The 56,740-nt window shown below is 55.5% G+C and carries 54 protein-coding genes, 1 tRNA gene and 1 pseudogene (2 of these 56 cut by a window edge); 19 read left to right on the forward strand and 37 right to left on the reverse strand.

Translation table 11 applies throughout. The features are described 5' to 3' along the window. Positions 1-252, reverse strand: a pseudogene (locus tag ACW9E7_RS20955) (tyrosine-type recombinase/integrase); it reaches 761 nt to the left of the window's first position. A gap of 150 nt (positions 253-402) precedes the next feature. Continuing rightward, a tRNA-Sec gene (locus ACW9E7_RS20960) sits at positions 403-497 on the reverse strand. A gap of 286 nt (positions 498-783) precedes the next feature. On the opposite strand from ACW9E7_RS20960, the gene ACW9E7_RS20965 reads away from it, so the two are divergent. Both ACW9E7_RS20965 and yicI read left to right on the forward strand, forming a co-directional pair. After that, on the forward strand, positions 784-2,175 hold the full coding sequence (locus ACW9E7_RS20965; RefSeq protein WP_458728315.1) for a glycoside-pentoside-hexuronide family transporter: 1,392 nt from the start codon (positions 784-786) through the stop codon (positions 2,173-2,175). A 12-nt stretch (positions 2,176-2,187) separates the two neighbouring features. Beyond that, positions 2,188-4,506, forward strand: a complete 2,319-nt coding sequence (gene yicI / locus ACW9E7_RS20970; protein ID WP_458728316.1) for an alpha-xylosidase — start codon at positions 2,188-2,190, stop codon at positions 4,504-4,506. Positions 4,507-4,621: 115 nt separating this feature from the next. Here the strand turns inward: yicI and ACW9E7_RS20975 are convergent, their stop codons facing one another. Both ACW9E7_RS20975 and xanP read right to left on the reverse strand, forming a co-directional pair. Then, positions 4,622-6,325, reverse strand: coding sequence for an AsmA family protein (locus ACW9E7_RS20975; protein ID WP_458728317.1), 1,704 nt, complete (start codon positions 6,323-6,325; stop codon positions 4,622-4,624). Positions 6,326-6,444: 119 nt separating this feature from the next. Beyond that, positions 6,445-7,836, reverse strand: a complete 1,392-nt coding sequence (xanP, locus tag ACW9E7_RS20980; RefSeq protein WP_458728318.1) for a xanthine/proton symporter XanP — start codon at positions 7,834-7,836, stop codon at positions 6,445-6,447. Between the two features lie 225 nt (positions 7,837-8,061). Here xanP and gltS point away from each other — a divergent pair, with 225 nt between their 5' ends. After that, entirely contained in the window at positions 8,062-9,264 is a 1,203-nt protein-coding gene (gltS, locus tag ACW9E7_RS20985; protein ID WP_133293503.1) for a sodium/glutamate symporter, read from the forward strand. 2 nt (positions 9,265-9,266) lie between these two features. Here the strand turns inward: gltS and recG are convergent, their stop codons facing one another. Genes recG through gmk form a run of 5 tightly spaced genes read right to left on the reverse strand, consistent with a single transcriptional unit; the run spans position 9,267 to position 15,133 of the window. Beyond that, positions 9,267-11,348, reverse strand: a complete 2,082-nt coding sequence (gene recG / locus ACW9E7_RS20990; protein ID WP_252093535.1) for an ATP-dependent DNA helicase RecG — start codon at positions 11,346-11,348, stop codon at positions 9,267-9,269. Between the two features lie 3 nt (positions 11,349-11,351). Beyond that, entirely contained in the window at positions 11,352-12,041 is a 690-nt protein-coding gene (gene trmH, locus ACW9E7_RS20995; RefSeq protein WP_047059694.1) for a tRNA (guanosine(18)-2'-O)-methyltransferase TrmH, read from the reverse strand. Positions 12,042-12,045: 4 nt separating this feature from the next. After that, positions 12,046-14,160 carry a bifunctional GTP diphosphokinase/guanosine-3',5'-bis pyrophosphate 3'-pyrophosphohydrolase gene (gene spoT / locus ACW9E7_RS21000; RefSeq protein ID WP_111964293.1) on the reverse strand — a complete coding sequence of 705 codons (2,115 nt, stop codon included), beginning with the start codon at positions 14,158-14,160 and terminating at the stop codon, positions 12,046-12,048. A 19-nt stretch (positions 14,161-14,179) separates the two neighbouring features. Continuing rightward, complete coding sequence (rpoZ, locus tag ACW9E7_RS21005; RefSeq protein ID WP_000135058.1) at positions 14,180-14,455, reverse strand: DNA-directed RNA polymerase subunit omega; 276 nt, start codon at positions 14,453-14,455, stop codon at positions 14,180-14,182. A 54-nt stretch (positions 14,456-14,509) separates the two neighbouring features. Then, on the reverse strand, positions 14,510-15,133 hold the full coding sequence (gmk, locus tag ACW9E7_RS21010) for a guanylate kinase (RefSeq protein ID WP_010426438.1): 624 nt from the start codon (positions 15,131-15,133) through the stop codon (positions 14,510-14,512). Positions 15,134-15,384: 251 nt separating this feature from the next. Between gmk and ligB the strand changes: the two genes are divergently transcribed. Continuing rightward, positions 15,385-17,055 (forward strand): NAD-dependent DNA ligase LigB, encoded by a 1,671-nt coding sequence (gene ligB / locus ACW9E7_RS21015; RefSeq protein ID WP_458728319.1) that lies wholly within the window; start codon positions 15,385-15,387, stop codon positions 17,053-17,055. Between the two features lie 2 nt (positions 17,056-17,057). Here ligB and ACW9E7_RS21020 read toward each other — a convergent pair whose 3' ends face one another. Together ACW9E7_RS21020 and ACW9E7_RS21025 are read right to left on the reverse strand one after the other, a co-directional pair. Then, positions 17,058-17,675, reverse strand: coding sequence for a trimeric intracellular cation channel family protein (locus tag ACW9E7_RS21020; protein WP_023334014.1), 618 nt, complete (start codon positions 17,673-17,675; stop codon positions 17,058-17,060). Positions 17,676-17,880: 205 nt separating this feature from the next. Next, a complete protein-coding gene (locus ACW9E7_RS21025; RefSeq protein ID WP_090420358.1) occupies positions 17,881-18,744 on the reverse strand; it encodes a YicC/YloC family endoribonuclease in 864 nt (287 codons plus the stop codon). Positions 18,745-18,869: 125 nt separating this feature from the next. On the opposite strand from ACW9E7_RS21025, the gene rph reads away from it, so the two are divergent. Together rph and pyrE are read left to right on the forward strand one after the other, a co-directional pair. Then, a complete protein-coding gene (rph, locus tag ACW9E7_RS21030) occupies positions 18,870-19,586 on the forward strand; it encodes a ribonuclease PH (RefSeq protein WP_048975619.1) in 717 nt (238 codons plus the stop codon). 67 nt (positions 19,587-19,653) lie between these two features. Further along, positions 19,654-20,295, forward strand: a complete 642-nt coding sequence (gene pyrE / locus ACW9E7_RS21035; RefSeq protein ID WP_115876714.1) for an orotate phosphoribosyltransferase — start codon at positions 19,654-19,656, stop codon at positions 20,293-20,295. Between the two features lie 82 nt (positions 20,296-20,377). Here pyrE and slmA read toward each other — a convergent pair whose 3' ends face one another. The 3 genes from slmA to coaBC form a co-directional block, all read right to left on the reverse strand. Then, positions 20,378-20,974: a nucleoid occlusion factor SlmA gene (slmA, locus tag ACW9E7_RS21040; protein ID WP_008502690.1), complete on the reverse strand. Its 597-nt coding sequence runs from the start codon at positions 20,972-20,974 to the stop codon at positions 20,378-20,380. Between the two features lie 120 nt (positions 20,975-21,094). Beyond that, positions 21,095-21,553 carry a dUTP diphosphatase gene (dut, locus tag ACW9E7_RS21045; RefSeq protein WP_133293509.1) on the reverse strand — a complete coding sequence of 153 codons (459 nt, stop codon included), beginning with the start codon at positions 21,551-21,553 and terminating at the stop codon, positions 21,095-21,097. Then, on the reverse strand, positions 21,531-22,742 hold the full coding sequence (gene coaBC / locus ACW9E7_RS21050) for a bifunctional phosphopantothenoylcysteine decarboxylase/phosphopantothenate--cysteine ligase CoaBC (protein ID WP_127732708.1): 1,212 nt from the start codon (positions 22,740-22,742) through the stop codon (positions 21,531-21,533). Before coaBC ends, dut begins: the two co-directional genes overlap by 23 nt. Positions 22,743-22,914: 172 nt before the next feature. Between coaBC and radC the strand changes: the two genes are divergently transcribed. The 4 genes from radC (at position 22,915) to mutM (ending at position 25,110) form a co-directional block, all read left to right on the forward strand. Beyond that, positions 22,915-23,583, forward strand: coding sequence for a RadC family protein (gene radC, locus ACW9E7_RS21055; protein ID WP_023309889.1), 669 nt, complete (start codon positions 22,915-22,917; stop codon positions 23,581-23,583). A 218-nt stretch (positions 23,584-23,801) separates the two neighbouring features. Then, the gene (gene rpmB / locus ACW9E7_RS21060) at positions 23,802-24,038 is read left to right on the forward strand and encodes a 50S ribosomal protein L28 (protein WP_002436699.1); all 237 of its coding nucleotides are present in this window, start codon (positions 23,802-23,804) and stop codon (positions 24,036-24,038) included. Positions 24,039-24,060: 22 nt separating this feature from the next. After that, on the forward strand, positions 24,061-24,228 hold the full coding sequence (rpmG, locus tag ACW9E7_RS21065; RefSeq protein ID WP_003024094.1) for a 50S ribosomal protein L33: 168 nt from the start codon (positions 24,061-24,063) through the stop codon (positions 24,226-24,228). Positions 24,229-24,300: 72 nt separating this feature from the next. Beyond that, positions 24,301-25,110 carry a bifunctional DNA-formamidopyrimidine glycosylase/DNA-(apurinic or apyrimidinic site) lyase gene (mutM, locus tag ACW9E7_RS21070; RefSeq protein ID WP_458728320.1) on the forward strand — a complete coding sequence of 270 codons (810 nt, stop codon included), beginning with the start codon at positions 24,301-24,303 and terminating at the stop codon, positions 25,108-25,110. Between the two features lie 2 nt (positions 25,111-25,112). On the opposite strand, the gene coaD is transcribed toward mutM, so the two are convergent. The 7 genes from coaD to rfaQ all read right to left on the reverse strand — a co-directional run bounded on the left by coaD (position 25,113) and on the right by rfaQ (position 32,005). Then, the gene (gene coaD, locus ACW9E7_RS21075; RefSeq protein ID WP_111964298.1) at positions 25,113-25,592 is read right to left on the reverse strand and encodes a pantetheine-phosphate adenylyltransferase; all 480 of its coding nucleotides are present in this window, start codon (positions 25,590-25,592) and stop codon (positions 25,113-25,115) included. Between the two features lie 3 nt (positions 25,593-25,595). Continuing rightward, positions 25,596-26,366, reverse strand: a complete 771-nt coding sequence (locus ACW9E7_RS21080; protein WP_458728321.1) for a glycosyltransferase family 2 protein — start codon at positions 26,364-26,366, stop codon at positions 25,596-25,598. Then, on the reverse strand, positions 26,366-27,640 hold the full coding sequence (waaA, locus tag ACW9E7_RS21085; protein ID WP_029740803.1) for a lipid IV(A) 3-deoxy-D-manno-octulosonic acid transferase: 1,275 nt from the start codon (positions 27,638-27,640) through the stop codon (positions 26,366-26,368). Before waaA ends, ACW9E7_RS21080 begins: the two co-directional genes overlap by 1 nt. A gap of 66 nt (positions 27,641-27,706) precedes the next feature. Beyond that, on the reverse strand, positions 27,707-28,696 hold the full coding sequence (locus tag ACW9E7_RS21090) for a glycosyltransferase (RefSeq protein ID WP_458728322.1): 990 nt from the start codon (positions 28,694-28,696) through the stop codon (positions 27,707-27,709). A gap of 11 nt (positions 28,697-28,707) precedes the next feature. Next, the gene (locus ACW9E7_RS21095; RefSeq protein ID WP_458728323.1) at positions 28,708-29,808 is read right to left on the reverse strand and encodes a glycosyltransferase; all 1,101 of its coding nucleotides are present in this window, start codon (positions 29,806-29,808) and stop codon (positions 28,708-28,710) included. A 2-nt stretch (positions 29,809-29,810) separates the two neighbouring features. After that, positions 29,811-30,938, reverse strand: a complete 1,128-nt coding sequence (locus ACW9E7_RS21100; protein WP_127729119.1) for a glycosyltransferase family 4 protein — start codon at positions 30,936-30,938, stop codon at positions 29,811-29,813. Further along, complete coding sequence (rfaQ, locus tag ACW9E7_RS21105; RefSeq protein ID WP_115876707.1) at positions 30,935-32,005, reverse strand: putative lipopolysaccharide heptosyltransferase III; 1,071 nt, start codon at positions 32,003-32,005, stop codon at positions 30,935-30,937. Before rfaQ ends, ACW9E7_RS21100 begins: the two co-directional genes overlap by 4 nt. A gap of 150 nt (positions 32,006-32,155) precedes the next feature. Between rfaQ and ACW9E7_RS21110 the strand changes: the two genes are divergently transcribed. Beyond that, positions 32,156-33,118, forward strand: coding sequence for a polysaccharide deacetylase family protein (locus ACW9E7_RS21110; RefSeq protein ID WP_458728324.1), 963 nt, complete (start codon positions 32,156-32,158; stop codon positions 33,116-33,118). A 15-nt stretch (positions 33,119-33,133) separates the two neighbouring features. Here the strand turns inward: ACW9E7_RS21110 and ACW9E7_RS21115 are convergent, their stop codons facing one another. Genes ACW9E7_RS21115 through rfaD form a run of 6 tightly spaced genes read right to left on the reverse strand, consistent with a single transcriptional unit; the run spans position 33,134 to position 39,251 of the window. Next, on the reverse strand, positions 33,134-34,297 hold the full coding sequence (locus tag ACW9E7_RS21115; RefSeq protein WP_458728325.1) for an O-antigen ligase family protein: 1,164 nt from the start codon (positions 34,295-34,297) through the stop codon (positions 33,134-33,136). Continuing rightward, positions 34,284-35,141, reverse strand: a complete 858-nt coding sequence (locus ACW9E7_RS21120) for a sugar glycosyltransferase (RefSeq protein ID WP_458728326.1) — start codon at positions 35,139-35,141, stop codon at positions 34,284-34,286. Before ACW9E7_RS21120 ends, ACW9E7_RS21115 begins: the two co-directional genes overlap by 14 nt. A 49-nt stretch (positions 35,142-35,190) precedes the next feature. Then, positions 35,191-36,279, reverse strand: a complete 1,089-nt coding sequence (locus ACW9E7_RS21125) for a glycosyltransferase family 9 protein (protein WP_458728327.1) — start codon at positions 36,277-36,279, stop codon at positions 35,191-35,193. A 3-nt stretch (positions 36,280-36,282) separates the two neighbouring features. After that, positions 36,283-37,266, reverse strand: a complete 984-nt coding sequence (gene rfaC / locus ACW9E7_RS21130; RefSeq protein ID WP_458728328.1) for a lipopolysaccharide heptosyltransferase RfaC — start codon at positions 37,264-37,266, stop codon at positions 36,283-36,285. 3 nt (positions 37,267-37,269) lie between these two features. Beyond that, entirely contained in the window at positions 37,270-38,316 is a 1,047-nt protein-coding gene (rfaF, locus tag ACW9E7_RS21135) for an ADP-heptose--LPS heptosyltransferase RfaF (protein WP_032661897.1), read from the reverse strand. 2 nt (positions 38,317-38,318) lie between these two features. Next, complete coding sequence (gene rfaD / locus ACW9E7_RS21140; RefSeq protein WP_008502707.1) at positions 38,319-39,251, reverse strand: ADP-glyceromanno-heptose 6-epimerase; 933 nt, start codon at positions 39,249-39,251, stop codon at positions 38,319-38,321. Between the two features lie 215 nt (positions 39,252-39,466). Here rfaD and kbl point away from each other — a divergent pair, with 215 nt between their 5' ends. Together kbl and tdh are read left to right on the forward strand one after the other, a co-directional pair. Next, entirely contained in the window at positions 39,467-40,663 is a 1,197-nt protein-coding gene (gene kbl / locus ACW9E7_RS21145; protein ID WP_115876700.1) for a glycine C-acetyltransferase, read from the forward strand. Positions 40,664-40,672: 9 nt separating this feature from the next. Next, a complete protein-coding gene (gene tdh / locus ACW9E7_RS21150; RefSeq protein ID WP_111964308.1) occupies positions 40,673-41,701 on the forward strand; it encodes an L-threonine 3-dehydrogenase in 1,029 nt (342 codons plus the stop codon). A 27-nt stretch (positions 41,702-41,728) separates the two neighbouring features. Here the strand turns inward: tdh and ACW9E7_RS21155 are convergent, their stop codons facing one another. Together ACW9E7_RS21155 and ACW9E7_RS21160 are read right to left on the reverse strand one after the other, a co-directional pair. Continuing rightward, positions 41,729-42,643, reverse strand: a complete 915-nt coding sequence (locus tag ACW9E7_RS21155; protein ID WP_115876699.1) for a hypothetical protein — start codon at positions 42,641-42,643, stop codon at positions 41,729-41,731. Positions 42,644-42,658: 15 nt separating this feature from the next. Next, complete coding sequence (locus ACW9E7_RS21160; RefSeq protein ID WP_458728329.1) at positions 42,659-43,864, reverse strand: glycosyltransferase; 1,206 nt, start codon at positions 43,862-43,864, stop codon at positions 42,659-42,661. 205 nt (positions 43,865-44,069) lie between these two features. Between ACW9E7_RS21160 and ACW9E7_RS21165 the strand changes: the two genes are divergently transcribed. Further along, positions 44,070-44,870, forward strand: a complete 801-nt coding sequence (locus tag ACW9E7_RS21165; protein WP_133293520.1) for a glycosyltransferase family 2 protein — start codon at positions 44,070-44,072, stop codon at positions 44,868-44,870. 3 nt (positions 44,871-44,873) lie between these two features. Here the strand turns inward: ACW9E7_RS21165 and ACW9E7_RS21170 are convergent, their stop codons facing one another. Genes ACW9E7_RS21170 through gpmM form a run of 3 tightly spaced genes read right to left on the reverse strand, consistent with a single transcriptional unit; the run spans position 44,874 to position 48,647 of the window. Then, complete coding sequence (locus tag ACW9E7_RS21170; protein WP_115876696.1) at positions 44,874-45,806, reverse strand: divergent polysaccharide deacetylase family protein; 933 nt, start codon at positions 45,804-45,806, stop codon at positions 44,874-44,876. A gap of 3 nt (positions 45,807-45,809) precedes the next feature. Next, the gene (envC, locus tag ACW9E7_RS21175; protein WP_240741467.1) at positions 45,810-47,069 is read right to left on the reverse strand and encodes a murein hydrolase activator EnvC; all 1,260 of its coding nucleotides are present in this window, start codon (positions 47,067-47,069) and stop codon (positions 45,810-45,812) included. Positions 47,070-47,102: 33 nt separating this feature from the next. Further along, positions 47,103-48,647, reverse strand: a complete 1,545-nt coding sequence (gene gpmM / locus ACW9E7_RS21180) for a 2,3-bisphosphoglycerate-independent phosphoglycerate mutase (RefSeq protein ID WP_458728330.1) — start codon at positions 48,645-48,647, stop codon at positions 47,103-47,105. A 246-nt stretch (positions 48,648-48,893) separates the two neighbouring features. Between gpmM and ACW9E7_RS21185 the strand changes: the two genes are divergently transcribed. From ACW9E7_RS21185 to cysE, 5 genes are all read left to right on the forward strand, one after another. Next, entirely contained in the window at positions 48,894-49,325 is a 432-nt protein-coding gene (locus tag ACW9E7_RS21185; protein ID WP_023309913.1) for a rhodanese-like domain-containing protein, read from the forward strand. An 11-nt stretch (positions 49,326-49,336) separates the two neighbouring features. Next, positions 49,337-49,588, forward strand: a complete 252-nt coding sequence (gene grxC, locus ACW9E7_RS21190) for a glutaredoxin 3 (RefSeq protein WP_023309914.1) — start codon at positions 49,337-49,339, stop codon at positions 49,586-49,588. 32 nt (positions 49,589-49,620) lie between these two features. Continuing rightward, entirely contained in the window at positions 49,621-50,088 is a 468-nt protein-coding gene (secB, locus tag ACW9E7_RS21195; RefSeq protein WP_003860835.1) for a protein-export chaperone SecB, read from the forward strand. After that, positions 50,088-51,107, forward strand: coding sequence for an NAD(P)H-dependent glycerol-3-phosphate dehydrogenase (gene gpsA, locus ACW9E7_RS21200; RefSeq protein ID WP_115876693.1), 1,020 nt, complete (start codon positions 50,088-50,090; stop codon positions 51,105-51,107). The genes secB and gpsA overlap by 1 nt, the downstream gene beginning before the upstream one ends. A gap of 74 nt (positions 51,108-51,181) precedes the next feature. Then, positions 51,182-52,003 (forward strand): serine O-acetyltransferase, encoded by an 822-nt coding sequence (gene cysE, locus ACW9E7_RS21205; RefSeq protein WP_008502718.1) that lies wholly within the window; start codon positions 51,182-51,184, stop codon positions 52,001-52,003. On the opposite strand, the gene trmL is transcribed toward cysE, so the two are convergent. From trmL to lldP, 5 genes are all read right to left on the reverse strand, one after another. Beyond that, positions 52,000-52,473 carry a tRNA (uridine(34)/cytosine(34)/5-carboxymethylaminomethyluridine(34)-2'-O)-methyltransferase TrmL gene (trmL, locus tag ACW9E7_RS21210; protein ID WP_133293524.1) on the reverse strand — a complete coding sequence of 158 codons (474 nt, stop codon included), beginning with the start codon at positions 52,471-52,473 and terminating at the stop codon, positions 52,000-52,002. The genes cysE and trmL overlap by 4 nt on opposite strands. Before the next feature lie 45 nt (positions 52,474-52,518). Next, positions 52,519-53,859, reverse strand: a complete 1,341-nt coding sequence (locus ACW9E7_RS21215) for an MFS transporter (RefSeq protein ID WP_458728331.1) — start codon at positions 53,857-53,859, stop codon at positions 52,519-52,521. Between the two features lie 184 nt (positions 53,860-54,043). Next, positions 54,044-55,231: a quinone-dependent L-lactate dehydrogenase gene (gene lldD, locus ACW9E7_RS21220; RefSeq protein ID WP_023334042.1), complete on the reverse strand. Its 1,188-nt coding sequence runs from the start codon at positions 55,229-55,231 to the stop codon at positions 54,044-54,046. Continuing rightward, entirely contained in the window at positions 55,228-56,001 is a 774-nt protein-coding gene (gene lldR, locus ACW9E7_RS21225; protein ID WP_023294814.1) for a transcriptional regulator LldR, read from the reverse strand. The genes lldD and lldR overlap by 4 nt, the downstream gene beginning before the upstream one ends. Then, positions 55,998-56,740: the final stretch of an L-lactate permease gene (gene lldP, locus ACW9E7_RS21230; protein ID WP_023309919.1), read on the reverse strand. It continues 913 nt past the right edge of the window; 743 of the gene's 1,656 nt are visible here — the last part of the coding sequence; the start codon falls outside the window, past its right edge — the gene reads right to left on this strand; its stop codon occupies positions 55,998-56,000. Before lldP ends, lldR begins: the two co-directional genes overlap by 4 nt.

The raw sequence follows: 56,740 nt of genomic DNA on the forward strand, positions 1-56,740 counted from the left end.
TAGTTCTCCGGGATCGCTTCCAGCTGATAGTGGCTTTTTAGCTGCATCACGCTATTCGCGTGCTTGATCGAGGTAAACCTCGGGATAGGCGCCGAAAGCAAGACGCTTTTCTTTACCTGCATAGCGATACTTTAAACGCCAGTACCCTGAGCCGTTAGTTGTAACTTCAAGGGAGAGGCCCGCACCATCAGATAGCTTATACGACCTCTCTTTTGGATTGGCTATATCAATTTGTCTGACTGTTAGCTTCATTGGGGGCGTCTCAAATTGGGGCAAAAGATCATGCCCCCATTATGCACTTGATCCTGGTAGAGACAGTTAACCTGGGGAGAACATATTGAGCAGTAATTGCGGGTATTATAGGGGATTTACTTGAGACAGTGGAGTTCAGTAGAGGCTAATTGGCGGAAGATCACAGGAGTCGAACCTGCCCGGGAACGCTGGCGTCCCCAACTGGATTTGAAGTCCAGCCACCTCACCGGAGATGACGATCTTCCGCGCCTCGATTGCTACATGGAGGCGGGGCGCATTATAGCTACTTTCAGGCATTTACCACATACCCCACACCACTTTTTTCACCTCTCTTTTGACCTGTACCCCCTGTTTCAGCTAATTCCTAAGAAAATCCTCAGGTTAGCCTTTTGTGCTCTTCGACATTTACCGCGATCACAAAAAACAAGAAACGTAATCTGCTAACCAGAAAACGCAATACCCGCTCCTGAAACAATGGTTTAAAACACTGTAACCGGTCTCAGCGCCCCCTACAGCGTGAAGGATAAAAAAATGAGCGATGTATTGTCAGTAAAAGAGAAGATTGGCTACGGTATGGGAGACGCCGCCAGCCACATCATTTTTGATAACGTCATGTTGTACATGATGTTTTTCTACACCGATATTTTCGGCATTCCCGCCGGGTTTGTCGGCACCATGTTCCTGCTGGCGCGCGCGCTGGATGCGATTTCCGACCCGTGCATGGGGCTGATTGCCGACCGTACCCGCAGCCGCTGGGGCAAGTTCCGTCCGTGGATTTTGTTCGGCGCGATCCCGTTCGGCATCGTCTGCGTGCTGGCTTACACCACGCCGGACCTCAGCCTCAACGGCAAAATGGTTTATGCCGCCGTTACCTACACCCTGCTGACCCTGCTCTATACCGTGGTCAACATCCCGTACTGCGCGCTGGGCGGAGTGATCACCAGTGACCCGACGCAGCGTATCTCCCTTCAGTCCTGGCGCTTTGTGCTGGCGACCGCGGGCGGCATGCTCTCCACGGTGCTGATGATGCCGCTGGTGAACCTGATTGGCGGCGACGATAAGGCGTTCGGCTTCCAGGGCGGGATCGCCGTGCTGTCGGTGGTCGCGTTCCTGATGCTGGCATTCTGCTTCTTCACCACCAAAGAGCGCATCCAGGTGCCGCCGAGCACCACCTCCATGCGGGAAGACCTGCGCGACATCTGGCACAACGACCAGTGGCGCATCGTAGGCGTGCTTACCATCCTCAACATCCTTGCCGTCTGCGTGCGCGGCGGCGCGATGATGTACTACTGCACCTGGATCATGGGTTCGCCGGAGGTGTTCGTCGCCTTCCTCACCACCTACTGCGTCGGCAACCTGATCGGCTCCGCGCTGGCGAAACCGCTCACCGACTGGAAGTGCAAGGTCAGCATCTTCTGGTGGACCAACGCCGCGCTGGCGGTGGTCAGCGTGGCGATGTTCTTCGTGCCGATGCACGCCACGGTGCTGATGTTCGCCTTTATCTTCGTCATCGGCGTGCTGCACCAGCTGGTGACGCCGATCCAGTGGGTGATGATGTCCGATACCGTCGACTACGGCGAGTGGACCAACGGCAAGCGCCTGACCGGCATCAGCTTTGCGGGCACCCTGTTCGTGCTGAAGCTCGGCCTGGCGCTGGGCGGAGCGATGATCGGCTGGATGCTGGCTGGCGGCGGCTACGACGCGGCAGCCAAAACCCAGAACAGCGCGACCATCAGCATCATTATCGGCCTGTTTACCCTGGCCCCGGCGGTCTGCTACGTGCTGAGCGCCATTATCGCCAAACGCTACTACACGCTGAAAACCCCCTTCCTGACCAAAATCCTGGGCGAGCTGGCGCAGGGCGCGCGTCGCAACCAGCAGGAGTTTGAAAACCTGCCGGTCAGTAAAGAATTACAGAACTAAGAGGACGAAAGCATGAAAATCAGTGATGGAAACTGGCTTATTCAACCGGGCCTGAACGTGACCTATCCGGTTCAGGTGTTCGACGTGGAGCAGCAGGGCAACGACCTGGTGGTGTTTGTTGCGCCGCGCGACGTGCGCGAACGCACCTGGCAGCTCGACATGTTGATGTTCACGGTGCGCCTGTTTGCCCCACAGGAAGGGATTATCGGGGTGCGCATCGAACATTTCCAGGGCGCGCTGAATAACGGCCCGCACTATCCGCTGAACATTCTGAAAGACGTGAAGGTAGAGATTGAAAACAACGCCGATTTTGCCGAGCTGAAAAGCGGCAGTATCAGCGTGCGCGTCACCAAAGGCGAGTTCTGGGCGCTGGATTTCCTGCGTAACGGCCAGCGCATTACCGGCAGCCAGCTGAAAAACAACGGCTACGTGCAGGACAGCAATACCGATCGCAATTACGTGTTCGAGCGTCTGGATCTGGGCGTGGGCGAAACGGTCTACGGCCTGGGCGAGCGCTTTACCGCGCTGGTGCGCAACGGCCAGACGGTCGAAACCTGGAACCGCGACGGGGGCACCAGCACCGAGCAGTCCTACAAAAATATCCCGTTCTACCTGACCAACCGCGGCTACGGCGTGCTGGTGAATCATCCCGAGAACGTCTCGTTTGAAGTCGGCTCCGAGAAGGTCTCCAGGGTGCAGTTCAGCGTGGAAGGGGAATATCTGGAATACTTCGTGATCGACGGCCCGACGCCGAAAGAGGTATTAAACCGCTATACGCAGTTCACCGGGCGTCCGGCGCTGCCGCCTGCGTGGTCGTTCGGCCTGTGGCTGACCACCTCGTTCACCACCAACTACGACGAAGCGACGGTGAACAGCTTTATCGACGGCATGGCCGAGCGCGACCTGCCGCTGCACGTGTTCCACTTCGACTGCTTCTGGATGAAGGCCTTCCAGTGGTGCGACTTCGAGTGGGACCCGGTGACCTTCCCGGATCCGGAAGGGATGATCCGCCGCCTGAAAGAGAAAGGGCTGAAGGTCTGCGTGTGGATCAACCCGTACATCGGCCAGAAATCCCCCATCTTCCGGGAGCTGAAAGAGAAGGGCTACCTGCTCAGGCGCCCGGATGGCTCCCTGTGGCAGTGGGATAAATGGCAGCCGGGGCTGGCGATTTATGACTTCACCAATCCGGACGCGTGCCGGTGGTATGCCGACAAGCTGAAAGGCCTGGTAGATATCGGCGTCGACTGCTTCAAGACCGACTTTGGCGAGCGTATCCCGACGGACGTCCAGTGGTTTGACGGATCCGATCCGCAGAAAATGCACAACCACTACGCCTACATCTACAACGAACTGGTGTGGAACGTGCTGAAAGAGACGGTGGGTGAAGAAGAGGCGGTGCTGTTTGCCCGCTCCGCGTCCGTGGGTGCGCAACAGTTCCCGGTTCACTGGGGCGGCGACTGCTACGCCAACTATGAGTCGATGGCCGAAAGCCTGCGCGGCGGGCTGTCGATTGGCCTGTCCGGCTTTGGGTTCTGGAGCCACGATATCGGCGGGTTCGAAAACACCGCCCCGGCGCACGTCTACAAGCGCTGGTGCGCGTTCGGGCTGTTCTCCAGCCACAGCCGCCTGCACGGCAGCAAATCCTACCGCGTGCCGTGGGCATACGATGACGAGTCCTGCGACGTGGTGCGCCACTTCACCCAGCTGAAGTGCCAGCTGATGCCGTACCTGTATCGTCAGGCGGCGCTGGCCCGCGAGTTCGGCACGCCGATGCTGCGCGCGATGATGCTGGAGTTTCCGGACGATCCGGCGTGCGATTATCTCGACCGTCAGTACATGCTGGGGGATTCGTTAATGGTGGCACCGGTATTCTCCGAGGCGGGTGACGTGCAGTTCTACCTGCCGGAAGGGCGCTGGACGCACCTGTGGCACAACGACGAAATCCAGGGCAGCCGCTGGCAGAAGCAGCAGCATGGTTTCATGAGCCTGCCGGTCTACGTACGCGACAACACGCTGCTGGCGCTGGGTAACAATAACCAGAAGCCGGACTACGCGTGGAACGCGGGGACGGCCTTCCAGCTGTTTAACCTGGACGATGGCGCAACGGCGGCCAGCGAAGTCCCTGCGGCGGACGGCTCCGTGGCGTTTACGCTGAAGGCGTCACGTCGGGAAGATATCGTGACCTTTACCGGCGTGGGAGACGCGAAAAACTGGTCGGTGTGCTTGCGCAACGTGCAGAAGGTGAGCGGCGTGAAGGGCGGTTCACACGCGGGCAGCGAGTGGGGTGTGGTGGTGAAAGCTGAGGGGGATGAGGTGGTGGTTCACCTCTGAGCCGTACAAATGCCCGGTGGCGCTTCGCTTACCGGGCCTACGGTAATTATGCGGTCTGATGCCCTCACCCTGACCCTCTCCCACAGGGAGAGGGAATGGTTGCTCCCTCTCCCTTTTAGGGAGAGAGCTGGGGTGAGAGTGGTGTTGAAACCACACCGCCCGTCATCGTCTGCTGCACCTGCTGTTTATCCATATTCACCGCGCTCAGCTTGCCATTCACCGTCGGCTTCAGCGGGGCATTCGCCTGCACGCTGCCGCTGGCGGTGAGCTGAATATTGCCGTCGCCCGTAATCGGCAGAGAAGGCCAGCCCCACTGCTGCAGCACGTTAAGCTGTACGCCGCGCCCGTTCAGGCTTACCGTGGTCTGCCGCTGCGGGAGTTGTGAAACGGTCGCCGTGGCTTCCAGAATGCCTTTTTCGGTAAACGCGCTGAGGTCGGTAATGTTCACCGTGGCGGCGTTGGCATTCAGCGCCAGCGACGGGCGGCGCACGTCGACGCGGTTAAAGGTCGCCGCCGCGCCGTTCAGGGTTGCGCTCCCGCCCCAGACGCCCCACTGGCGATCTTTCACCAGCTGCAGGTTTGCGCCATAGCCGTCCAGAGAGGTGATCTGCCAGGGGAAGGCGGGATCGATGTCGATCACCAGGTTACGGCTCAGGCCGAATTTTTGCAGCGTGACGCTGTTCAGCCATTCCGGCAGAGGCTCCATCCACAATGTTTTCCAGTTCTGCGGCAGGGTGTACTCCAGTCCGGCGATGGCAACATCGTCCAGAACCAGCGCTTTACCGTCGCGTAGCCAGTTGCCCGAGGTGCGTACCATGCCGCCCTCCCAGCGGGAGGTGAACTGACGCAGCGCCATGCCCTTCGGGGAAAACTCCGCATTCAGGATCGGGTCGAAAAGATGCAGCGAGCCGTAGATAAACTCGCTGGCGTTCATGGACAGACGACCTTCCTGACTCTGCCAGTCACCTTTGCTCAGAGTCAGGTTGCGCAGGCTTAAGTCGAGGTCGGTCACCGCCCAGTCCGGGCCCTGAAGCCGGGCATCGGTCACGTCCAGACGGCCAATCTGCAGAGAGGGAATGGTGGCCAGCGGCGCGAAGAACGCCGTCAGCGTTTTATCGCTCTGCAGGCGGATCTCGTTCAGGCGCATGGTGTCGATAATCCAGCTCCCGTCGGCGTTGCGCAGGGCGGAGCCGGTGAGTGAGCCGCGGGCCATGTCGGCGCCAATCGTGTTCAGCACCACCTCCTTGCCGTTAAGCTGGCCCTCGATCAGCACGTTGGTGGCCGGTACGCCGTTCAGGGTAAGCGATCCTGCGCTCATCTGGATTTGCGCATTATGCCCCAGCACGTTGCCGGCTTCCGGCTGCCATGGGCTGACGCCGCCCGTGACCTTCTGCGCGCTGAGGTCCCATTCGGTATTCGGGCTGTTAAAGGCCATGTTGTTAAGCTGCAGGCGATCCGCCTGGAAAGGCAGCGGCGCCGTCTGCGGCGAGAGATTCAGCGTGCCGTCGAAGAGGGTGATGGTGTCCATGTGCAGCGGATCGGTTATCTGACGGCTGCTCAGGCCAATATCGACTTTTTTGGCTACCAGCGTGGCGGGTTTACCGTCCCGACCGAAGGTGACGTTTTCCAGAATGATGTGGGAAGGCGACGAAAAGCGGTGATTCATCTTGTCGAAACTGAGTTCGTAGTCGGTATTCACCGTTATCCAGCTGCTGACCTGAGACGCGCCCCAGCGGGTCTGGAGCACAATGTAGAACGCCAGCAGCACAATGAGCAGGGCTACCAGAAGATAGATGAGGAGCTTTCCAATAAATTTCATGGTCTTCCATCCCGCAAAACGCACATAAGGGAGTTATGCACGATTTATGCGCAATCCTCAAGGCGGGAATGGTGTAATTCGATGTCACGGCAGGCATTGACTGCCTGCCGTGAGAGAAATCAATTTTTCTCAGGCGGGAAAACGAGGTTCAGCACGATAGCGGTGATACCGCCCGCAGCAATGCCGGAAGAGAGCAGGTTTTTCACCCAGTCAGGAGCGAACTGCAGGATCAGCGGCTGCTGGGAAACGCCCAGACCAACGGCCAGCGACAGCGCGATAATCATGATCGCGCGGCGGTTCAGCGGCTCGCGGGAGACGATACGCACGCCGGAGGCTGCGATAGTCCCGAACATAACCAGCGTTGCGCCGCCCAGCACCGGCTCCGGAATGTGCTGCACAAAGCCGCTCACCGCCGGGAACAGGCCGAGGACGATCAGCATCAGCGCCACCACGAAGCCAACGTAGCGGCTGGCCACGCCGGTCAGCTGGATCACGCCGTTGTTCTGACCGAAGCAGGAGTTCGGGAAGGTATTGAAGACCGCAGAGACAAACGAGTTCAGACCGTTCGCCAGCACGCCGCCTTTCAGGCGCTTCATGTACAGCGGGCCGGAAACCGGCTGCTCGGAGACGTCTGAGGTGGCGGTGATATCGCCGATGGTCTCCAGAGAGGTGATCATAAAGACCAGCATCAGCGGCAGGAGCAGACCCCAGTCAATGCCCAGACCGTAGTACAGCGGCGTAGGGACGACGATCAGCGCGCTGTTGGTCGGCGCGGTGTTCTCCGGCAGCATGCCCAGCGCCCACGCCAGCAGATAACCCGCCGCCATGGCGATCACCAGGGAGGCGACGCGCAGGTAAGGGTTACGCTGACGGTTAAGCAGAATAATGATCGCCAGCACGACGCCTGCCAGCAGCAGGTTTTTCGGCGCGCCGAAGGTATGGTCGCCCATGGCGGCATAGCCGCCGCCGATGGATGTCAGGCCCACCTGGATCAGGGACAGGCCGATAATCATCACGACGACGCCGGAAACCAGCGGGGTGATAACGCGGCGAGCCAGATGCAGAACGCGGGAGATCACCATCTCCGTACAGCTGGCCAGCATCAGCGTGCCGAACAGCGCCGCCATCATGGTCGGGACATCCGCACCGCCGGTTTTCAGCGCCGTACCGCCCATGATCAGCGGTGCCACGAAGTTAAAGCTGGTGCCCTGAATCGACAATAAACCCGACCCCACCGGACCCCACGCTTTAATTTGAATAATCGAGGCCACGCCGGAGGCGAAAAGAGACATGCTGATAATGTGCTGCGTGTCCTGCGCCGGTAAGCCGAGCGCCTGGCAAATCAGCAGCGCCGGAGTGATCACCGCAACAAACATAGCCAGAAGATGCTGGCAGGCAGCGAAAAGCGTTTGCGGCAGCGGCGGGCGGTCTTCAAGGCGGTAAATCAGTTCGCTATTTTGCTTCTGCGCAATCGGTTGCGCATCAGGCGACTCTATGGTGTTAACGGACATCGGCGGCAATCCCACGGTGGAAAAGCGGGCATTTTATCTGACCACCTGGTAAAAGCAAACGATTGCCAGCAAAAAAAGGCAAGAAATTCTGCCGCTGTGAGCAGGTTTTCTACAACGCATCGGGAAAAAAAATTACACTTTTTGCGCCGGGGGCTCATGAAGAGCGCAAACCGGCCCAGGATAACGCCGCGTGTGTATGGAACACGCGCAAAAAAGGAGCCTTCTATGATTCATCTCGATACGTTGTCGACCCTTGTTGCCGCAACGCTGGTCTTACTGCTTGGTCGTAAGCTGGTACATAGCGTTTCCCTTCTGAAAAAGTACACCATTCCTGAACCCGTCGCCGGCGGCCTGCTGGTAGCGCTGGCCCTGCTGGTGCTGAAAAAAAGCCTGGGCTGGGAAATCGATTTTGATATGTCCCTGAAAGACCCGCTGATGCTGGCCTTCTTTGCCACTATCGGCCTGAACGCCAACCTGGCGAGCCTGCGCTCGGGCGGTAAGGTGCTCGGCGTATTCCTGATTGTGGTGGTGGGGCTGCTGCTGATGCAAAACGCCATTGGCATCGGCATGGCGACGCTGCTGGGGCTGGATCCGCTGATGGGGCTGCTGGCGGGGTCGATTACCCTTTCGGGCGGTCACGGAACCGGGGCCGCGTGGAGCAAGCTATTCATCGAACGCTACGGCTTTGAAAACGCGACGGAAGTGGCGATGGCCTGTGCCACCTTTGGCCTGGTGCTGGGTGGCCTGATTGGCGGCCCGGTGGCGCGTTATCTTGTGAAGCACTCCACCACGCCGGACGGTAGGCCGGACGATGAGCTGGTGCCTACCGCCTTTGAAAAGCCGGACGTTGGGCGTAGTATCACCTCGCTGGTGCTGATTGAAACCATCGCGACGATCGCCATCTGCCTGACCGTGGGCAAAGTGGTTGCGCAATGGCTGGCGGGCTCAGCGTTTGAGCTGCCGACGTTTGTTTGCGTGCTGTTTATCGGGGTGATCCTGAGCAACGGTCTGGCGCTGATGGGCTTCTACCGCGTGTTTGAAAGGGCGGTGTCGGTGCTCGGCAACGTCTGCCTCTCGCTGTTCCTGGCGATGGCGCTGATGAGCCTCAAGCTGTGGGAGCTGGCCTCGCTGGCGCTGCCGATGGTGGCGATTCTGGCAGTGCAAACCCTGTTTATGGCGCTGTACGCTATGTTCGTCACCTGGCGCATGATGGGCAAAAACTACGATGCGGCGGTGCTGGCGGCGGGTCACTGCGGGTTTGGTCTGGGGGCAACCCCAACGGCTATCGCTAACATGCAGGCGATCACAGAACGGTTCGGGCCATCGCACATGGCGTTTCTGGTGGTCCCGATGGTCGGGGCGTTCTTTATTGATATCGTCAACGCGCTGGTGATCAAGCTATACCTGATGCTGCCAATGTTTGCCTGAAATCAGGCGTTGGAATACCGCTCGGTTTCCGGCATCCAGCGCTCAATTAACGCTGCCGCCTGTTCGGGGTAGCGTTCATGAATGTGGCGCGCAAGGCGCTGAACTTCCGGGATCATAGCCTGATCGCGCAGCAAATCCGCCACTTTGAATTCCGCGTTCCCCGTCTGGCGCGTGCCCAGCAGTTCGCCCGGGCCGCGGATCTCCAGGTCTTTTTGCGCAATCACAAAACCGTCGTTGCTGTCGCGCAGCACCTGCAACCGCATCTGGGCGGTTTTCGAGAGCGGGGCTTTGTAGAGCAGGACGCAGTGGGAGGCTACCGCGCCGCGGCCAACGCGCCCGCGCAGCTGGTGGAGCTGGGCAAGACCCAGGCGCTCCGGGTTTTCGATAATCATCAGGCTGGAGTTCGGGACGTCCACGCCCACTTCAATGACCGTCGTGGCGACCAGCAAATGCAGCTCGCCCTGCTTAAACGACTGCATCACCGACTGTTTTTCAGCGGGCTTCATGCGTCCGTGAACCAGACCCACGTTCAGCTCCGGCAGCGCCAGCTTGAGTTCTTCCCACGTGGCTTCGGCAGCCTGCGCTTCCAGCAGTTCAGACTCCTCGATCAGCGTACAGACCCAGTAGGCCTGACGTCCTTCGTGGGTGCAGGCGTTGCGCACGCGGTCAATAATATCGCTGCGACGCGTGTCAGGAATCGCGACCGTCGTCACCGGCGTCCGCCCCGGCGGCAGTTCGTCGATAGTGGAGGTATCCAGATCGGCGTAGGCGGTCATTGCCAGGGTGCGCGGGATCGGCGTAGCGGTCATGATCAGCTGATGCGGGTGGAAGCCCTGTTGAAGGCCTTTTTCCCACAGCGCCAGACGCTGATGGACGCCAAAGCGGTGTTGTTCATCGATAATCACCAGCGCAAGGCCGCTGAACTGCACCTGCTCCTGGAAGATAGCGTGCGTGCCGACAATCATCTGCACCTGCCCGCTGGCGATGGCTTCCTGCTGCGCAAGTCGCGCTTTGCCTTTTTGCTTCCCGGCAAGCCAGCCCACTTCAATCCCCAGCGGCGCGAACCAGGCGCGGAAATTGTTGGCGTGCTGTTCAGCCAGCAGCTCGGTCGGCGCCATAAGCGCGACCTGTTTACCGTGGGCAATCGCGCGCAGGGCTGCCAGCGCGGCAACCAGCGTTTTACCGGACCCTACATCGCCCTGCACCAGGCGCATCATCGGCACGTCGAGCGCCATATCGCGTTCAATCTCAGCGGTGACGCGCGCCTGCGCGCCGGTGGGTTTAAACGGCAGAGAGGCCAGCAGCTTATCTTTGAGCGCATCATTCTGGCTTAAGGGCTGAGCGTGGAAGCGCTGCGCGCCCGCACGAAGCGCCAGCATGCTCAGGTTATGCGCCAGTAATTCCTCAAGGATAAGACGCTGTTGGGCGGGGTGTTTGCCGCTTTCTAAATCGCTGAGCTGCAGCGTTGGCGGCGGACGGTGCAGGGTTCGCAGCGCCTCGGGCAGGCTCATCATGCCCTGCGCCAGCTCGGGCGGCAGCAGCTCGGTAATGGCGCAGGTATCCAGCAGCTCCAGCGCCTGATCGGTGAGCTTACGCAGCGTCGCCTGCTTGATGCCTTCGGTCGTCGGGTAAACCGGGGTGAGCGTCTCCTGCAGCTCCGGCGTGCTGAGATCGCCCTGCACGCGGTACTCCGGGTGGATCATCTCTGCGCCGTATTTCCCGCGTTTGGCTTCACCATAGGCCAGCACCCTGCGGCCCGTCGCCAGGCTGTTTTTCATCGCCGCGCTGAAGTTGAAAAAACGCATGGTAAGAATGCCGGTGCCGTCGCTGATCTGGCAGGTCATCATCCGGCGTCCGCCGAAGGTGATATTGCAGTTCAGTACTTCGCCTTCAACGGTGGCGTAAATGGCGGGAAGGAGATCGCCAATCTTATAGAGCTGGGTGCGGTCTTCGTAACGCAGGGGGAGGTGAAGCAGGAGATCCTGCACGGTGTGCAGGCCAATTTTCGCCAGCTTATTGCTTTGCGCCGCGCCCACGCCCGTCAGGCTGTTAAGCGGGATGGCATCCAGCAGGCGGCCTTTCATCGCTTACCCGGCGTACTGCATGGTGGCCCACCACTCGGCATCGGCTTCAATTTCGCCCTGCGCGTTGACGTGGGGGTAAGGCAATTTTTTCTGCTTCGCAACGCGAGCCAGCACCGGATAACCACCTTCAAACAGCAGGCGCTGCTGTTCATCTTCCGGCAGCATGCTGTTGCTGCGCTCGTACATCCCCGCGTTCTGACGCTGGCGCTGCGCTTCATAAAGAATGAGCGCGGACGCCACGGAGACGTTGAGAGACTGGACCATGCCGATCATCGGAATGATGATGTCCCGATCCGCCAGATCCAGCGCTTCCTGGGAGATCCCGGTTTTCTCCTGACCCATTAAAATGCAGGTCGGGCGGGTGTAGTCGATCTCGCGGAAATCTACGGCTTTAGCGGACAGGTTAGTGGCAAGGATCTGCATCCCGCGCCCTTTCAGGTGCGATACGGCTTCGCCAATGGTGTGATGATTTTTGACGGACACCCAGCTGTTGCTGCCTGCCGCCGCTGAGACCGTATTTCGCATACGGCCGTCCGGCCAGACGGCGTGCACTTCATGCACACCGACAGCATCTGCGGTACGGACGATGGCAGAGACGTTATGAGGTTTATGCACCTGCTCCATGCAGACCGTCAGGTCAGGCTGACGCCTGGCGAGCATTTCGCAGATACGTGCATAACGTTGTGAATTCATAAACCTAGTTTCGGTTTCGGGTGACTTTAATCACGTCCGGCATGACGCGGATCTTGCGCATAATATTCGCCAGATGTACGCGGTCGCGGGCGGTCAGACGAATAAAGGCGCTATAAACGCGGCCATCTTTTTCTTCCGTATTCAGACTCTGAATGTTGGAAGAGGCCGTGTTGATCGCTGCCGTCAGGTTCGCCAGGGCACCCTGGTGGTTGAACATATCCACCTTAATTTCGGTGATAAATTCCTGCGCGGTCTCTTTATCCCACTCGACCGCCATAAACTTCTCGGCTTCTTTCTGGTAGCCGCGAATGTTACGACAGGATTCATGGTGGATAACCAGCCCTTTGCCCGGGCTGACGTGCGCAATAATCGGGTCGCCAGGAATTGGGCGGCAACATTTTGCGAAGGTGATCAGTACCCCGTCCGCGCCTTTAATCGGCAAATGAGCATGGCCAGATGCGCCTGGAGCAGAAGGTGTCGCTTCGCCCTGCTGCAAGTTTTTCGCTACTACGACGCTCATAGCGTTGCCCAGACCAATTTCCGCCAGCAGATCGTCCAGAGACGTGAGCTTCATTCGGTCGAGTTCGCGCTGGATATGCTCCGGTGGGATCTCAGCCAGCTTACGGCTACCGCCCAACGCGTGGTTGAGCAGCCGACGTCCCAGACTGACGGAGTCATCACGCTTGAGGTTTTTCAGCAGCTGGCGAATTTTGGCGCGTGCTTTGGAGCTTACGACAAAGTTCAACCAGGCCGCGTTCGGACGTGCGCCCGGCGCGGTAATAATTTCTACCGTCTGGCCGCTGGAGAGCGGCTGAGACAGCGGATAAGGCTGTCTGTCGACGCGCGCGCCGACGCAGGCATGCCCGATATCGGTATGCACGGCGTAAGCGAAGTCGACCGGCGTTGCGCCCGCAGGCAGTTCGACAATGCGACCTTCTGGGGTGAAAACGTAAATCTCATCCGGGAAGAGATCGGATTTAACGCTCTCGATAAATTCAAACGAGCTGCCCGCACTCTGCTGAAGTTCCAGCAGGCTCTGCATCCAGCGCTGGGCGCGGATTTGTGCGGTCGTACTGCTTTCGCCGCCGTGCTCTTTATAGGCCCAGTGTGCGGCTACACCCATCTCTGCCATCTGGTCCATGTCTTCGGTGCGAATTTGCACCTCAACAGGCACGCCGTGCGGACCAATCATCGAGGTGTGCAAAGATTGATAGCCGTTCGCTTTTGGAATGGCGATATAATCTTTCATGCGCCCCGGACGCGGCTTGTAGAGGCTGTGCATCTGCCCCAGAACGCGATAACAGGTATCCGAGTCATGGACGATCACGCGGAAGGCGTAGATATCCATGATCGAGTGAAAACGTTGCTCTTTGAGCACCATTTTGCAGTAGATGGAGTACAGGTGTTTCTCGCGACCGCTAACGCGGCACGGAATTCCCGCTTCCTGCAAGCGCCCTTCGATTTCAGAGAGGATTTTTTGAATCATCTCTTTACGGTTACCGCGTGCGGCTTTCACCACCTCTTTAATGACGCGATAACGGTTCGGGTACAATGCTTCAAAACCCAGCTCTTCCAGCTCGGTTTTAATGTGGTGAATACCTAAACGGTGCGCCAGCGGGCTGTAAATTTCGAGGGTTTCACGGGCAATGCGGCGACGTTTATCCGGACGAAGTGAGCCCAGCGTGCGCATGTTGTGGGTACGGTCAGCGAGTTTGATGAGAATGACGCGGATATCCTGCACCATCGCCATAATCATCTTGCGGAAGTTTTCGGCTTGCGCCTCTTTCTTGTCGCGGAAATTCAGCTTATCAAGCTTAGAGACCCCTTCCACCAGTTCGGCAACGCTTTTGCCAAACAGCTGTTCCATGTCCTGATAAGTGGCAGGGGTATCTTCGATCACGTCGTGCAGCAGAGCGGCCATGAGCGTTTCGTAGTCGAGTTTCATCTCGGCCAGAATACAGGCCACCGCTACCGGGTGCGTGATATAGGGTTCACCGCTTGAACGTGTCTGGCCCTCGTGAGCGTCACGTGCAACGAGATACGCCTGCTGAAGACGCTTAATCTGGTCTTCAGGCAGGTAGGTTTGAATCAGTTGATTCAGGCTTTCAAACAGATACAAGGGCGACCCGCAGGTTTAATTAACGACGACCTTCAGCAATAGCGGTTACGGCCTGCAGTTCTGCGGCTTCCTGCTCTTGCTGCTCCTGGCGCTCACGCACGTCGAGGATCTGGTTGTTGATCAGACCTTCTTCGATTTCGCGAAGTGCAATAACGGTGGTTTTATCGTTTTCTTCCGGTACCAGCGGATCTTTACCGCCTACCTGCATCTGACGAGCGCGACGCGCGGCGACCAGCACCAGGTCAAAACGGTTACCAATTTTCTCTACAGCGTCCTGAACAGTTACGCGTGCCATACTTAAAATGCTCCACAGGTGAAGAAATGACTGGGCATAATACTGAAAGTGGGTTCAGTCTGCCAACAGTTTGGTGATTAATGCGTCATGTCGCTGCTTCTGGCGGCTCATACGCAGACGTTCTGCACGAAGAATGGTTTTGAGATCGCTCAGCGCGGCATCAAAATCATCATTCACAATTAGGTAATCATATTCCGCGTAATGGCTCATTTCTGCAACAGCCTGTTCCATACGCTTTGCGATCACTTCTTCGCTGTCCTGGCCGCGCCCACGCAGGCGGCGATCCAGCTCATCTTTCGATGGCGGTAAAATAAAGATACTGCGGGAGTCAGGCATTTTCTTGCGAATTTGCTGCGCGCCCTGCCAGTCGATATCCAGGAACACATTCACGCCCGTGGCCAGAACCTGCTCAATGGTTTCACGCGAGGTACCGTAGTAATTACCAAATACTTCAGCGTGTTCAAGAAACGCGTCTCTGCCGATCATCGCTCTGAATTCGTCGTGATCCACAAAGAAATAGTGTTCACCGTGCACTTCACCCGGACGCGGCGCTCGCGTGGTATGAGAAACAGAAACCTGTGTGTCGTACAACGGTTGGGTTTTTAACAGTGCCTGAATAAGGCTGGATTTACCCGCGCCGCTAGGGGCAGAAACAATATAAAGCGTGCCTTGAGCCATGAGAGTCTTTTGTATGTGTTAACGAAGAAGTCCTACATACGGGCTTATTATACACGTCACCGCCGTGTGACGTAGTCTTTGTCACACTTTTTCCCTCGGATTATTGAATTTTGCGTGCCGTTTTCAGGTTTTATCTGGGGTTTTCAGCAACCAAAAGAAACACCGGATAGCGTCTCGCATTGTGAAACGTTGCCGTTAGCCTTGTTTCAGGCATCAGGGTATACCTCCTGCAATGCAAAGGAGGGGTAGCGATGTGGCGATGGATAAGCGGGGTAATGTTGTTGTGGTGTGGCTATGGCGCGGCGGTTTGCCCAGTGTGGTCGCAGGCAAAAGCAGAGAAAGAGATGGCGTCGTTAAGCGCGCAAATCAAACGCTGGGATAACGCTTATTGGAAGGAGGGGGTGAGCGAGGTCAACGACGAAGTTTACGACCAGCTTCACGGGCGGTTAACGCAGTGGCAGCACTGTTTCGGCAGCGAGCCTTCAGAAGAGAAACTCCCTAATCTGACGGGGAGCGTAAAACATCCTGTTGCCCATACGGGCGTACATAAGGTGGCCAGCAAAGAGGAGCTGAAACAATGGATGCGTGCGCGGCAACATCTGTGGATGCAGCCCAAAGTTGACGGTGTGGCGGTAACGCTGGTCTATCGTGACGGAAAGTTGACCCAGGCCATCAGTCGAGGTGATGGCCTGAAAGGGGAAGACTGGACCGATAAGGTACGTTTAATCCCGTCTGTTCCGCAAAAGCTCACCGGCAAGTTGGCAAATAGCGTCTTACAGGGCGAGCTTTTCTGGTTAAGCGACAATCACGTTCAGCGGCACATGGGCGGGATGAATGCTCGCGCAAAAGTTGCGGGTGCGATGATGCGGCAAAAGGATAACGCGCTATCGAATAAGCTCGGCGTATTCATCTGGGCCTGGCCGGACGGACCGAAAGAGATGCATACATCTCTAGCTGAACTGTCTCAGGCTGGTTTTACGCTGTCGGCACGGTATACGTTACCCGCCGATTCTGTTGATGCCGTCGAGAAACAGCGCGCGGCCTGGTACGTAACCGCATTACCCTTTGCCACGGATGGCATTGTGGTGCGTTCGGAGGATGAACCCGCGGGCGAAGATTGGTTACCGGGAGAAGGCAGCTGGGTCGTCGCGTGGAAATATCCTCCTGCAGCCCAGGTCGCCGAGGTGAGTGATATTCATTTCTCCGTGGGGCGAACGGGCAAAATTTCCGTTGTAGCAGCGCTGGAACCCGTGCAACTGGATGATAAACAGGTGCAGCGGGTGAGTCTGGGCTCGGTTGAGCGCTGGCAGGGGCTGGATATTGCCCCGGGGGATCAGATCCAGATCAGCCTGGCCGGGCAAGGTATCCCCCGGTTTGATAAGGTGCTCTGGCGCGGGAGTGACAGACATAAACCAGAGCCTCCGGCCCCACGTTATCATTCTCTTAGCTGTTTCTATGCTTCACCGGAGTGTATGGAACAGTTCTTTGCCCGACTGACCTGGCTTAGTTCAAAGCAGGTACTTGATATTGATGGATTAGGCGAGTCAGGCTGGCGAACCCTCTGGCAGGCGCATCATTTCGAACATCTCTTTTCGTGGCTGTTATTAACGCAGGCGCAGCTGCAGGCTGTACCGGGATTTTCCTCTGCGCGCGGGCTGGCGCTCTGGCACCGATTTAATCTGGTGCGCGAGAAGCCTTTTATCCGCTGGCTCATGGCATTGGGTGTGCCAATGTCGCAGTCTTCGCTGAAGGCAATGGGAGACATATCGTGGCAGAAGATGAGCGGGCGCAACGCAAAGGACTGGCAGACCCTGCCGGGAACGGGAGAGGAGAAAGCGCGACAAATCATTAACTGGCTGCACGCGCCTCAAATTGATGTGCTGGCGAAATGGCTCGCTGAACAGCACATCAATGGGTTCTGAAGCTAGTGTGCGCTGTGTTTGTAATGAAAAACGGGCAGCCCGAGCTTCAGACGCAGCGCCAGCATGCGGGCCGTAAAGCCAAATAGCAGCGTCGAGATGACCACCACGTCATGGTTAGAAACATAATGCTGCAGAGCGATATAAAGCACCGCTGCCGCAAAGGAAATGCCAGCATACAGCTCTTTTTGAAAGACCAGGGGGATGCGTTTGCAGAACATATCTCGCAGCACGCCGCCGAATACGCCCGTGACCACGGCAGCAATGGTGGCGATTACCGGGCCCTCCCCCATATCGAGCGCGATTTGCGCACCGATGATCGAAAAAACGATCAGCCCCAGCGCATCAAGCACCAGGAACAGGCGGCGAAGATGGGGCATAACGGGCGCCACGATGGTGGTTAACACGGCGGCCGTTGCCACGATAATCACGTACTCTGGGTGTTTAACCCAGCCGAGCGGGTAATGGCCAAGCAGAATATCGCGCACGGAACCGCCGCCCAGTGCGGTCGCTGTAGCAATAATGATTACGCCGAAGGTGTCCATACGGCGACGTCCGGCGGCAAGTGCGCCGGTCATGGCTTCTGCGGTGATGCCAATGAGATAAAGGATGTGAAGCAGCATATACCCTCCGGTGTGAACGCGTGGGAGGTTAGCGATTTGTGCGCAAGATCACGATTGAGATTTTCTAAGGCGACCTGATTTGCCCTATAAATTTTTATCAGGATATGTTGAAAAAGCTTGATGAGCGGCGGTAAAAAACAAAAATAGATGCAGGGATGGATTAGAAATAGTAATGGGTGGCACCATCGACACCACCCGAAATCCATTACTCGATATTCTGGATCTGCTCGCGCATCTGCTCAATCAGCACTTTCAGCTCAATCGCTGAATTCGTCACTTCTGCATTGATTGACTTAGACGCCAGGGTGTTCGACTCGCGGTTGAACTCCTGCATCATAAAGTCCAGACGGCGGCCCACAGCTTCTTTCTTCTTCAGAATGTTGTAGGTTTCTTTAACGTGCGCTTCCAGACGGTCCAGCTCTTCAGCGACATCGATACGCTGCGCCATCAGCACCAGCTCTTGTTCCAGACGGGTGTTTTCCAGCTGAACTTCCGCTTCTTCCAGTTTGGCGACAAGACGCTCGCGCTGCCATTGCAGCACTTCTGGCATATGGGCGCGGACTTTGGCTACTTCGGTGCTCACGCCTTCAAGGCGCTGCTCAATCATCGCTTTCAGCGCCTGGCCTTCGGTTTCACGGGCAACGATAAAGTCGTCCAGCGTGCCGTCGAGGGCTGCCAGGATTTCAGCGGCAATGGCATCCAGGTCCTGTTCACCGGCGGCCATGACGCCAGGCCAGCGCAGAATATCAACCGGGTTGATTTCGCCTTCATCGCTCTGCATTTTGACCCAGTTCGCCGCATTCACGAGCTGTTTCGCCAGTTTTTCGTTGAGGATCAGTTCGCCCTGAGCGCTGGCATCAGGCTCAAAGCGCAGGTTACATTCCACTTTCCCGCGCGTCAGACGCGTACGGATACGTTCACGTACGACAGGCTCAAGGCTGCGGAACTGCTCCGGCATACGGAAATACGTTTCCAGGTAACGCTGGTTTACCGAGCGCATTTCCCATGTGGCGCTACCCCAGCTACCCTTGATTTCACGCCGGGCGTAGGCGGTCATACTGCGGATCATAGACATTCCCGTTTTTAAAGGAGAGATGGGGGGATTATAGCTTTCGGGGGCTTCTCAGGATAGGAATAAGCGTCCTTTATCCGTATAATGCGCAGCCACATTCGTTTCAAGCCGGAGAATCCATCATGCGTCCATCAGGTCGTAGCGCCAATCAGGTGCGTCCCGTCACCCTGACCCGTAACTATACAAAACACGCTGAAGGCTCCGTGCTGGTTGAGTTTGGTGACACGAAGGTTCTGTGCACCGCGTCCATTGAAGAAGGCGTTCCGCGTTTCCTGAAAGGTCAGGGCCAGGGCTGGATCACCGCAGAGTACGGCATGCTGCCGCGTGCGACCCATACCCGAAACGCCCGCGAAGCGGCAAAGGGCAAGCAGGGCGGTCGTACCATGGAAATTCAGCGTCTGATCGCGCGTGCGCTGCGTGCAGCCGTTGATCTGAAAATCCTCGGCGAATTCACCATTACGCTGGACTGCGACGTTATTCAGGCAGACGGCGGTACGCGTACGGCGTCCATTACTGGCGCATGCGTGGCGCTGGCGGATGCCCTTAACAAGCTGGTTGCGGCCGGTAAGCTGAAAACCAACCCAATGAAAGGTATGGTTGCGGCGGTGTCCGTGGGTATCGTTAACGGTGAAGCGCTTTGCGATCTGGAATACGTTGAAGATTCTGCCGCCGAGACCGACATGAACGTGGTGATGACCGAAGACGGTCGCATCATTGAAGTACAGGGCACGGCGGAAGGCGAGCCGTTCACCCACGACGAGCTTCTCTCCCTGCTGGCGTTGGCCCGAGGGGGAATCGAATCCATTGTAACGACGCAGAAAGCGGCGTTAGAAAATTGATTTAAAAGGCGACCAATGAGTCGCCTTTTTTTTGCCTGTAAGACAGAAAAACCAAAGGAGCAAATCCATGAAATCGTATCAGCGCCAGTTTATTGAGTTTGCGCTTAACAAGCAGGTACTTAAGTTTGGCGAGTTTACGCTGAAATCCGGGCGTAAGAGTCCCTATTTCTTCAACGCCGGGCTGTTTAATACCGGGCGCGATCTGGCACTGTTAGGCCGTTTCTATGCCGAAGCGCTGGTGGATTCCGGGATTGATTTTGACCTGCTTTTTGGCCCAGCCTATAAAGGCATTCCGATTGCGACCACCACCGCGGTGGCGCTGGCGGAACACCATGACCGCGACGTGCCGTACTGCTTTAACCGCAAAGAGGCTAAAACCCACGGTGAAGGCGGAAATCTGGTCGGCAGCACACTGCAGGGCCGCGTCATGCTGGTCGATGACGTGATCACCGCGGGTACGGCGATCCGCGAATCGATGGAGATTATCCAGGCCAACGGTGCGACGCTTGCTGGCGTGCTGATTTCTCTGGATCGTCAGGAGCGTGGTCGCGGTGAAATTTCCGCTATTCAGGAAGTTGAGCGCGATTACAGCTGTAAAGTGACGTCGATTATCACCCTAAAAGAGCTGATTGCGTATCTGGAAGAGAAGCCTGAGATGGCGGACCATCTGGCAGCGGTAAAAGCGTATCGCGAAGAGTTCGGGGTTTAATTGCATTGCCCGGTGGCGCAACGCTTACCGGGCCTACCAGTTTGTAAGCCGGATAAGGCGAAGCCGCCATCCGGCGATAGCGTTACTGTAATTGTGCTGCCACTAAAGGCCAGCGGGCGTCAAAATCGTCCGTTGGACGGTATTTGAATTCGCTACGCACAAAGCGGGAGAGCATGCCTTCACAAAACGCCAGAATCTGGCTCGCCAGCAGCGTTTCATCAATGCTGTAACCTTCACCCTCACGCATTTTCTTTTCGCGCAGTACCTGGCGCAGCTGCGCTTCAATTCGCTCGAAAAGCTGGTTAATGCGGCCCTGCAGTCTGTCCTGTTCAAACATCAGCGCGTGGCCGGTGAGGATACGGGTTAAGCCCGGATTGCGTTCACCGAAGCCCAGGATTAACAGCACAATCAGACGCAGACGCGCGGTCGTGTCTTTTTCATCTTTCAGAATCAGGTTGATGCGCGTGATCAGGCTGTCTTCAATGAATTCGATCAGGCTGTCGAACATCCGGGTTTTGCTCGGAAAATGACGGTACAGCGCCGCCTCAGACACGCCCACAGAGGCGGCCAGTTTAGCGGTGGTGATGCGTTGACTGCCATCGCTGGATTCAAGCATCAGAGCCAGAGATTGAAGTATTTCTTCGCGACGATTCCTTTTCGCGGTTTGTTTTTCTGCCATGTTACAAAATACCCCTGAAAATAAGCACTTGCCAGGCTGGCATCCACACAGCGACCGCAAACTGGCGTTTGCGGTTTGTTATTGCATTATGACGCTGTGAGATACGTGTCTTTCGGGCCGTTATTTGCGCCCGGAATGGCCGAAGCCGCCTTCGCCACGGTCGGTGGCGTCAAAGTCTGCCACCAGGTTAAATTCTGCCTGTACCACCGGTACAAAGACCATCTGTGCGATACGCTCGCCTGGTTCAATGGTGAAGCTGTCCTGACCACGGTTCCAGACGGAGACCATCAGTTGACCCTGATAGTCGGAGTCAATCAGACCCACCAGGTTACCCAGCACAACGCCGTGCTTATGGCCCAGACCAGAACGCGGCAGGATCACCGCTGCCAGAGACGGGTCAGCAATGTGAATCGCCAGGCCAGTTGGAACCAGGGTAGTGGCACCCGGAGCCAGTTCTACGGCGTCATCGAGACAGGCGCGCAGGTCAAGACCGGCAGAGCCGGAGGTGGCATAGGTTGGCAGCGGGAATAGCTCGCCAACACGCGGGTCCAGAATCTTAACGTCGATTTTTTTCATCATAACGGGTAACGATCTCGTCCAGTAATTGTTGGCCCAGGAGTTCCTTGCGCTCAAGCGGTAAGACTTTATCTCCATCCTGCCAGAAAAGGTGCAGTGCGTTGCTGTCGCTGTTAAATCCTTGTGTGGCCAGCGATACATCGTTCGCGCAAATCAAATCGAGGTTTTTGCGGGTACGTTTTTGCCGGGCATATTCTTCCACATTATTCGTTTCTGCGGCAAACCCAACAACGTATGGACGATGGCTTTTTAGTGCGGCGACACCGGCAACGATGTCCGGATTTTTCACCATTTTTATTGTTAATTCATCGCCTTGCTTTTTAATTTTAGCCTCGGCGATCGTCTCGGCACGATAGTCTGCAACGGCTGCACAGCCGATAAAAATCTGCTGGCTTTGAGCATGTGCCTGCACGGCGGCTTCCATCTCCAGCGCGGTGGTAACGTCAATTCGCTTCACAAACGCAGGGGTAGGCAGCGATACCGGGCCGCTCACCAGCGTGACGTTCGCGCCGCGCTTCGCCGCTGCGGCGGCAATGGCAAAACCCATCTTACCGGAGCTGTGATTGGTGATATAGCGCACCGGGTCCAGCGGCTCGCGCGTAGGGCCCGCGGTAATCATGATGTTGAGATGTTGCAGATCGTTGACAGGCGAAAAATGGGCGGCGGCCATATCAACAATCGTCAGCGGATCAAGCATGCGACCCGGGCCAACGTCGCCGCAGGCCTGGCTGCCGCTGTCCGGTCCCCAGATAAGCAGTCCGCGTGAGGCCAGCGTCTCAAGATTGTGCTGGGTGGCCGCATTACGGTACATCTGCTGGTTCATAGCAGGAACGACGGCAACAGGCGCAGGCGTGGCCAGACAAATGGTGGAAACCAGGTCGTTTGCCATACCGGCCGCCACCCGAGCGATTAAATCGGCCGTGGCGGGGGCGAGGATAACCAGGTCTGCCCATTTACCCAGTTCAATATGGCCCATCGCGGCTTCGGCGGCCGGATCGAGCAGGCTGTCAGAAACCGGGTATCCTGAAACGGCCTGCAGGCTCAGGGGAGTGATAAAGGCTTTACCGCCTTCGGTTATCGCGACCCGCACGTCAGCCCCTCGCTCGCGCAGGCGACGCACGAGGTCCGGCGCTTTATAAGCAGCAATGCCGCCGCTCACGCCAAGAACGATTTTTTTACCGGCCAGGCTCATCATGATTCTTTCCTGTTGGGTTTCACCAGAGAGCAGGCATTTTATCACAATCCCCAAAGCGGGGTGATTTTGTCCTTCGGCCACTTTGCGAGGCGCCACGCAAGAACGCAATGTGGTCGTCGAGCGACGGATTGGCCTGTGGCAGCATGAGGTTAAAAAATGGAGAAAGAGCATGGAAGAAGAGGACGAGGAGCTGCTACCGCGCGAAAAATTGCTGCGCTATGGCGTCACCCTGTTAAAAGACGATGAACTGCTGGCGCTCTTTTTACGTACCGGAACGCCCGGAAAAACGGTATTTACGCTGGCTAAAGAGCTGATAGCACATTTCGGTTCGCTGTACGGTTTATTGACCGCCGATCTGGCGCAGTTTAAGCACGTTGAGGGAATTGGCGTGGCGAAATATGCCCAGCTGAGGGGCATAGCTGAACTTGCCCGCCGTTTTTATAATGTCCGCATGGAGAAGGAAGATCCGATCCTGACGCCAGAAATGACGCGCGAATTCCTGCAAAGCCAGTTAACCGATATTGAACGCGAGATCTTTATGGTGATCTTTGTCGATAACAGAAATCGGGTGCTGAAACATAGCTGTCTCTTTGCGGGCACGTTGAGCCACGTTGAGGTGCATCCGCGTGAAATTGTGCGGGAAGCGATAAAAGTGAATGCAGCGGGCGTGATCCTCGCGCATAATCACCCCTCTGGCTGTGCAGAACCGAGCAGAGCGGACAAAGAAATCACCGAACGCATTATCAAATGCTGTCAATTCATGGACATTCGTGTGCTGGACCATCTGATAATTGGCCGCGGTGAGTACATTTCCTTCGCAGAACATGGCTGGATTTAGGCTATTTCTCGCGATCCGTCGGGATCTTTGTCTGTTCGGGACTTGAGCACACCGCCGAGTCAGCGTATACTACGCCACCTTTGAGAATCTCGGGTTTGGCATTTGGGCCTGGCAATCGAGAGTTCACTTAGAACTATGCGATGACCGGGCTGTAAAGCCTGACGAGGCGCCGATACCCCATACGAAGCTCGAGCTAATTTGATTTTTGGAGAATAGACATGTCCCGAGTCTGCCAAGTTACTGGCAAGCGTCCGGTGACCGGTAACAACCGTTCCCACGCACTGAACGCGACTAAACGCCGTTTCCTGCCGAACCTGCACTCTCACCGTTTCTGGGTTGAGAGCGAGAAGCGTTTTGTCACCCTGCGCGTATCTGCTAAAGGTATGCGTGTAATCGATAAGAAAGGCATCGATACAGTTCTGTCCGAACTGCGTGCCCGTGGCGAAAAGTACTAAGTACTTAAAGAGGAAATAAATCATGGCTAAAGGTATTCGCGAGAAAATCAAGCTGGTTTCTTCTGCTGGTACAGGTCACTTCTACACCACCACGAAGAACAAACGTACTAAGCCGGAAAAACTGGAACTGAAAAAATTCGATCCAGTTGTACGCCAGCACGTACTGTACAAAGAAGCTAAAATCAAATAATTTTAGTCTCCTTGTATCGAAAAACCCCGCAACTGCGGGGTTTTTTGCATTCTGAATCTCAACGGAGGAACCATGCCTGAATTACCTGAGGTAGAAACCAGCCGTCGCGGCATTGAGCCCCATCTGGTCGGCGCAACGATACTTCACGCGGTGGTCCGCAATGGACGTCTGCGCTGGCCGGTGTCCGATGAGATCCATGCCCTGAGCGATAAACCCGTCCTTAGCGTACAGCGTCGCGCGAAATACCTGCTGCTGGAGCTGCCCGACGGCTGGATTATTATCCACCTGGGGATGTCCGGGAGCCTGCGCATTCTTACCGAAGAACTGCCTGCGGAAAAGCACGACCATGTCGATCTGGTGATGAGCAACGGCAAAGTGCTCCGTTACACCGACCCACGGCGCTTTGGCGCGTGGCTGTGGACGAAGGAGCTTGAAGGGCATAACGTGCTTGCGCATCTGGGCCTCGAGCCACTCTCAGACGCGTTTAACGCGGAATACCTGAAAGCGAAGTGCGCGAAAAAGAAAAGCCCGATTAAGCCGTGGCTGATGGATAACAAGCTGGTGGTCGGCGTGGGGAATATCTATGCCAGCGAATCGCTGTTTGCCGCCGGGATCCATCCCGATCGGCTAGCCTCTTCGCTGTCGGCGGAGGAGTGTGAGCTGCTGGTCCGCGTGATTAAAGCCGTATTGCTGCGCTCGATTGAACAGGGGGGAACAACGCTGAAGGACTTCCTGCAAAGTGACGGTAAGCCGGGCTATTTTGCCCAGGAGCTGCAGGTGTATGGCCGTAAAGGCGAACCGTGCAGAGTCTGCGGTACGCCCATTATTGCCACGAAGCACGCCCAGCGCGCTACGTTCTACTGCCGTCAGTGCCAGAAATAGGGCTACTTGAGCTTTTCCATCAACGCCTGGTGGACGTTAACCGGCAGGAAATGGGTAACGTCCCCATGATGGCGCGCCACCTCTTTTACCAGCGTGGAAGAGATAAACGACCACTCTTTGGAGGGCATCAGGAACACGCTTTCCAGCTCCGGCATCAGGTGGCGGTTCATGTGCGCCAGCTGCATCTCATACTCGAAGTCTGCTACCGCGCGTAAACCTCGGATCAGAATATTGGCCTGCTGAGCGCGGGCGAAGTTAGCCATCAGGTCGCTAAACCCGACCACCTCAACATTCGGTAGGTGCGAAATGGCATCGGTGGCGAGCTGCACGCGCTCGTTGAGATCAAACATCGGCTTTTTGCTGGGGCTGGCGGCAATGGCCAGGATCACCTTATCGAACATGCTCGCCGCACGGGTGATGATATCAAGATGACCGTTGGTGATCGGATCGAAGGTACCCGGATAAATCGCTTTTGTGCTCATGGCTCACGTTTTCTCTGAGTAGCCGCGGCAGAGCGCCCACAGCTCGGTGTATTTGTTGAAAGTATACTGGGCATTTACTACCGCGAGTAACCAGCCCTGCTTACCGTCCAGCACGCCACCACGCAGCAGCAGCGTTTTCAGAAACGCGCCCAGCGTGTGGGTGAAGATACCCGTCAGCGAGGCCTTCTTGCCACGCTGGTGACGCTCCTGCGCCCATGCGGTGGCATAGTTGAGCTGTTTACGCTGGAAGCTCGCGAAATCACGGCAGGTCAGATGCAGCAAATCGCCCCTCAGGGGGATGACCTGGGCGCTATCGCAGCTCAGGGATTCATGAACCAGATTGTCATTGTACTGATACCGCTCGCGCTCGTAGAGGCGCATGACGCGATCGGGATACCAGCCGCTGTGGCGCATAAAACGACCAAGGAAGTAGTTGCGGCGGGCAATGCTGTATACGGCGCCAGGCTGGGGCGAAGAAAGCACCGCCTGAATGGCCTGCTGAAGCTCCGGCGTGATGCGCTCGTCAGTATCGAGCATCAATACATAATCACCGGTGGCATACCCCTGCGCGCGCTGGCGCTGGATGCCATAGCCTTGCCAGTCCGTATCGGTAAAGACTTTTGCGCCCGCAGCCCGGGCAACGTCTACCGTATCATCCGTACTTCCGGAGTCGAGCACGACAATCTCGTCAGCCCAGGCAACCGACGCCAGGCAGTCCGGAAGCAGGTTCGCGGCGTTTTTGGCGATCATCACGACCGACAGACGCGTTGACATTAGTGGCTCCGCTGGGGCAGATAAGGTTGCAGAAGCTGCAGCAGACGGGTCAGTGCGCCCTGGTTCTGGTGCAGCACTTCGACGGCATGGCGGCCGTACCACAGGCGATAATCTTCGTCAGTCAGAAGGGTCGATACCTCTTTGACCACCGAATCCGCATCGGTCACGGTAATTAAACCATCGGCCTGCTGTAATTTCGCGCAGATGTCTTTGAAGTTAAACGTGTGCGGTCCCATCAGCACCGGAATGGCGTGGGCTGCCGGCTCCAGCGGGTTATGACCGCCGCGCTCGACCAGGCTACCACCGACAAACGCGAGGTCAGCAATGCCGTACAGCAGCATCAGCTCGCCCATCGTATCGCCAATCACCACCTGGGTGCTGCCGGAAGGGATTTCACCGCTGCTGCGCAGCGTGAAGCTGAAGCCGCCTTTCTGGACCATTTCACGGGCATCTTTAAAACGCTCCGGATGGCGAGGCACGAGGATCAGCAGTAAATCAGGGAATTTTTCCAGCAGCTTGCGATGAGCCTGCAGGATGATCTCTTCTTCGCCATCATGGGTACTGGTTGCAATCCAGACCTGACGACGTGGGGCCCACTGGCGACGCAGCGTGATGGCGCGAGCGGCGAGTTCAGGGGTTACAGAAATATCAAATTTCAGGCTTCCCGTTACCGCAAGCTGATTGCGTTTCAGGCCCAAAGAGATAAAGCGTGCTGCATCTTCTTCATTCTGCGCGGCAATCAGCGTGATCTTACTGAGCAGGCGGCGCATAAATTTACCCAGCTTGCCGTAACCTTTCGCCGAGCGCTCTGAGAGGCGCGCGTTGGCAATGACCAGCGGGATTTTACGGGCATGCAGGGCGGAAATCATGTTCGGCCACAGTTCGGTTTCCATCACGATCACCAGCTTCGGGCGCACGGTGTTGAGGAAACGATTCATGGCGCAGGGCAGATCGTAAGGCAGATAAACATGCTGCACGTCTTTACCGAAAGCGGATAACGCTCGCTCCGAGCCGGTTGGCGTCATCGTCGTGACGGTGATTGGCAGTGAAGGGTAGCGGTGACGCAGGGCGCGAACCAGCGGGATCGCCGCCAGCGTTTCACCAACAGAAACGGAATGCAGCAAAATACCGTCCGGTACGACTTTATTGCGGCAGAAGCCATAGCGTTCAGCCCAGCGTTTGCGATACGCAGGCGCTTTCCGGCTACGAAGCAACAGTCTCAGCCACACCAGTGGCTGAATGATGTAGAGCAGAGCGGTATACAACAATTCCAAGCGATTATCCGTTTTTTTAGTTTCGGCGGGCAAATTCTAAGCATTTAGGCCAGGTAAAGCTATCTCTTATGCCAGATACCGTTTCAAACGGAAATAACGTCTACCCAGCCGCCAGCGCAGACGCGGACTTTTTGCACTTTTCCAGATGAGTTTCCAGATGCCTGTTTCGAAGAACTCTTTAATAATCATTGATTTCTTCTTCTCATCCTTCATGTTGTCGAAGGTGTGAATAATTCCCAGCCCCTCTTTGGCAATTTGCCAGTGGCAGGCAGGGATCCCTTTTACCTTATCCGGGTAACGCTGATTAATGGCGTCGAGCATCTGCAGGATTTTCATGTAGTGGCGCGCGGAACGAATCAGCGTGTCGTCATTGTCCGGCATATGGGACACCGATGCAGAGTGAATGAAGTAGTCGTAATAACGTTCACTGGTGTACTGAACCCGCTCTGCCGCGAGCAGCACTTCGGTGGTCCACGGAATATCCTGATGGCGCAGGCCGGGTTCAAAATGGAAGCTGTGTTTACGGATAAAGTCGTGGCGATAGATGTTCAGCCAGGTGACGTGAAGGAATTTGCGAGAATCCAACGCCATTTTTAACCACGCAGGGCCAGCCATGACCCCTGTCGAAGCCAGCTTGTCTTCAGGAAAAATCGGGCGCGAGGGTTTCTTGTTATTCTCCCAGACGTAGTTCCCGTTACAGGTGGCGACATCCAGATCTTGCGTGACGGCCATATCCAGCAGGCGCTGGTACATGCCTGGTTTAAAGACATCATCAATATCCGGGAAAGAGAGATATTGACCCGTCGCAACGGCCAGACCGGTATTACGCGCGATGGATACACCCTGGTTTTGCTGTTCTATGACCTGCATCTGCGGCAGTTTTTCTCGCCATTTCTCGACGATCTCCATCGAGCGGTCAGTAGAGCCGTCATTGACAATGATGACTTCCATGCTGTCGATGCGTTGATTGACAAGGCAGGTAAAGAACTGATCCAGGAAAGCTTCACCGTTATAAACGGCAACCACCACGCTTAACAATGGGGCAGAATTTTGCATAAAAAACCTGATTATTTTTGATTGTCGACCAGAGCAATATATTGCTGGCAAATGGCACTGATACCGAACGACGCGATGGTTGCATCGCCAACGACCGGCGGGGCGGTATAAATATCCGCCAGCGTTTTTGCCAGTGACGCGTCATTTAACTCTGCCAGCCCGCGCGCTAAAGCCCCGGTAAGGATTTCGGCAGGGCCTCCTGGGCAATTTGTACTGACCGGTGGCGTCTGGCAGATAATGGCTTCGACCAGCACATTACCAAAACCTTCGCAGTCAGAACTTAACACTAAAAGGCGTGCCCCTTTAATCCAGGGATAGGGATTGGAGTCGAACGGGCGGAAAACCGTTTTGTTTTCAATACCCAGCTCGGCTGCAAGCTGCTTGAGTTTGCGAATTTGAGCGTCAGAGCCATTGCCCATCATGACCAGCGTGGTGTCAATTTTGCTCAGAGCGAACGCACGTAAGAGACGGTCGTGGCGTTTGTGCTCATGGAAGCGGCCAACATGAATGATGTAATCCTTTCCCTGCATCTCGAAGGGCGCATCCGCCAGACGCTGAATTTCAGGAATATCGAAAGGATTATGGATAACCGCTTTGCGTCGAAGATTGAGTGCCAGCGTCTCGGAAAGATCGTTCAACACGGCGCCTGAGACGGCGACGACGTTGCGGTTTTCGTAGGTATGACGAATTTTAAGATGTTTAAACCAGCGCGAAAGCCCGCTGCGATGGCGAAGATAGGAGAACGAGAACATGCCATGCACGCAGAACCAAACTTTGTTACGTTCAAGGGCGCGGCAGTGCGCCACAATCCGGTCTGTTTTGTGCAGATGAGAGAACACCACATCAAATTTGCCGCTGCGTTCAGCCCGCTCAATAGCTTGATCCAGCAATTGGGCGCGGCGTGGAATTTCCGTCAGCTTTCGCCACGGTTTTTTACATGTGTCCTGAACAACCTGATAATCGATGCCCTCCGGGATGGCGTAGTCGCACACTTTCCGCAGAGAGAATAGAGAGACCTGATGCCCCATATCTATTAATCCGCGGGAGAGTGTAAGAACCGTTTTTTCAGCTCCTCCACCGGGTAAACCATCAATAATCATTAGGATGCGCATTTTTAATCCAGTAATTTTTGATAAAGCGTAATAAGCTGACTTGACAGTTTTTCGGGAGTGGCGTCTTTTACACGTTCACGTGCCGCTCGTCCCATATTGTTATTTTTTTCCAGTGAAGGGATAGCGGCTACCGCTTCCTTCAATGTACTGATATCAAGCGCGTCACAATAAAATCCGTTCTGGCCTTGTTGAATAAACTCTGCACCACCGCAACTCTCTGAAGTAATGACGGGCAAGCCGCAGGCCATCGCTTCAAGAATAACGTTAGGAAAGGGATCATACAGCGTTGGTAACAGTAAACCATCGGATAGCTGATAAAAAGGCAGAGTTTCTTTTTGCACCCCCAGGAAACGGATTTGCCCCTCGCAGCCTAACGAACGGGCGAGGTCGCGATAACGATTTTCTGCTTTATCTTGTCCAACCACAATCAGCCAGGCTGATGTTCCAGCAATAGCGCGTATGGCGCTCGCCAAGCCTTTTCGTTCAAACCCTGATCCTACAAAACAGAACACCACCGCATTGACCGGCAAACCAAATTGTTGGCGCAAAATCGCACGTTGCGCCGCCTGAGCCGGAATGAATCGGCTGGAATCAATAGAATTATAAATCACATGGATTTTATTTGCGTCAATATCAAAGTCTTCAACGATTTCGCGTTTGATCATCTCCGCATTACAAATTACGGCTTTTAACTCAGGTGCCTGATACATGTCCCGTTCCGCGCGCATCACGTAGCGGTGATAGCGGTCATACATCAGCATTTGCGCACGCCAGGCAGGTAAAATGCGCGCGCGCTGAAGCAGCCAGCGACGATGCACTCCATCACCCGCGCGATAGATATCACAACCCGGGATGCGCTCATGGCTTTGAACAATATCAAACTGCTGTTGCTGCCACAGCGCGCGCGCGGCTTGTGCAAACCCGCGTTCTCGACTGATGCGGCCCCATTTTTGAGGGTTGCAAATGTGGATATGCCAGTCGTCTTGCTTCTCTCCCTGCCACTCACGCGTGATGACGTTGAGTTCAAGGTTCTGATTGCTCAATGCGGTGAGAGCTCGCGAAACGAAGCGCTCTGCCCCGCCATCAGGGCGATATTTTTGGCGAACAATGGCCAGACGATGGTTTTTCATGACAGATATCTCCTTGCAGCGGAGACGACTGCATCAACAGGAATGGCATCGAGATAGCGTTCTTTCGTTTTAGTATCAATGGCATCCGGATCGGGCAGCGGGCCGTAATCGCCGGCCCAGATCACTTCCCCTTTAACCTGCCACGGTGACCAGAATGTCAGTTTTGATGGACCAAACAATGCCACGCAGGGCGTTTGCAGCGCGGCGGCCATATGCATTGGAACGGAGTCAACGCCAATAAACAGAGAGGCATGATCGATAAGCGATGCCAGTTGACGCAGCGTCAACTGGCCTGCCAGCGAAACCACGCCGGTTTTGGGTGCGGCAGCGAGAATGCGATCGATCATCGCCAGCTCTTTTTTATCCGGCCCCGCGGTGAGCACAATCGTATGACCATCCTGCTGCAGAGCAGTCATGGTTTGCGCCATCTTGTCTTCGCTCCAGCATTTAAAGAACCAGCGGGACGTCGGTTGGATCACGATATAGCTGTCGCCCACACCTTTCTGCGTCAATCTTTGACGGGCATGATCCCAGTCTTCTTCGGTGTAGGCCATGGTTACGGCAGGCTGTGGCGCGATCGGCAATGGTGCCAAAATGGAGAGATTCTGTTCGACCGTATGCAGGGATTTATGGCCGTCGACAGAGACCAGATCGGTATGACAAAAACGCCAGAACGCACTATTGCGTTTGTTAAACGCAAATCCGAGGCGAACGGGGGCACCGGTGAAACGGGTAACGATCGCGCTACGCCATTGATCGGCAAGGTTAATTACCAGATGATAATGCTGATTTCTTAACGCACACAACAACTGCCACTCTTTTTGAAGATGCTTCAGCGTGCCCAGCTGTTTCCATTTGCGATCGATTCCATAAATTGTACCGATCGCTGGATGCGCGGCGAGCATATCGCGGGTTTCTTCATACAGCAGGACATCAATCTGCGCCTGCGGCCATTTTTGACGTAACGAATCAATGACGGGAGTGGTCAGCAACATGTCGCCATGATGGCGGAGTTTGATAAGTAAAATGCGCAAATCAGGTGTGTCAGGTAAGTTATTCATCATCATCTTATCGGCGTTGTACTGATGGCAATTCTAATAGACCTGTTAGCGACTTGCACTCTTTCTCCATAATCTCAGTAATTTCCCTGGAAGGGTTTACTCATGCTTTGGAGAGTGCGTAACATAGCGCTAACTTTCCTGTCTTGCGGACTCATTATGAACAAACCAGCGTTTATCATCACAATTGATACTGAGGGCGATAATCTCTGGCAAAATCACCGCGTCATTAAAACGGAAAATGCGCGCTATCTGGCGCGTTTCCAGACGCTTTGCGAGCGTTTCGGCTTTAAGCCCGTGTGGCTGACCAATTATGAGATGGCGATCGAGCCCGTTTTCATCGAATTCGCAATGGACGCGATCGCCCGCGGTCAGGGGGAGGTGGGAATGCACCTCCACGCATGGAATAGCCCGCCGGAACACGATCTCACGGGAGATGACTGGCGCTGGCAGCCTTATCTGATTGAATTTTCCGATGAGATGATGCGCGAGAAAGTGCTGTTCATGACCCGACTGCTGGAAGAGACCTTCCAGACCAAAATGTTAAGCCACCGTGCCGGACGTTGGGCATTTGACAGTCGCTACGCAAAATTGCTCGTTGAACTGGGTTACCAGGTTGATTGCTCCGTGACGCCACGCGTGAACTGGCGCAATGCGAAAGGCGCCCCGCAGGGTAATGGCGGAACGGATTATCAGCATTTCCCTGACCACGCCTATTTCATGGATTTAGACAATATTTCCCGGGCAGGCGATAGTCCATTACTCGAAGTGCCGATGAGCATTCAGTATAAACACCCGGCGTGGTTGAACACGATCAAACAGGGTTACGACAGGCTTCGCGGTAAATACCGCTCCCCCTCTGTGAACTGGCTAAGACCGTCCGGTGGGAATGCGGCGCAAATGATTCAGGTTGCACAGCAATGCCTGTCTCAGGGAAGTGAGTACGTGGAGTTTATGCTTCATTCGTCAGAATTTATGGCGGGCGGAAGCCCCACGTTTAAAGATGAGGCGGCGATCGAAGGGTTGTATCAGGATTTAGAAGCGCTCTTTAGCTGGTTATCCGACAAGACGGTCGGGATGACGCTGGCGGAGTTTTATTCCCATAAAAATAGCGCCGGGTAAACGGCGCTGTAAGATTTATTTTTGCAGCAGCGTTTTAACGGGGGTGCTGAAAATAATGGCGAAAGGCAGCCAGAACAGGACCCAATATTCCCGAGGGTTACTGATAATAAACATACCCTGGGTGATATAGAACATCAGCGCGAAGACAAGGACAGCGATCTCCGCCTTATGGTCGGCCGCGAGGTGGCGAAGAGACTGTCTGGCGGCGTATAAAATCATACCGGCGAGTAGCATAAGCCCCACGATCCCCCCCTTAAGGAAGGTAGCTAAATAGAGGCTGTGCGTTGTGGAAATGGTCTGGCCATAGCCGTTAATGAACTGAAGCTCCTTGTTGAAGCCCCATCCGAAAATCGCTTTCTGTTTTGCCACTTCAACGGCGTGTTGCCAGATGCCAAAACGCACGGTACCTGCACGAGAAGACTCTTCTGCTCGATTGATAAATATATCGATCGAGCCGCTAAAATAGAAAGCGAGACCGATTAATAACAATACAACTACCGAACCCAGCAGCAGCTTAACATTCCACTTTGGTTTACAAAGAAACGCCACTGTCGCGGCCACCACGAGTGAAAGAAATGGCCCGCGGCTTTGAGTCAAAATTAAGCAGGCCAGCAGCAACGGGACGGGAAGATAAAACCAGACGTTACGAGTTTCACGCACCAGTATCGCGCTTAATAAAATTCCTAACGCCATGTATCCACCGAGATCAATCACATTGTCAGGTGCATAAGGAAAGGCATTAGAAAGTCTGTTATTGAAAATGTTCGCTTTATCAACATAAATCAGGGTGAGTATGGCGAGTGCGACAATACCTGCATAAGCTGCGCCAATGACGAATTTTTTCTTTCCCTGCAATTCACACTGACGGTAAAGACATATGAAAATAAATAAATAAAATGAATGTGTTAAGGCAGAGCTTACCTGAGACGACTCCGCCCAAAGATTCGAAAGTGAAAAATATATTAAAAAGGCGCCGGTAATGCCCAGAGCGGGAAGAAAAGTACGGTCGTTGATTAAACGGACTCTGAATTCATTGCTGACAATTGTGGCAATGATAAATAGCCCGAGCGCAACATGAAACAAGGTGTTTACGCGAGAAATTCCGCAAAAAATCATGCTTAAGAATACAAAAATCGCAAAAGGATAGAACGGAATGCGTTGGTAATTAATTGAAAACATCAGTAAAATCCTTTCTGGGAAAAACAAAGTCAGGTATAGCGCTTTGAGGTGATAGATTAATAACTGGGATGTTATCTTTTTTCAAAACAGTACTTGCCAGTGTGAACGCGGGGATCACAATATTATGTACTTTGTCACCAAGGAAGGAAGGCAACATGGTAGTACCGTTTTCATAAAATCGCGGTTGGTTGAAATTATTCATATCCAGACCAGCGATGTAAATCTTATTGAATCTCAAAAAATAAATTACCTGTAATGCCCAATACATTACGGTACCAGCATCTACCACACCGCGCCTCGCATCACGGCTAAAGGCAACATTGGGGTGTGTATTGGAAAAGACGATCTCTGGCCTACCCGCTAATGCCTGGTGCAAATTAGCCATTTTAATAGAGGGTTTATAGGTCTCATAACAAATATCTTCGATGATACATATTTCGCACTGGATGTTTTCATATGAAAAACGGTTTATGAGCTTAACGATCCCCATTACGGTCGTAAACAAAATGACATTTTTACATCCAATAACCTGCTTTAAAAGAGCAGTCTGACGGTCGATGAACGTCATGTCGACCACAAAATAGAGGCTAAAATGCAGCTTGTTATTGAGGTGCCATGCGCCGTTCACACCTGCAGTCACTATCGTGGATGACAGGTTTTCAAAATTAATCTTTTTGATTGAAGGACCGGTCGCAGCTATAAGTACCTCTCCCTCAAACCGATCCTGAAGCGAGGTAAGCGTAGCGAGGTTGATGTTCTGGCCTTTATATTTTAGATCACAAATCTCCCCGGTTTCATTGCGAGATAATTTAATAAAGGGCCACAAATTTTCATTGTGGCGCATATTTCGCTTATGCGTGTATCGGTAGATTTGTTTGGTTAGAGAGCCCATTTTACGCCTCTGGTAATTTGTTATTATTTATGGTCGTTAATAAACTCACTATGTTATCCATATCAACGTCGTCTATAGCAAAAAGTTTTTCTTTAGGCTGGCTGAAGTAATAACGTGTTTCAAAAACGTAGGAGTTAATGTTTTCATCATTACCAATCAACAGAACGTTACCAAGAGGGCGTTGTTCATAATGGCAGCAAGGCCCATATAACATAACTACCGGCACCCCGACGGAATCGGCGATGTAAACATTCCCCGAGTCAGAGGCAATATAGCAATCCATTTTAGAAATGGCCCAAGGCAGTTCTTCAAGCGAGATTTTGCCAATCAGATTAATAAAGTTGGGCAGTTCACCATAAGCGCGGGTGATATCGTCCATCCACGATTGTTCATTCGGGGCGCCAAACACATAAAATTCGCAAGGCAGGTCAGCGAGACGATCGGCAATTTGCTTCCAGATGACCGGCGGAATGGTTTTCGCTTTATTCCCGGCGGCTACGCTGATGCCAATGCGGATCACGCCGGGTTTATCGAGGATTGCCGGATAGGTCGCCGGTTTGAAAAGCGGCTTTGTGGCGTGCTTTGGCGAGTCTTTCCAGGTTAAGGTGCGATCGGCCAGTTTGAGATAGTTCGTTACCGACAGCGTCTTTCTGCCGTGTTCAACAGTGCCGTCTGCCGTTGCATAGAAAATACCGTGATACCATCTGCGCGTGTAAGTGCTTAAAAACTGTTTGTTTTTAGCATTACACACGGACGCGAAAAAGAGATTTACGCTGTTAGGTTGCAGGAGATAGACATTGTCATAGCGATTCATGATCCGGCAGGCAAAGACCAGTTTTCGCCACAGGTTACGCTTATGCTGCTCGATGAAAAAAATTTCATCGATCGTCTCATCATGCTTCGCCAGCGCACCCACGCTACGACTGATGAGTACGTCGCTTTTTTGAAGGTATGCCAGAAGGGGCGTTGCATTAACAAAATCGCCGATTTTAGCTGTCTGAATGAACAGGTTTTTACCTGTCTCTTTGCGGAACAGCTTCCGGATAAGCTTCACCGGAAAAAGTAAAATCAGCAGAAATACGTAACTCATGCGTTAGATATCCCTGTTGGAAAGCCAACGGCTGCCCTGTAAAAATGAAAAAATAGCATCTGCGCTGATATCCTTCGTTTGCTGGGTCGGGCTGACCATCTGATGCTGGTTCTTACCGTAACCCCCGATCAATCCGGGATCGGTCGGACCAAAAATCGTAATATTCGGACGATCCAGCGCCGCGGTTAAATGGCTTAAACCGGTATCAACGGAAACAACAGCATTCGCCCCCGCCAGCTGTGCAGCAACCTGCGCCAGCGTGAGTTTCGGCAATACCTCGACGTGCGAAAATCCTGCAGCCAGACGCTCTGCACGCTGCCGCTCATGTTCAGCGCCCCAGGGCAGTTTAATATGGATGCCGGTAGGTTGCATTAGTTCAATCAGGCATCGCCAGTGCGTTTCCGGCCAGTGTTTATCGTCGCGAGTTGTGGCATGCAGGAACACAAGATAAGGCTGAGCACAGGGATCTGTATTGCGCAAAAAGTGCTGTGCAATGGCGTAGTCGCCCTGGGTTTCCGGTTTGGCATAGCCCAGGCTTTTTGCAAACAGCTCGCGTGTACGTTCGACGGCATGCTGTTGCTTTGCGATGTAGTGGCGGCGGTTATAGAACAGGCTCGCCAGCGGTTCGCGGGCGGTGTGCCAGTCCATGCCGTGCTTTATGCCGCGTGCCAGACGCGTCACCAGCGCAGCGCTTTTCACCAGCCCCTGGGCGTCGATGATAGCGTCGTAATGTTGTGCCTGCACCGCCTCACGGAAGGCTTTGCGTTCGGCTTTAATTGGCGCGGAGAACCACGCTTTGCGCCAGCGGCGAATCGCCACCGGGATCACGCGGTCAACCGCTTCATGCCAGGTGGGGATCTGCGCGAAACCTTCTTCCACTACCCAGTCAAAACGAATGCCGGGAATGGCCCGCATGGCGTCCGTCAGTGACGGCAGCGTATGCAGAACATCGCCCATCGAAGAGGTTTTAACGATCAGTACCCGCATTCGTTATCCTTCTTCGCTCAGCAGCAGTTCGTTAAGTTCTTCGAGAACGCGCTCTGGGGTAATGTCGATCAGGCTCTGATGATAGCCTTCTGCGGCATCGCCTTTGCGCACTTTGTGGTAGCCGGTGATCAGGCGAATGACGCGCGCTTTATGAGAAAGCGGGGGCGTGAAGTCCGGGCTACTTGGGCCATACAGCGCCACAAGCGGGCGGTTGAGCGCGGCAGCGACGTGCATCAGGCCAGAATCGTTACTTACTACAGCCTTACAGGCGGCAATCAGAATAACCGCCTGTTCAAGCTGCGTTTCTCCCGCCAGGTTGCGGCACCAGGCCTGCTGTTCATTACTCAGCGTCGCGAGAATTTCGTTGCCTGCCTCGTGGTCCTTTGCCGAGCCGAACAGGACAATCTGGTAGCCTTCGTCAATCAGCTGTTTCGCCAGCTCCGCATAATGATAGTGCGGCCAGCGTTTTGCCGGGCCGAACTCGGCGCCAGGGCAGAAGCCAATCATCGGGCGTTCAGACGAAAGACCAAACGCGTTACAGGTCTGGGATTTTTCACCGTCGTTAACCTGAAGCTGTGGCCAGAGCAACGGCTGCGGCAGGTCTTTCGCACTGCGCATCACGCCTTTGTCATAGGCCAAAGCCACGTAGCGTTCCACCATCAGCGGCCAGGCCTCTTTATCCAGCACCCGCGCATCGTTCAGCAGGCCGTAGCGCATTTCGCCGCGCCAGCCGGTACGGTGCGGTATCCCCGCAAAAAAGGGCACCAGGGCGGATTTAAAGGAGTTTGGCAGGACATACGCGCGATCGTAGCGCTTCTCGCGCAGGCTATGACCGAGTTTACGGCGTTCGCCGATTTCCAGCGCCCCGTGGCCAAGCGGCATCGGGATGGCTTCATTCACTTCCGGCATACGCGACAACAGAGGACGGCACCATGCAGGTGCCATCACGTCGATTATCGCCTGGGGATAGCGCGCCTTGAGCGTGCGATAGAGACTTTGCGACATCATCATGTCGCCCACCCATGACGGGCCGATCACCAGAATCTTCATACTTACGCGTCGCGGTTCAGCCAGGCCATATATTCCGTTACGCCTTCGGCAACGGTCTTGAACGGCTTGTCATAACCCGCTGCGCGCAGGTTAGTCAGATCGGCCTGCGTGAATGCCTGATAACGGCCTTTCAGCTTGTCAGGGAACGGAATGTACTCAATGCTGCCTTTTTTGTGATACGCCAGCGTGGCGTCAGCCACTGCCTGGAAGGACTCCGCGCGGCCGGTCCCCAGGTTGAAGATGCCGGATACGCCGTTTTCCCAGAACCACAGGTTCACTGCGGCAACGTCGCCTACGTAGACGAAATCACGCTTAAAGCCGTCACTGCCTTCGAACAGTTTCGGACTTTCGCCGTTATTCAGCTGGGTGTTCAGGTGGAACGCTACGCTTGCCATACTGCCTTTGTGGCCTTCGCGCGGTCCGTAGACGTTGAAGTAACGGAAGCCGACGATCTGCGAGTTCGCTTCTGGCAGAACCTGACGCACGTACTCGTCGAACAGAAACTTAGAATAACCGTAGACGTTCAGCGGCTGTTCATACTCGCGGGACTCGATGAAGTCCGAGGTGCGGCCGCCGTAGGTTGCAGCAGAGGAGGCGTACAGGAACGGAATTTCACGCTCCAAGCAGTAGTGCAGGATCTCTTTGGAGTACTGATAGTTGTTGTCCATCATGTACTTACCGTCCCACTCGGTGGTGGAAGAACACGCACCTTCGTGGAAGATGGCTTCGATCTCGCCGAACTCTTCGCCTGCCATAATCTGGATAAGGAAGTCTTCTTTATCCATGTAGTCAGCGATGTTCAGATCCACCAGGTTAACAAACTTGGTGCCGTCTTTCAGGTTGTCAACCACCAGGATGTCGGTGATGCCTTTGTCATTGAGAGCCTTAACAATATTGCTGCCGATAAAGCCCGCGCCGCCGGTAACGATGATCATAACTGTAACCTTTGAAGTGTGGAGCCCGGGGACAATCCCGGACGCTAATGTCTCTATCATATCATTAGTATGGCTGCCCTTCAGCCATTCACCTTCACAGCGCAGGGGTACGCGTGATTTATGCTGCAAAAACGACAAGAGATGACGTGTCATCTCGTCATGAACTATAGGTTTGGGTAATATGTCCCGAAATTTGCCGAGTCTGGAGAATTGCAATGCGTGGTGATTTTTACAAACAGTTAAACAGCGACCTCGACACCGCACGTGCGGAAGGGTTGTTCAAGGAAGAGCGTATTATCACGTCTGCCCAGCAGGCGGACATCACCGTTGCCGACGGCAGCCATGTGATCAACTTTTGTGCGAACAACTACTTAGGTCTCGCAAATCACCCTGAGCTGATTGCCGCTGCAAAAAACGGCATGGACACCCACGGTTTCGGCATGGCCTCCGTACGCTTTATCTGCGGTACGCAGGACAGCCACAAGCAGCTTGAGCAAAAGCTGGCGAGCTTCCTCGGAATGGAAGACGCGATTCTTTACTCCTCCTGCTTTGACGCCAACGGCGGTCTGTTTGAGACCCTGCTCGGTGCAGAAGATGCGATTATCTCCGACGCCCTGAACCACGCTTCCATCATCGACGGCGTACGCCTGTGTAAAGCGAAGCGTTTCCGCTACGCCAACAACGATATGGTTGAGCTGGAAGCGCGCCTGAAAGAGGCTCGTGAAGCGGGTGCTCGCCACGTGCTGATCGCCACCGACGGCGTGTTCTCCATGGACGGCGTGATCGCCAACCTGAAGGGCGTGTGCGACCTGGCGGATAAATACGACGCGCTGGTGATGGTCGATGACTCTCACGCGGTCGGTTTTGTCGGCAAAAACGGCCGCGGTTCCCACGAATACTGTGACGTGATGGGCCGCGTGGACATCATCACCGGCACGCTGGGCAAAGCGCTCGGCGGCGCGTCCGGCGGCTATACCGCCGCGCGTAAAGAGGTGGTTGAGTGGCTGCGTCAGCGCTCCCGTCCGTATCTGTTCTCCAACTCCCTGGCGCCGGCGATTGTTGCCGCCTCCATTAAAGTGCTGGAGATGGTGGAGTCCGGCGCTGAGCTGCGCGACCGCCTGTGGTCCAACGCCCGTCTGTTCCGTGAAAAAATGAGCGCCGCAGGGTTTACCCTGGCCGGTGCCGACCATGCGATCATTCCGGTGATGCTCGGCGATGCGGTCGTCGCGCAGCAATTTGCCCGCGAACTGCAGAAAGAAGGGATTTACGTCACCGGGTTCTTCTTCCCGGTGGTGCCAAAAGGTCAGGCGCGTATCCGCACCCAGATGTCTGCGGCGCATACGCCTGAACAAATTGAACGTGCGGTAGAAGCCTTTACCCGCATTGGTAAACAGCTGGGCGTAATTGCCTGAGGACGTGTGATGAAAGCGTTATCCAAACTGAAAGCGGAAGAAGGGATTTGGATGACCGACGTGCCGGAGCCGGAAGTCGGTCATAACGATCTGCTGATCAAAATTCGTAAAACGGCCATCTGCGGTACTGACGTTCACATCTATAACTGGGACCAGTGGTCGCAGAAAACCATCCCGGTACCGATGGTTGTCGGTCACGAATATGTCGGCGAAGTGGTGGGTATCGGCCAGGAAGTAAAAGGCTTCAAAATTGGCGACCGCGTCTCCGGTGAAGGCCATATTACCTGCGGCCACTGCCGTAACTGCCGCGGCGGACGTACTCACCTGTGCCGTAATACCATCGGCGTGGGCGTGAACCGTCCGGGCTGCTTCGCGGAATATCTGGTGATCCCGGCCTTTAACGCGTTCAAAATCCCGGACAATATTTCTGACGATCTGGCCTCCATCTTCGACCCGTTTGGCAATGCGGTGCACACGGCGCTCTCTTTCGACCTGGTTGGTGAAGACGTGCTGGTCTCCGGCGCGGGCCCAATTGGCATTATGGCGGCAGCCGTGGCGAAGCACGTGGGTGCGCGCAACGTTGTGATCACCGATGTAAACGAATACCGTCTGTCGCTGGCGCGCAAAATGGGCGTCACCCGTGCGGTGGATGTCTCGAAAGAGAGCCTGAGCGACGTGATGGAAGAGCTGGGCATGACCGAGGGCTTTGACGTGGGTCTGGAGATGTCCGGCGCGCCACCGGCGTTTCGCACCATGCTCGACACCATGAACCACGGCGGTCGTATTGCGATGCTGGGTATTCCGCCATCGGATATGTCTATCGACTGGAACAAGGTCATCTTCAAGGGGCTGTTCATTAAGGGCATCTATGGCCGCGAAATGTTCGAGACCTGGTACAAGATGGCGGCGCTGATCCAGTCCGGTCTGGATCTGTCCCCGATTATCACTCACCGTTTCTCCATCGATGAGTTCCAGCAGGGCTTTGACGCGATGCGTTCCGGCCAGTCAGGGAAAGTTATCCTGAGCTGGGATAAGTAATCAAAAAGGGGCCTGAGGCCCCTTTTTTTATTGATTCTTTTTCTCTTCGTCCGTCAGGTAGCGCACCTTGCGGGTGTAGTCCTGACCTTTGAACAGCAGTTTGTTATCCGGTGATTCAAGATACTTTTGCCATTCTGAGAGAGGGAAACCGCCGTGCGCGCCAATCACCTCTTTCGGAACTACGGCTTCCTGCCCGCCGATCTTCTTGGAGACCGGCCAGTTCATCCAGTCACCCAGGTTAACCGTTTTTAAATCCAGCATGTCCAGCAGCGCGGCGAGCGGCAGCTGATCGGTCGGCGGCTGCGTGTCGTCCATCAGTTCCCAGGTATCCTGGAACAGCGTCAGCCACAGCGGGCAGATACGGCGCCAGGTTTTTTTAGTTGCCGCAAGAAACGCGCCGTTAACGTGATCGACCAGATAAGGGCGCACCGTCTCCTTGTAATACGCCGGCACTTTCTCCGCAGGCGCACCGTCCAGCTTGGCAATCATTTTACCCTGACGGAAGCTGGAGTAGATGTGCATATCGGCCATGTTGATCTCTGGCATCTTCAGCAAATTGAGATCGGAATCGATCATCAATATCCCTTCACCGCGAGCCTGTAGCGGGGCGTTAAGCTTCACCAGACGGCTGAGGTAGATCTGCTTATAGCGGTAACTTTCCTCACGAACGGGAAGGTTAAGCGTCACTACGCGGGTTTTAGGCGGCAGTATCCCAAAGGCAGATTCGGGTTGATCGCTGACGATGACGATTTCGCTCACCCCGGTGGCATAACGTTCCGCGAAGGTGGCAGAGAGTAATGCTTCTTCGACGAAATCTGCGCCGGTACACGGAATCACAATAGAGTCCACCGCAGCAAGCGCGCCCGTCATGGGAAGAGAGCTGTAAGGAATGTTGTGTCGCCCGGTGATATGACGATAGCGAGCATTAAGAAATTTAAACATAGTTATCTCGTTTGGTCAGCGCGCGCCAAGCACGGCTTCGACACCGCTGACGTAGTTTTCAATGGCGTAGTTATGACAGACGTTCTGGTAAGCAGCTGCCGCCAGTCGAGCCCGCAGTTCCGCGTCTGCCCAGATATTGTCCAGATGCTGTGCAAGTTGTGGAACATCGCTCCAGGGGAAGAGCAGACCTGTCGAATCATGGTCAATCAATTCTGCCGTGCCGGTCACCTGAGAGCCAATCACGGGGATATTGAGAAGCATCGCTTCCAGCACCACGCGCGGTAGCCCTTCGCTTTTTGAGGCGAGGATAAAGGCGTCAAACGTAGCGAGGTAATCAAACGGGGTGTTCTGAAAACCGGTGAAGATGACGTGATGTTCAATGCCCAGCGCTCGGGCCTGTTCCGCTAAAGCGCGGCGTTCGGCACCTTCGCCGACCAGCACCATTTTCCATTTCGCCTGCGGATGCTTCTCGCTGAACTGTGCCAGCGCCTCCAGCGTGTGGTGGTTGGCTTTGCGAGGGATTAACGACCCGATACTGCCGAACACAAACGTGTCGTCATCAATATTCAGGCGCTGGCGCATCGCACGCCGGTCAGGTAAAGGCTGGTGGATGTCGATGGCATTATTGACCGTCGTACACAGTTCGGGCCGGACGCCATGCTGAAGTAACACGCGTTCAACGCCGTGCGAGACGGCGATGATTTTTGTGGCATGGGCATTAACCATCTTTACCAGAGGTGGGGTCAAAACAGGTTCAATGCGGCAGTGTTGGATCACCCGCACCTGCAGGTTCGCCGCCGCCAGATAGCCTTCTTCATTTGAGCCAGGCTGGTTATTCATATAGAGCGTATCGAAACCGCCCTGCGAGAAAAGAGTTTCGATCTTGCTGACGTTAGGCCTGATGCGCCACATAATATCCACGTGACGCGTTAATGCCTTGCGGGCGCTGCGCGAGAAAAACAGCAGGCTACGTCCAGCTTCCTTCAACAATTTGGCCCAGACTGGCTGCGGACGTTGAGGAATCACGATGAGCGGGATCCCGATGCCGTTGAGCACCTGGCCAATCTTCTCACCTTCGGCACGACTATAATCACTGTAAAAACAACAGGTAATATCGAATTTATCGCGATTGATTCGCTTCAGGAGCTCAAGCATACTGTTGGTGCCTCCCCCCCATTCTTTACCCGTATCCAGGAGGAGAATTTTACTTTTGTGCGGCATGTCTGAATCCGTGTGCTACCCTTCATCTGACAGCATTATAAAGAATCTGTTGAAATAAAATAGATTTTTCTATTTTATTGCGCTTCAGGATTAGAGAAAATTTCAAGCGCGTTTATTTTAAAAGTGTGATTCAGGACTTTAACCATCTCTACTCATTTATATAGTATTAATAATATTAATTTAGGCTGCTATTGAGAGTGGGAAAATGTTTAAAATAACGGTCTGCTTATTAACGTTTAATTCTGAGAGATTGTTGCATGATGTTATTCCGCCTCTTTTAAAAATAGCGGATGAAGTCGTCGTGGTTGATTCAGGGAGTACGGACAAAACACGATATATTTGTGAGAGCTTTGGACTGCTCCCGGTCTATAAAAAATTTGGCTGGCATGGCGAGCAGATGAACCATGCCATATCCTTAGCCAGCAATGACTGGGTCCTGTGCATCGATAGCGACGAAATTCTTGACCAGGAAACGGTTAATGCCATTTTAAGGTTAAAAGCAGGTGATGAGCCTGACCCCGGAACGGCATGGCGAATATGCCGCCACTGGTTTGTTCTGGGTGAAGAAGTCCGGACGATTTATCCCGTTTCATCCCCTGATTATCCTGTGCGTCTTTTTAACCGTAAACAGTCCCGGTTTAATAACCGACCGGTAGACGATCAGGTCGAAGGTTTTCTCCGTTGTGAACGTATTCAGGGTTATGTAAAACATGATACGTTTCCCACGCTGCACGAGCTTTTTAATAAATTAAATTGTTATACAACCCGCCTGGTTCAACATCAAAAAATACGGCCCTCTGTTGGGCGCGGCGTAATCAGCGCCATCGGTGCTTTTTTCAAATGGTATCTTTTTAGCGGCGCCTGGCGTAAGGGCAAAGTGGGGGTGGCAACGGGACTGTATGCCACAGCCTATAGTTTTTTGAAGTATTTCAAATCCTGGTATCAGCATCAGGAAAAAAAAGAGTCCGTTGCTAACGAGCAGACGGACTCACAGATTGCGAAATAGGCGTCAGGCTTTCTTACCCCATCCCTGCCACTGCTGCTGGACGTATTTCACCAGCGTACTGTTACTGATGCTGTCTCCGATGACGGAGAAGAAGCGGGTCGCATAGACCGGTTCAAGCGGCTGCTTCGGTACACAGCGCTTCACGCCGCGGAACGGATTACGCGGCGCTGTCGGGACGGGCTGCGCAGAATTCGGTGTAGAGGTATCCACCTGCGGCTCGTTCAGTAGATCGCTCGGCCGTACCAGCGTGATATCGGAAGGCAAGGTCGGCAGCATCTGCTGCAGGACGCGAACGGTAGACGGGTGCGGGTGACCGATGGCGATGGCTGAGCCATTGCGGCGGGCCAGCTGTACCGCGCGATTAAACTGCATGCGGATATCGGCTTCGTTCTGGGTATCATCCAGGAACACCTTGCGCTTAATTACCTTTACGCCCGTTCCCTGAGCGGCACGCATCGCCTGGCTGTTGCCGATGGTCATGCTGTCGAGGAAGTAGAGGTTGTAACGCTCCAGCGCCTGCATCACTTTGAGCATCCCGTACAGGCTTGACGTCATCGCGCTGCCCATATGGTTGTTCAGCCCTACGGCATACGGCACTTTGTTGTAGGCGTCACGGATGATGCGCTCGATTTCCTCGCTGCTCATGTCCGGGCGCAGGGTATCTTTTTCCAGCGGCTGCTTGCTGAGCGGGGCCATTGGCAGGTGGATCAGCACCTGATGGCCGCTGCTGTGTGCTTTGGTCGCCATCTCACGCGCGTGGGGAGCATTCGGAAGGACGGCGACAGAGATGGCCGACGGCATCGCCAGCACCTGATTTTCATAGTGCGGACGATAACCGAAGTCATCAATCACGATAGCGAGTTTACCTGCGTATACCGGTGCAGCCAGCGCCAGCGCGCTGACGACGGAGAAAACCATTCGACGAAATTGAAGCAAAACTTATCTTCCCAACCACGGCTGTGGATTGACCGCCTGACCCTGGCGACGAATTTCGAAATAGAGTGACGGGCGGCCCTGACCGCCACTGCTGCCCACAAGGGCGATGGGTTGGCCGGCGCGCACCTGCGTGCCGACGCTGACCAGCGCGCTCTGGTTGTAGCCGTAAAGGCTCATATCACCTTTACCGTGTTCGACCACCACGACCAGTCCGTAACCCTGCAGCCAGTCGGCAAGAATCACGCGGCCATCGGCGATGGCTTTCACTTCGCTACCTTCAGACGCACCAATAACGATCCCTTTCCAACGTAGCTCACCCTGGAGCTGTTCGCCATAGCGATGCAGAATTGAACCGCGAACGGGCCAGAAAGCCTGGCCGCGAGGAGAACCCAAACCGCCGGTACGCGACATCAGGGAACGTTCGCTCTCGCTTGGCTTGTAGGTGGTGCCTTTGCGGGACGCTTCCTGCTGCTTGTCGCGAACGGCCTGCGCCTCGCGCGCTTCTTTTTCGGCACGCGCTTTCGCCGCGGCTTCCGCACGGGCGATGCTGTTACGCAGTTTTGATTCGTTGGCGCGCATTTCGCTGAGCTGGCTCTGTCCTTCCTGAATAGAGGATTCAAGGCCGGAAAGGGTTTTCTTACGCTCGTTGCGCGCCTGCTCGAGCTTTGCCTGCTGGGCCTGCTGATCGTAGAGCAGCGTCTGCTGCTGGCTCTGCTTCTCTTCCAGCTCGGCTTTTTGCGTGGAAACTTCTTCGCGCGTCTGTCTCAGCTGCGCGATAGTCTCCTGGCGCGCCTGGTTGAGATAGCCAAAGTAGGCCTGCAGGCGCTGGCCGCGCTGGCTCTCTTCGCCGCTGAGGATCAGCTGGAGTCCGGTATGTTCACCCTGGCGGAATGCGGCATCAAGCTGTGCGGCAAGATTGCGCTCCTGCGCATCGCGCTGGCGTTCCAGTTTGGCAATCGACGCGTTCATCTCGTCGATCTGCTTGTTCAACAGGGCGAGGGTGTTTTGCGTTTCACGCAGTTTACGCGCGGCGGCGGAGATCGCCTCTTCCTGTTGCTTTAGCTGGGCAAGAAGTGCGGATCGCTGCTGTTGCTGCTGGCGTACCGCACGCTCTTTGGCGGCGATATCGGCCTGAATGGATTTCAGCTGGTCGCGGTCATCCGCGTGGGCGGATGCGGCGCACAGCAATACGCCAGCGCTGAGTGCGCTGGCGTAAAACAGAGGTCTGACTGATAACCTAAGCGGCTTCACGACCCATGTGATTGAAAAAATCGCCTTTCCCCTCATGGGGAGCGATTATTCCACGATGAACAGCGGCTTACCAGTCATCTCTTCAGGGATCGGCATCCCCATCAGCGACAGCATGGTTGGCGCGATGTCAGAAAGCTTGCCACCCTCCACTGCTTTCAGTGATTTATCACCCACATAAATCAGCGGAACGGGCAGGTTGGTGTGGGCGGTATGCGCCTGGCCGGTCGCCGGGTCGCGCATCTGTTCAGCGTTACCGTGATCTGCGGTGATCAGCAGCTGGCCGCCAACGGATTCAACAGCTTTCGCAACCTGATCAACGCAGTGATCCAGTGCTTCAACCGCTTTCACTGCCGCTTCCATCACCCCGGTATGACCCACCATGTCGCCGTTCGGGTAGTTACAAATGATGGTGTCATATTTACCGCTCTCGATGGCCGCAACCAGTTTTTCCGTCAATTCTGCAGAGCTCATTTCTGGCTGCAGATCGTAGGTCGCGACTTTCGGTGAGTTGATCAGAATGCGGTCTTCGCCTTTGAACGGCTCTTCAACGCCGCCGTTAAAGAAGAAGGTCACGTGCGCGTATTTTTCAGTTTCGGAAATACGCAGCTGCGTTTTGTCGTTCTTCGCCATCCACTCACCGAAGGTGTTTGCCAGCGAGGCCGGTGGGTATGCGCACGGCGCTTTGATGTCTGCCGCATATTCGGTCAGCTGGATGAAGTCGATGTTTACCACTTTCTTGCGGGCAAAACCGTCGAAGTCGCTGTTGACGAAAGCACGGGTGATTTCGCGCGCGCGGTCAGCGCGGAAGTTCATGAAGATCAGCGCGTCGCCATCTTCCATGGCGGCGTCGGTCTGGCCTTCAGCGCGAATGACGGACGCTTTGACGAATTCGTCGTTTTCATCACGAGCATAAGCTGCTTCCAGCGCTTCAACGGCGGTCGCGAACTGGAATTCACCTTTTGCCAGGGTCAACAGGTCATAGGCCTGTTCAACGCGATCCCAGCGGTTGTCGCGGTCCATGGCGTAGTAACGGCCAATAATGGATGCTACGCGGCCTTTACCCAACGCGGCGAATTTGTCTTCGAAGGCTTGCAGAGAGCCTTTTGCGCTGCGTGGTGGCGTATCGCGACCGTCCAGGAAGGCGTGCAGATAGATTTTTTCTGCACCGCGTTCAGCGGCCAGTTTAACCATCGCCATGATGTGATCTTCGTGGCTGTGCACGCCGCCAGCAGAGAGCAGGCCCATAATGTGTACAGCCTTGCCAGCGGCAACGGCTTTATCGACCGCGCCAGACAGCGTTGGGTTGGAGAAGAAGGTGCGTTCTTTGATTTCAACGTCCAGACGCGTCAGGTCCTGATACACAATACGCCCGGCGCCCAGGTTTACGTGACCGACTTCGGAGTTGCCCATCTGGCGGTCCGGCAGGCCCACTTCCAGGCCAGACGCGTCAATCAGCGTATGTGGACGTTTTGCCCACAGGGCATCCATGACCGGGGTTTTGGCGTTGAAAATAGCGTTATCCTGGCTATCTTCACGGTAGCCATAACCATCCAGAATCACCAGTACCATAGGTTTTTTAGAAACCGACATTGCGACAACCTCATGCTCAAGAGTCAAAATTTGCGTAATTTTACTACAGCTGAATCGATCAAATAGCCGCAGAAGATCAAAGAAAGCGCAGTGGCAAGGTGCCCTCCAGACCATTTTGAGGCATTTTTTTAGGTGGCATGCCGCAGAAAATGGATTAGGTTATGGTCGCTGGCTGTATTTGCCAGAACGCACAGGTATACTCCTGTCCTGGTTTTTTTATCAATTAGTCGGGAGTAGTTACCCTCCATGCAAGAAATTATGCAATTCGTTAGCCGCCATCCGGTTCTGAGCATCGCGTGGATTGGCCTGCTGGCTGCTGTGCTGTTCACCACATTTAAGAGCCTGACGTCTAAGATTAAGGTTATCACCCGTGGTGAAGCGACGCGTCTGATTAACAAAGAAGATGCCGTCGTTGTCGATCTGCGTCAGCGTGACGATTTCCGTAAAGGTCACATTGCGGGCGCAATCAACCTGTTGCCAGCTGAAATCAAAGCGAACAACGTCGGTGAGCTTGAAAAACACAAAGCCCAGCCGATTATCGTTGTCGATGCGACCGGCATGCAGGCACAGGAATCTGCCAGCGCGCTTCATAAAGCAGGCTTCGAAAACGTAACGGTGCTGAAAGAAGGTATTTCCGGCTGGAGCGGGGAAAATCTTCCTTTGGTGCGCGGTAAATAAGGAGTTCAGTCATGGCCAATATTGAGATCTATACCAAAGCGACGTGTCCGTTCTGCCATCGTGCGAAAGCGCTGCTGAACAGCAAGGGCGTCACGTTCCAGGAACTGCCGATCGACGGTGACGCGATTAAACGCGAAGAGATGATCAAACGTAGTGGTCGCACGACGGTTCCGCAGATTTTTATTGATGCGCAGCACATTGGCGGCTGTGATGACTTGTATGCGCTCGACGCCCGTGGTGGACTCGATCCGCTGCTGAGCTAAGAGACTTTAGGACAATTAAAAAGGGTATTTCCATGTCAGAACAAAACAACACCGAAATGACTTTCCAGATCCAGCGTATCTACACCAAGGACGTCTCTTTCGAAGCGCCAAATGCGCCACACGTTTTCCAGAAAGATTGGCAGCCAGAGGTTAAACTTGATCTGGATACCGCATCTACCCAACTGGCAGATGACGTGTATGAAGTCGTGCTGCGTGTGACCGTTACCGCATCCCTGGGCGAAGAAACTGCATTCCTGTGTGAAGTACAGCAGGGCGGCATCTTCTCTATCGGCGGTATCGAAGGCAACCAGATGGCACATTGCCTGGGTGCGTACTGCCCGAACATTCTGTTCCCGTATGCGCGTGAATGCATCACCAGCCTGGTTTCTCGCGGTACATTCCCGCAACTGAACCTTGCGCCAGTTAACTTTGATGCGCTGTTCATGAACTATCTGCAGCAGCAGGCTGGCGAAGGTGCTGAACAACATCAGGATGCCTGATGAGCACTGTTAATGCGTCAATGACTGTGATCGGTGCCGGCTCATACGGCACCGCTCTTGCCATCACGCTGGCAAGAAATGGTCACGATGTGGTCCTCTGGGGCCACGACCCAAAACATATCGCAACGCTGCAGCGCGACCGCTGTAACGTGGCGTTTCTCCCGGACGTTCCGTTCCCTGACTCCCTGCACCTTGAAAGCGACCTTGCGACCGCGCTGGCGGCCAGCCGCAACATTCTGATTGTGGTTCCGAGCCATGTCTTTGGTGACGTGCTGCGTCAGATTAAGCCGCTGATGCGCCCGGATGCGCGCATTGTCTGGGCGACTAAAGGACTGGAAGCCGAAACCGGACGCCTGCTGCAGGACGTTGCCCGTGAAGCGCTGGGTGATGAGATCCCGCTGGCGGTCATCTCCGGCCCGACCTTTGCCAAAGAGCTGGCCGCTGGCCTGCCGACGGCGATTTCGCTGGCCTCAACCGATCGGGCCTTCTCAGACGATCTTCAACAGCTGCTGCACTGCGGCAAGAGCTTCCGCGTCTACAGCAACCCCGATTTTATCGGCGTGCAGCTGGGCGGAGCGGTGAAGAACGTGATTGCGATTGGTGCCGGGATGTCCGACGGCATTGGTTTTGGTGCCAACGCGCGTACGGCGCTGATCACCCGCGGTCTGACCGAGATGTCCCGCCTGGGCGAAGCGCTGGGTGCCGATCCGGCCACCTTTATGGGAATGGCTGGCCTGGGCGACCTGGTGCTGACCTGTACCGACAACCAGTCTCGTAACCGCCGTTTTGGCATGATGCTCGGACAGGGCAGCAATGTGAAAGACGCGCAGGAGAAGATTGGTCAGGTGGTGGAAGGCTACCGCAATACCAAAGAAGTCCGCGAGTTGGCGCACCGTTTCGGTGTCGAAATGCCAATAACCGAGGAAATTTATCAGGTATTATATTGCGGAAAAAATGCGCGCGAGGCAGCATTGACCTTATTAGGTCGTGCGCGCAAGGACGAGCGCAGCAGTAACTAGTCGGAACCGTTGTCACCTGAATGACCCAGCCAGCGCAGAACTGGCTGGTCATTAACTATCGTCTGGAGTAAGCAATGCCGTGTGAAGAACTGGATATCGTCTGGAACAACATTAAAGCCGAAGCCCGGGCGCTGGCCGACTGTGAGCCTATGCTGGCCAGTTTCTACCACGCAACGCTACTCAAGCACGAAAACCTCGGCAGCGCGCTCAGCTATATGCTCGCCAACAAGCTGGCATCCTCAATAATGCCTGCTATCGCTATCCGTGAAGTGGTGGAAGAGGCTTACGCCGCTGACCCGGAAATGATCGCCTCTGCCGCCTGTGATATCCAGGCGGTGCGCACGCGTGACCCGGCGGTCGATAAATATTCTACGCCGCTGCTGTACCTGAAAGGCTTCCACGCTCTGCAGGCGTACCGCATTGGCCACTGGCTGTGGAATGAAGGCCGCCGCGCGCTGGCTATCTTCCTGCAAAACCAGGTTTCCGTGACGTTTCAGGTTGATATTCACCCGGCGGCTAAGATTGGCCGTGGGATCATGCTCGACCACGCCACCGGGATCGTTGTCGGGGAAACGGCAGTGATTGAAGACGACGTCTCGATCCTGCAGTCGGTTACCCTGGGCGGTACCGGTAAAACCAGCGGCGATCGCCATCCGAAAATTCGTGAAGGGGTGATGATAGGCGCGGGTGCCAAAATTCTTGGCAATATCGAAGTCGGACGCGGCGCGAAGATCGGCGCAGGTTCCGTGGTGCTCCAGCCTGTGCCGCCGCATACTACCGCCGCTGGCGTACCGGCGCGCATCGTCGGTAAGCCAGACAGCGACAAGCCGTCCATGGACATGGATCAGCACTTCAACGGCATTCACCATACCTTCGAGTATGGCGACGGCATTTAACTTTTGAGAATGGCGCCCGGATATCCCAGCTGGCGCCATGCTTCATACACCACCACCGACACCGCGTTCGACAGGTTCATGCTGCGGCTGTCCGGCATCATCGGAATACGGATTTTCTGCTCGGCGGGCAGGGCATCCAGAATCGTGGCCGGCAGGCCGCGGGTTTCCGGGCCAAACATCAGATAGTCACCTGCCTGATAGCTCACGGCGCTGTGCGCCGGCGTGCCTTTGGTGGTCAGGGCGAACATGCGCTGCGGCTGCTCGGCTTCCAGAAACGCGGCGTAATCGTGGTGGCGAATAACGGCGGTAAATTCATGGTAATCCAGCCCTGCGCGACGCAGACGTTTGTCGTCCCACGTAAAGCCCATTGGCTCAATGATGTGCAGACGAAAACCGGTGTTGGCACACAGGCGGATAATATTGCCGGTATTCGGCGGAATTTCTGGTTCGAATAAAACGATGTTAAGCATGCTGCCCCCTTAATTGCGGGGGCAGCATAGCAGAAAAGAGAGGAACTACGCGACGCCGGGCTCCTGCGAGCGGCTGTACAGCATTTTGTAGACGATTGCCGCGGCGGCCACCAGAGCGGGCACGCTGAGGATCATTAAAATACTGTCCGCCTGCCACTGCATAGAGAGAAGCTGGGCGCTGGTCATAGTTCCCGCCACGCCGCCAAAGCGGCCGATCCCCTGCATCCAGGCGATGCCCGTCGCGCGGCACTCGGTAGGGTAAAAGGTGGCGGCCAGGGTCTGCATGCCCGACTGCGCACCGTTCATCGCGATCCCCATCAGGAAAATCAACCCGCCAAACAGGGCGATATGATTATGCTCCATGCCGAGTAGCAGGATCAGCCCCATCGTCAGGATAAACCCGCCCGCGACCACCTTGTGCGCTTCCCAGCGGTCCATCATCCAGCCCGCGAGCAGGATCCCGGCCGTGCCGCCGAAGGTGAACAGCGAGGTGAGCCAGGCGGACTCCGCCAGGGCATAACCCATTCCCTGCATCAGCGTCGGCATCCAGCTCAGCAGGACGTAGTAAATCACCAGCCCCATAAAATAGGTCACCCACAGCATCAGGGTCCCGGGCAGCCAGGGCATGGAAAACAGCTGCGACACGCTCCCTTTTTTAGATGCGACTTTCTCCTCCGCCAGGAAAAAGCCCGTGACGCTATCCAGCGTGCTGCGGGCGAACCGGCTGGCGATGCGGCGGACCTGCATGACATCTCTTCCGCGCTGCACCAGAAACTTCACCGACTCCGGCAACAGCAGCGCCAGCAGCAGCGTTAAAATCAGCGGTGCAATTGCGCCGGTCAGCAGCACGCTTCGCCAGCCGTGGTGGGGAATCAGCCAGGACGAGATCGCGCCGCCGCCCGCCGCACCCAGAGGGAAGCCGCAGTACATGGTGTTAATCGCCATGGCGCGACAGCGCTGGGGGGCAAACTCGGAGATAAGCGTAATGGCGTTGGGCATCGCAGCACCGAGCCCGAGCCCCGTCAGGAAGCGCCACAGCGTCAGGGTATTCAGACTTTGCGCCCAGGCCGTCCCCAGGCTCGCCAGGCCGAAGAACAGGCACGAAAAGACCAGCACGCGCTTGCGCCCCATCCGGTCCGATACCGGACCGGCGATCAGCGCACCCAGCGACAGCCCCAGCAGCGCCGCGCTCAGCACCGGCCCCAGATCCTGTTTATGGATCCCCCATTCTGCCGACAGCGTAGGGGCGATGTAGCCCATCGCCGCCGTATCAAAGCCATCGATCGCCAGAACCAGAAAGCCCAGCACAATGAGCAGCCAGTGAAATCCTGAAAAGCGACTTTCATCGATCACCTGCTGAATATCCACCTTACCTGAATACGCCATACGCTCCCCTCTGATGTGATGTTGTTTTTGTGTTCTTGTATTTGCTTGTCTATACAATTGCGGACGGCAGGTGGATGTCAAATTTTCTTATCCAATATGTTATCTGGATGTTATTTTCGGCATAAAAAAGCGCCCGAGGGGGAGATCGGACGCATGAGAAAGAGGTGTTAACGAGGGGAAGAATTTAAGCCGCGTTTCCCTGAGCAAGGGGAGCCAGCGCCGCCGGTAATTTGCTTAACTCCTGCACCAGGGAATCCTTACTGATTTCGCTAATGGTTTTCGCACCGGTCAGCGTCATCGCCACCTTCATCTCTTTTTCGATCAGGTTGAGCAGATTCGCCACGCCTGCCTGACCGGCCGTCGCCAGGGCGTACAGATACGCGCGTCCAAGCAGCACGCTGTCGGCACCCAGCGCAATCATGCGCACTACGTCCAGCCCGTTGCGGATCCCGCTGTCGGCCAGGATGGCGATATCGCCTTTCACCGCATCGGCAATGGCCGGCAGGGCGCGGGCGGAGGAGAGCACCCCGTCAAGCTGGCGTCCCCCATGGTTAGAGACCACAATCCCGTCTGCGCCAAAGCGCACCGCATCGCGGGCATCCTCCGGGTCGAGGATCCCTTTGATCACCATCGGGCCGTCCCAGAACTCGCGGATCCACTCCAGGTCTTTCCACGAGATCGATGGATCGAAGTTGTTCGCCAGCCAGCCGATGTAATCTTCCAGCCCGGTAGGTTTACCCAGATACGCCGAGATATTCCCCAGATCGTGTGGACGACCGTTCAGGCCGACGTCCCACGCCCACTGTGGATGCGTTACCGCCTGCCAGTAGCGGCGGAGCGCCGCATTTGGGCCGCTCATGCCGGAGTGCGCATCGCGGTAGCGCGCGCCGGGGGTCGGCATATCAACGGTAAAGACCAGCGTGGAGCAGCCCGCCGCTTTGGCGCGCTCGAGCGCGTTACGCATAAAGCCGCGATCGCGCAGGACGTACAGCTGGAACCACATCGGGCGTTTGATGGTTGGGGCGACCTCTTCAATCGGACAAACCGAGACGGTAGAGAGGGTAAACGGAATACCTTTGGCATCCGCTGCAGCGGCGGCCTGCACTTCGCCACGGCGGGCATACATACCGCACAGGCCTACGGGCGCGAGCGCGACGGGCATGGAAAGCGTTTCGTTGAACAGTTTCGTCTCAAGGCTCAGGTCAGACATATTCTTCAGCACGCGCTGGCGCAGCGCCACCTCCGACAGATCCTCCACGTTGCGGCGCAGGGTGTATTCGGCATACGCCCCGCCGTCAATGTAGTGGAACAGGAACGGGGGCAAAATGCGCTGCGCCGCGGCGCGATAGTCACTGGCTGCTGAAATGATCATGCTTTGTTCTCCCTGGAAATATCACTGTCGCCAGGCAGACGGGTAATACGCGCCTGTCGGGCCTGGTCTTCATCGAATCGTTTGATGGTGGTATGCACGAAGCCGAGATGCGCCATCATCGCTTTGCGCGCGGCCTCTGCATCACCGGCAAGAATGGCGTTGAGCACCGCCTCGTGCTGTTCGGTCAGTTGGGCAAACACCGGCGGAACCAGATACATGCGCTGGCGGCTCTGCTTCACGGAGGATTGCAGCAGGTCGAAAAACCCGCGCATGGTCTGGAGCAGCACCACGTTGTGCGACGCCTCGGCAATCGCAAGGTGAAAACGGACGTCCGCCTGGGAGGCGATATCCGGGTCGCTGCTTTGCGTGGCCTCAAAGCAGGCGATGAGTTTCTCTTTGTCGGCGTCGGTTGCCCGCATGGCCGCGTGCCAGGCGGTACTGGTTTCGATGGCGTGACGCGCTTCAAGGATGTCGAAGCTGTAGTCCGGGTCGTTCTCCATCAGCGTTTTCAGCGGCTGAACGATGTTTTGCTCGGACCAGTCGTCATGCTGCCAGCGCACAAAGGTGCCGCCGCCGCGACGGCTTACCAGTACCCCTTCGCTGACCAGCGTCGCCAGCGCCTCGCGCAGTGAATTGCGCGACACGCCAAGCTGGGCGGCGAGCTGGCGTTCGGCGGGCAACTTCATGCCCGCTTCCAGCTGTTGTTCTTCAATCAGCGCCCGCACGCGAGAGGCAATCTCGTCGGACAGGCGTCTGGGCATCACTATCATGGGATCATCCAGGTTAAGACATAGGCCTGCAGGGTGGTGATCACCCCGACCATGCAGGTGAATATCAGGCTGTGTTTCACGGTAAAGCGGAACAGATCCGACTCTTTACCGACCAGTCCCACCGCCGCACAGGCAATGGCGATGGATTGCGGGGAGATCATTTTCCCGGTCACGCCGCCCGTCGTGTTCGCGGCCACCAGCAGGACGTCCGACACGCCAATCTGCTGGGCCGCCGTGGCCTGCAGCGCGGCAAACAGGGCGTTAGACGAGGTATCGGACCCGGTCAGGAATACCCCCAGCCAGCCGAGGAACGGCGAGAAGAAGGTGAAGGCGTGGCTGGTATGGGCCAGCGCGAGCGCCAGCGTCGATGACAGTCCGGAGTAGTTCGAGATAAACGCGAACGCCAGCACCATGCCGATGGAGTAAATCGGCAGCATCAGCTCTTTAACGGTCGCCGCAAAGGTCTGCACCGCAGCCGCAGGCTTCATGCGCAGCCACACCACGGAAAGAATAGCGGCAAACAGGATGGCGGTCCCGGTGGCGGAGAACCAGTCGAATTTATAGACCGCGGCATACGGCGTGGCGGCGTGCACTACCGGCGGCATACGGGCGACCATCTTGTCGAGGAACGGCACGGAGATATTAATCACCATGTCGTACAGCGCGCCGCCAGGGGCGAACAGGGCTTTAAACGGCGGGATGCTCCACAGCGTGACCGTGGCGGTCAGGAACAGGAACG

This window comes from Enterobacter sp. H2G27 (genome assembly GCF_054403075.1).

Excerpts from the sequence above, each read along its gene's own strand:
- ACW9E7_RS21120 (WP_458728326.1), bottom strand. The coding sequence starts at position 35,141 with ATGCGCCACAATGAAAATTTGTGGCCCTTTATTAAATTATCTCGCAAT.
- ACW9E7_RS20975 (WP_458728317.1), bottom strand. The coding sequence starts at position 6,325 with ATGAAATTTATTGGAAAGCTCCTCATCTATCTTCTGGTAGCCCTGCTC.
- ACW9E7_RS21020 (WP_023334014.1), bottom strand. The coding sequence starts at position 17,675 with ATGCTGCTTCACATCCTTTATCTCATTGGCATCACCGCAGAAGCCATG.
- rph (WP_048975619.1), top strand. The coding sequence starts at position 18,870 with ATGCGTCCATCAGGTCGTAGCGCCAATCAGGTGCGTCCCGTCACCCTG.
- recG (WP_252093535.1), bottom strand. The coding sequence starts at position 11,348 with ATGAAAGGCCGCCTGCTGGATGCCATCCCGCTTAACAGCCTGACGGGC.
- yicI (WP_458728316.1), top strand. The coding sequence starts at position 2,188 with ATGAAAATCAGTGATGGAAACTGGCTTATTCAACCGGGCCTGAACGTG.
- ACW9E7_RS21110 (WP_458728324.1), top strand. The coding sequence starts at position 32,156 with ATGAACAAACCAGCGTTTATCATCACAATTGATACTGAGGGCGATAAT.
- ACW9E7_RS21215 (WP_458728331.1), bottom strand. The coding sequence starts at position 53,859 with ATGGCGTATTCAGGTAAGGTGGATATTCAGCAGGTGATCGATGAAAGT.
- rfaF (WP_032661897.1), bottom strand. The coding sequence starts at position 38,316 with ATGAAGATTCTGGTGATCGGCCCGTCATGGGTGGGCGACATGATGATG.
- ACW9E7_RS21025 (WP_090420358.1), bottom strand. The coding sequence starts at position 18,744 with ATGATCCGCAGTATGACCGCCTACGCCCGGCGTGAAATCAAGGGTAGC.
- trmL (WP_133293524.1), bottom strand. The coding sequence starts at position 52,473 with ATGCTTAACATCGTTTTATTCGAACCAGAAATTCCGCCGAATACCGGC.
- ACW9E7_RS21095 (WP_458728323.1), bottom strand. The coding sequence starts at position 29,808 with ATGCGCATCCTAATGATTATTGATGGTTTACCCGGTGGAGGAGCTGAA.
- rfaQ (WP_115876707.1), bottom strand. The coding sequence starts at position 32,005 with ATGATGATGAATAACTTACCTGACACACCTGATTTGCGCATTTTACTT.
- coaD (WP_111964298.1), bottom strand. The coding sequence starts at position 25,592 with ATGAGCACAAAAGCGATTTATCCGGGTACCTTCGATCCGATCACCAAC.
- xanP (WP_458728318.1), bottom strand. The coding sequence starts at position 7,836 with ATGTCCGTTAACACCATAGAGTCGCCTGATGCGCAACCGATTGCGCAG.
- secB (WP_003860835.1), top strand. The coding sequence starts at position 49,621 with ATGTCAGAACAAAACAACACCGAAATGACTTTCCAGATCCAGCGTATC.
- lldR (WP_023294814.1), bottom strand. The coding sequence starts at position 56,001 with ATGATAGTGATGCCCAGACGCCTGTCCGACGAGATTGCCTCTCGCGTG.
- ACW9E7_RS21100 (WP_127729119.1), bottom strand. The coding sequence starts at position 30,938 with ATGAAAAACCATCGTCTGGCCATTGTTCGCCAAAAATATCGCCCTGAT.
- pyrE (WP_115876714.1), top strand. The coding sequence starts at position 19,654 with ATGAAATCGTATCAGCGCCAGTTTATTGAGTTTGCGCTTAACAAGCAG.
- rfaC (WP_458728328.1), bottom strand. The coding sequence starts at position 37,266 with ATGCGGGTACTGATCGTTAAAACCTCTTCGATGGGCGATGTTCTGCAT.
- rfaD (WP_008502707.1), bottom strand. The coding sequence starts at position 39,251 with ATGATCATCGTTACCGGCGGCGCGGGCTTTATCGGCAGCAATATTGTT.
- dut (WP_133293509.1), bottom strand. The coding sequence starts at position 21,553 with ATGATGAAAAAAATCGACGTTAAGATTCTGGACCCGCGTGTTGGCGAG.
- slmA (WP_008502690.1), bottom strand. The coding sequence starts at position 20,974 with ATGGCAGAAAAACAAACCGCGAAAAGGAATCGTCGCGAAGAAATACTT.
- tdh (WP_111964308.1), top strand. The coding sequence starts at position 40,673 with ATGAAAGCGTTATCCAAACTGAAAGCGGAAGAAGGGATTTGGATGACC.
- ACW9E7_RS21160 (WP_458728329.1), bottom strand. The coding sequence starts at position 43,864 with ATGCCGCACAAAAGTAAAATTCTCCTCCTGGATACGGGTAAAGAATGG.
- ACW9E7_RS21185 (WP_023309913.1), top strand. The coding sequence starts at position 48,894 with ATGCAAGAAATTATGCAATTCGTTAGCCGCCATCCGGTTCTGAGCATC.
- rpmB (WP_002436699.1), top strand. The coding sequence starts at position 23,802 with ATGTCCCGAGTCTGCCAAGTTACTGGCAAGCGTCCGGTGACCGGTAAC.
- kbl (WP_115876700.1), top strand. The coding sequence starts at position 39,467 with ATGCGTGGTGATTTTTACAAACAGTTAAACAGCGACCTCGACACCGCA.
- ACW9E7_RS21115 (WP_458728325.1), bottom strand. The coding sequence starts at position 34,297 with ATGTTTTCAATTAATTACCAACGCATTCCGTTCTATCCTTTTGCGATT.
- coaBC (WP_127732708.1), bottom strand. The coding sequence starts at position 22,742 with ATGAGCCTGGCCGGTAAAAAAATCGTTCTTGGCGTGAGCGGCGGCATT.
- cysE (WP_008502718.1), top strand. The coding sequence starts at position 51,182 with ATGCCGTGTGAAGAACTGGATATCGTCTGGAACAACATTAAAGCCGAA.
- mutM (WP_458728320.1), top strand. The coding sequence starts at position 24,301 with ATGCCTGAATTACCTGAGGTAGAAACCAGCCGTCGCGGCATTGAGCCC.
- ACW9E7_RS21165 (WP_133293520.1), top strand. The coding sequence starts at position 44,070 with ATGTTTAAAATAACGGTCTGCTTATTAACGTTTAATTCTGAGAGATTG.
- rpoZ (WP_000135058.1), bottom strand. The coding sequence starts at position 14,455 with ATGGCACGCGTAACTGTTCAGGACGCTGTAGAGAAAATTGGTAACCGT.
- lldD (WP_023334042.1), bottom strand. The coding sequence starts at position 55,231 with ATGATCATTTCAGCAGCCAGTGACTATCGCGCCGCGGCGCAGCGCATT.
- radC (WP_023309889.1), top strand. The coding sequence starts at position 22,915 with ATGGAAGAAGAGGACGAGGAGCTGCTACCGCGCGAAAAATTGCTGCGC.
- gmk (WP_010426438.1), bottom strand. The coding sequence starts at position 15,133 with ATGGCTCAAGGCACGCTTTATATTGTTTCTGCCCCTAGCGGCGCGGGT.
- gpsA (WP_115876693.1), top strand. The coding sequence starts at position 50,088 with ATGAGCACTGTTAATGCGTCAATGACTGTGATCGGTGCCGGCTCATAC.
- rpmG (WP_003024094.1), top strand. The coding sequence starts at position 24,061 with ATGGCTAAAGGTATTCGCGAGAAAATCAAGCTGGTTTCTTCTGCTGGT.
- ACW9E7_RS21080 (WP_458728321.1), bottom strand. The coding sequence starts at position 26,366 with ATGTCAACGCGTCTGTCGGTCGTGATGATCGCCAAAAACGCCGCGAAC.
- ACW9E7_RS21125 (WP_458728327.1), bottom strand. The coding sequence starts at position 36,279 with ATGAGTTACGTATTTCTGCTGATTTTACTTTTTCCGGTGAAGCTTATC.
- gltS (WP_133293503.1), top strand. The coding sequence starts at position 8,062 with ATGATTCATCTCGATACGTTGTCGACCCTTGTTGCCGCAACGCTGGTC.
- trmH (WP_047059694.1), bottom strand. The coding sequence starts at position 12,041 with ATGAATTCACAACGTTATGCACGTATCTGCGAAATGCTCGCCAGGCGT.
- ACW9E7_RS21155 (WP_115876699.1), bottom strand. The coding sequence starts at position 42,643 with ATGTTTAAATTTCTTAATGCTCGCTATCGTCATATCACCGGGCGACAC.
- gpmM (WP_458728330.1), bottom strand. The coding sequence starts at position 48,647 with ATGTCGGTTTCTAAAAAACCTATGGTACTGGTGATTCTGGATGGTTAT.
- ligB (WP_458728319.1), top strand. The coding sequence starts at position 15,385 with ATGTGGCGATGGATAAGCGGGGTAATGTTGTTGTGGTGTGGCTATGGC.
- ACW9E7_RS21090 (WP_458728322.1), bottom strand. The coding sequence starts at position 28,696 with ATGCAAAATTCTGCCCCATTGTTAAGCGTGGTGGTTGCCGTTTATAAC.
- grxC (WP_023309914.1), top strand. The coding sequence starts at position 49,337 with ATGGCCAATATTGAGATCTATACCAAAGCGACGTGTCCGTTCTGCCAT.
- ACW9E7_RS20965 (WP_458728315.1), top strand. The coding sequence starts at position 784 with ATGAGCGATGTATTGTCAGTAAAAGAGAAGATTGGCTACGGTATGGGA.